Origin of the sequence: Sphingomonas sp. LR59, from assembly GCF_036855945.1 — a bacterium.
Taxonomy (GTDB): Bacteria; Pseudomonadota; Alphaproteobacteria; order Sphingomonadales; family Sphingomonadaceae; genus Sphingomonas.
Genome location: NZ_JASPFL010000001.1, coordinates 2,239,562 through 2,296,835, shown reverse-complemented (window position 1 = coordinate 2,296,835; position 57,274 = coordinate 2,239,562). Strand labels below are relative to the sequence as shown.

Annotated in this window: 47 protein-coding genes, 1 tRNA gene and 9 pseudogenes (1 of these 57 only partly in view); 32 read left to right on the top strand and 25 right to left on the bottom strand. The window is 65.0% G+C overall.

The window, feature by feature from the left end; all coding sequences use genetic code 11:
• The first annotated feature begins 383 nt into the window (after window positions 1–383).
• The 5 genes from QP164_RS10630 to QP164_RS10610 all read left to right on the top strand — a co-directional run bounded on the left by QP164_RS10630 (window position 384) and on the right by QP164_RS10610 (window position 3,516).
• Entirely contained in the window at window positions 384–1,064 is a 681-nt protein-coding gene (locus tag QP164_RS10630; protein ID WP_132735548.1) for an energy transducer TonB, read from the top strand.
• Between the two features lie 54 nt (window positions 1,065–1,118).
• Window positions 1,119–1,910 (top strand): MotA/TolQ/ExbB proton channel family protein, encoded by a 792-nt coding sequence (locus tag QP164_RS10625; RefSeq protein ID WP_333923098.1) that lies wholly within the window; start codon window positions 1,119–1,121, stop codon window positions 1,908–1,910.
• Between the two features lie 94 nt (window positions 1,911–2,004).
• The gene (locus tag QP164_RS10620; protein WP_132735542.1) at window positions 2,005–2,481 is read left to right on the top strand and encodes an ExbD/TolR family protein; all 477 of its coding nucleotides are present in this window, start codon (window positions 2,005–2,007) and stop codon (window positions 2,479–2,481) included.
• A 46-nt stretch (window positions 2,482–2,527) separates the two neighbouring features.
• Entirely contained in the window at window positions 2,528–2,956 is a 429-nt protein-coding gene (locus tag QP164_RS10615; RefSeq protein ID WP_165886455.1) for an ExbD/TolR family protein, read from the top strand.
• Window positions 2,957–3,156: 200 nt separating this feature from the next.
• A complete protein-coding gene (locus QP164_RS10610; RefSeq protein ID WP_333923097.1) occupies window positions 3,157–3,516 on the top strand; it encodes a tetratricopeptide repeat protein in 360 nt (119 codons plus the stop codon).
• A gap of 562 nt (window positions 3,517–4,078) precedes the next feature.
• Here QP164_RS10610 and dcd read toward each other — a convergent pair.
• Complete coding sequence (gene dcd, locus QP164_RS10605) at window positions 4,079–4,633, bottom strand: dCTP deaminase (protein ID WP_055878967.1); 555 nt, start codon at window positions 4,631–4,633, stop codon at window positions 4,079–4,081.
• A 140-nt stretch (window positions 4,634–4,773) separates the two neighbouring features.
• Between dcd and QP164_RS10600 the strand changes: the two genes are divergently transcribed.
• The gene (locus QP164_RS10600) at window positions 4,774–6,321 is read left to right on the top strand and encodes a porin (RefSeq protein ID WP_333923096.1); all 1,548 of its coding nucleotides are present in this window, start codon (window positions 4,774–4,776) and stop codon (window positions 6,319–6,321) included.
• A gap of 193 nt (window positions 6,322–6,514) precedes the next feature.
• Here the strand turns inward: QP164_RS10600 and cdd are convergent, their stop codons facing one another.
• Genes cdd through QP164_RS10585 form a run of 3 tightly spaced genes read right to left on the bottom strand, consistent with a single transcriptional unit; the run spans window position 6,515 to window position 8,128 of the window.
• On the bottom strand, window positions 6,515–6,964 hold the full coding sequence (gene cdd / locus QP164_RS10595) for a cytidine deaminase (protein WP_332754585.1): 450 nt from the start codon (window positions 6,962–6,964) through the stop codon (window positions 6,515–6,517).
• Window positions 6,961–7,638, bottom strand: coding sequence for a glycoside hydrolase family 25 protein (locus QP164_RS10590; protein WP_333923095.1), 678 nt, complete (start codon window positions 7,636–7,638; stop codon window positions 6,961–6,963). Before QP164_RS10590 ends, cdd begins: the two co-directional genes overlap by 4 nt.
• 7 nt (window positions 7,639–7,645) lie before the next feature.
• On the bottom strand, window positions 7,646–8,128 hold the full coding sequence (locus QP164_RS10585; RefSeq protein ID WP_132735525.1) for a UPF0262 family protein: 483 nt from the start codon (window positions 8,126–8,128) through the stop codon (window positions 7,646–7,648).
• A gap of 99 nt (window positions 8,129–8,227) precedes the next feature.
• Between QP164_RS10585 and QP164_RS10580 the strand changes: the two genes are divergently transcribed.
• The gene (locus QP164_RS10580; protein WP_056063049.1) at window positions 8,228–9,718 is read left to right on the top strand and encodes a replicative DNA helicase; all 1,491 of its coding nucleotides are present in this window, start codon (window positions 8,228–8,230) and stop codon (window positions 9,716–9,718) included.
• 163 nt (window positions 9,719–9,881) lie between these two features.
• Here the strand turns inward: QP164_RS10580 and QP164_RS10575 are convergent.
• From QP164_RS10575 to QP164_RS10545, 7 genes and pseudogenes are all read right to left on the bottom strand, one after another.
• A pseudogene (locus QP164_RS10575) lies at window positions 9,882–10,633 on the bottom strand (phosphoadenylyl-sulfate reductase).
• Window positions 10,626–11,054, bottom strand: coding sequence for a DUF934 domain-containing protein (locus QP164_RS10570; protein ID WP_056063055.1), 429 nt, complete (start codon window positions 11,052–11,054; stop codon window positions 10,626–10,628). The pseudogene QP164_RS10575 and the gene QP164_RS10570 overlap by 8 nt, the downstream one beginning before the upstream one ends.
• Window positions 11,055–11,215: 161 nt before the next feature.
• Window positions 11,216–12,847, bottom strand: a complete 1,632-nt coding sequence (locus QP164_RS10565) for a nitrite/sulfite reductase (protein WP_333923094.1) — start codon at window positions 12,845–12,847, stop codon at window positions 11,216–11,218.
• A gap of 282 nt (window positions 12,848–13,129) precedes the next feature.
• Window positions 13,130–13,426, bottom strand: a complete 297-nt coding sequence (locus QP164_RS10560; RefSeq protein ID WP_333923093.1) for a DUF2849 domain-containing protein — start codon at window positions 13,424–13,426, stop codon at window positions 13,130–13,132.
• Complete coding sequence (gene cobA, locus QP164_RS10555) at window positions 13,423–14,214, bottom strand: uroporphyrinogen-III C-methyltransferase (protein ID WP_333923092.1); 792 nt, start codon at window positions 14,212–14,214, stop codon at window positions 13,423–13,425. Before cobA ends, QP164_RS10560 begins: the two co-directional genes overlap by 4 nt.
• Before the next feature lie 80 nt (window positions 14,215–14,294).
• Window positions 14,295–15,706, bottom strand: a pseudogene (gene astD, locus QP164_RS10550) (succinylglutamate-semialdehyde dehydrogenase).
• A 36-nt stretch (window positions 15,707–15,742) separates the two neighbouring features.
• Window positions 15,743–17,103 (bottom strand): annotated as a pseudogene (locus QP164_RS10545) (protein adenylyltransferase SelO).
• 37 nt (window positions 17,104–17,140) lie between these two features.
• Between QP164_RS10545 and QP164_RS10540 the strand changes: the two are divergent.
• From QP164_RS10540 to QP164_RS10505, 8 genes are all read left to right on the top strand, one after another.
• Entirely contained in the window at window positions 17,141–18,022 is an 882-nt protein-coding gene (locus QP164_RS10540) for an alpha/beta fold hydrolase (protein ID WP_132735503.1), read from the top strand.
• Between the two features lie 55 nt (window positions 18,023–18,077).
• A complete protein-coding gene (locus QP164_RS10535) occupies window positions 18,078–18,836 on the top strand; it encodes an SDR family oxidoreductase (RefSeq protein ID WP_132735500.1) in 759 nt (252 codons plus the stop codon).
• Between the two features lie 175 nt (window positions 18,837–19,011).
• Window positions 19,012–20,121 carry a glycosidase gene (locus QP164_RS10530; protein ID WP_333923091.1) on the top strand — a complete coding sequence of 370 codons (1,110 nt, stop codon included), beginning with the start codon at window positions 19,012–19,014 and terminating at the stop codon, window positions 20,119–20,121.
• A 116-nt stretch (window positions 20,122–20,237) separates the two neighbouring features.
• Window positions 20,238–20,594 (top strand): endonuclease domain-containing protein, encoded by a 357-nt coding sequence (locus QP164_RS10525; protein ID WP_332754577.1) that lies wholly within the window; start codon window positions 20,238–20,240, stop codon window positions 20,592–20,594.
• Between the two features lie 167 nt (window positions 20,595–20,761).
• Window positions 20,762–21,910, top strand: a complete 1,149-nt coding sequence (locus QP164_RS10520; protein WP_333923090.1) for a glycosyltransferase — start codon at window positions 20,762–20,764, stop codon at window positions 21,908–21,910.
• 69 nt (window positions 21,911–21,979) lie between these two features.
• Window positions 21,980–23,383: an NAD(P)H-dependent flavin oxidoreductase gene (locus tag QP164_RS10515; RefSeq protein WP_132895286.1), complete on the top strand. Its 1,404-nt coding sequence runs from the start codon at window positions 21,980–21,982 to the stop codon at window positions 23,381–23,383.
• Window positions 23,384–23,605: 222 nt separating this feature from the next.
• On the top strand, window positions 23,606–24,232 hold the full coding sequence (locus tag QP164_RS10510; protein ID WP_333923089.1) for a LysE family translocator: 627 nt from the start codon (window positions 23,606–23,608) through the stop codon (window positions 24,230–24,232).
• A 129-nt stretch (window positions 24,233–24,361) separates the two neighbouring features.
• Complete coding sequence (locus QP164_RS10505) at window positions 24,362–24,655, top strand: hypothetical protein (RefSeq protein ID WP_132895284.1); 294 nt, start codon at window positions 24,362–24,364, stop codon at window positions 24,653–24,655.
• Window positions 24,656–24,812: 157 nt separating this feature from the next.
• Here QP164_RS10505 and QP164_RS10500 read toward each other — a convergent pair whose 3' ends face one another.
• Window positions 24,813–25,004 carry a hypothetical protein gene (locus tag QP164_RS10500; protein ID WP_332754574.1) on the bottom strand — a complete coding sequence of 64 codons (192 nt, stop codon included), beginning with the start codon at window positions 25,002–25,004 and terminating at the stop codon, window positions 24,813–24,815.
• Between the two features lie 87 nt (window positions 25,005–25,091).
• Window positions 25,092–26,090 (bottom strand): 2-hydroxyacid dehydrogenase, encoded by a 999-nt coding sequence (locus QP164_RS10495; RefSeq protein WP_333923088.1) that lies wholly within the window; start codon window positions 26,088–26,090, stop codon window positions 25,092–25,094.
• A 131-nt stretch (window positions 26,091–26,221) separates the two neighbouring features.
• On the opposite strand from QP164_RS10495, the gene QP164_RS10490 reads away from it, so the two are divergent.
• Window positions 26,222–26,713 (top strand): SH3 domain-containing protein, encoded by a 492-nt coding sequence (locus QP164_RS10490; RefSeq protein WP_333923087.1) that lies wholly within the window; start codon window positions 26,222–26,224, stop codon window positions 26,711–26,713.
• A 4-nt stretch (window positions 26,714–26,717) separates the two neighbouring features.
• Here the strand turns inward: QP164_RS10490 and QP164_RS10485 are convergent, their stop codons facing one another.
• The 6 genes from QP164_RS10485 to QP164_RS10460 form a co-directional block, all read right to left on the bottom strand.
• A complete protein-coding gene (locus QP164_RS10485; RefSeq protein WP_333923086.1) occupies window positions 26,718–28,190 on the bottom strand; it encodes a flavin-containing monooxygenase in 1,473 nt (490 codons plus the stop codon).
• A 70-nt stretch (window positions 28,191–28,260) separates the two neighbouring features.
• Window positions 28,261–32,502: a translocation/assembly module TamB domain-containing protein gene (locus QP164_RS10480; RefSeq protein WP_333923085.1), complete on the bottom strand. Its 4,242-nt coding sequence runs from the start codon at window positions 32,500–32,502 to the stop codon at window positions 28,261–28,263.
• Complete coding sequence (locus QP164_RS10475; protein WP_333923084.1) at window positions 32,502–34,712, bottom strand: autotransporter assembly complex protein TamA; 2,211 nt, start codon at window positions 34,710–34,712, stop codon at window positions 32,502–32,504. The genes QP164_RS10480 and QP164_RS10475 overlap by 1 nt, the downstream gene beginning before the upstream one ends.
• Before the next feature lie 94 nt (window positions 34,713–34,806).
• Complete coding sequence (locus tag QP164_RS10470; RefSeq protein WP_132895278.1) at window positions 34,807–35,241, bottom strand: hypothetical protein; 435 nt, start codon at window positions 35,239–35,241, stop codon at window positions 34,807–34,809.
• Window positions 35,238–35,993 carry a prepilin peptidase gene (locus tag QP164_RS10465; RefSeq protein ID WP_333923083.1) on the bottom strand — a complete coding sequence of 252 codons (756 nt, stop codon included), beginning with the start codon at window positions 35,991–35,993 and terminating at the stop codon, window positions 35,238–35,240. The genes QP164_RS10470 and QP164_RS10465 overlap by 4 nt, the downstream gene beginning before the upstream one ends.
• The gene (locus tag QP164_RS10460) at window positions 35,986–36,237 is read right to left on the bottom strand and encodes a hypothetical protein (protein ID WP_055879041.1); all 252 of its coding nucleotides are present in this window, start codon (window positions 36,235–36,237) and stop codon (window positions 35,986–35,988) included. Before QP164_RS10460 ends, QP164_RS10465 begins: the two co-directional genes overlap by 8 nt.
• A 76-nt stretch (window positions 36,238–36,313) precedes the next feature.
• Between QP164_RS10460 and QP164_RS10455 the strand changes: the two are divergent.
• The 6 genes and pseudogenes from QP164_RS10455 (at window position 36,314) to QP164_RS10430 (ending at window position 42,423) form a co-directional block, all read left to right on the top strand.
• A pseudogene (locus QP164_RS10455) lies at window positions 36,314–37,518 on the top strand (acetyl-CoA C-acyltransferase).
• A 607-nt stretch (window positions 37,519–38,125) separates the two neighbouring features.
• On the top strand, window positions 38,126–38,866 hold the full coding sequence (locus tag QP164_RS10450) for a diguanylate cyclase domain-containing protein (protein WP_333923082.1): 741 nt from the start codon (window positions 38,126–38,128) through the stop codon (window positions 38,864–38,866).
• A complete protein-coding gene (locus QP164_RS10445) occupies window positions 38,785–39,486 on the top strand; it encodes an EAL domain-containing protein (RefSeq protein ID WP_333924234.1) in 702 nt (233 codons plus the stop codon). Before QP164_RS10450 ends, QP164_RS10445 begins: the two co-directional genes overlap by 82 nt.
• A gap of 26 nt (window positions 39,487–39,512) precedes the next feature.
• Window positions 39,513–40,268, top strand: a pseudogene (locus QP164_RS10440) (tetratricopeptide repeat protein); the annotation flags it as partial.
• A gap of 21 nt (window positions 40,269–40,289) precedes the next feature.
• Window positions 40,290–41,966: an ATP-binding response regulator gene (locus QP164_RS10435; RefSeq protein ID WP_333924233.1), complete on the top strand. Its 1,677-nt coding sequence runs from the start codon at window positions 40,290–40,292 to the stop codon at window positions 41,964–41,966.
• Between the two features lie 64 nt (window positions 41,967–42,030).
• A complete protein-coding gene (locus QP164_RS10430) occupies window positions 42,031–42,423 on the top strand; it encodes a response regulator (RefSeq protein WP_333923081.1) in 393 nt (130 codons plus the stop codon).
• Here the strand turns inward: QP164_RS10430 and QP164_RS10425 are convergent.
• Window positions 42,424–43,267 (bottom strand): annotated as a pseudogene (locus QP164_RS10425) (class I SAM-dependent methyltransferase).
• A gap of 90 nt (window positions 43,268–43,357) precedes the next feature.
• Here QP164_RS10425 and QP164_RS10415 point away from each other — a divergent pair.
• The 4 genes and pseudogenes from QP164_RS10415 (at window position 43,358) to QP164_RS10400 (ending at window position 45,634) form a co-directional block, all read left to right on the top strand.
• A pseudogene (locus tag QP164_RS10415) lies at window positions 43,358–44,094 on the top strand (ComF family protein).
• 31 nt (window positions 44,095–44,125) lie between these two features.
• Complete coding sequence (grxC, locus tag QP164_RS10410) at window positions 44,126–44,380, top strand: glutaredoxin 3 (protein ID WP_056411423.1); 255 nt, start codon at window positions 44,126–44,128, stop codon at window positions 44,378–44,380.
• Window positions 44,380–45,267 carry a carbon-nitrogen hydrolase family protein gene (locus QP164_RS10405; protein ID WP_333923079.1) on the top strand — a complete coding sequence of 296 codons (888 nt, stop codon included), beginning with the start codon at window positions 44,380–44,382 and terminating at the stop codon, window positions 45,265–45,267. The genes grxC and QP164_RS10405 overlap by 1 nt, the downstream gene beginning before the upstream one ends.
• Window positions 45,203–45,634, top strand: a complete 432-nt coding sequence (locus QP164_RS10400; protein WP_132898454.1) for a DUF1178 family protein — start codon at window positions 45,203–45,205, stop codon at window positions 45,632–45,634. The genes QP164_RS10405 and QP164_RS10400 overlap by 65 nt, the downstream gene beginning before the upstream one ends.
• Window positions 45,635–45,704: 70 nt before the next feature.
• On the opposite strand, the gene QP164_RS10395 is transcribed toward QP164_RS10400, so the two are convergent.
• Entirely contained in the window at window positions 45,705–46,037 is a 333-nt protein-coding gene (locus tag QP164_RS10395; RefSeq protein ID WP_333923078.1) for a hypothetical protein, read from the bottom strand.
• Window positions 46,038–47,434: 1,397 nt separating this feature from the next.
• On the opposite strand from QP164_RS10395, the gene QP164_RS10390 reads away from it, so the two are divergent.
• From QP164_RS10390 to uxuA, 3 genes are all read left to right on the top strand, one after another.
• On the top strand, window positions 47,435–50,623 hold the full coding sequence (locus QP164_RS10390; protein WP_443027432.1) for a TonB-dependent receptor: 3,189 nt from the start codon (window positions 47,435–47,437) through the stop codon (window positions 50,621–50,623).
• A gap of 369 nt (window positions 50,624–50,992) precedes the next feature.
• Window positions 50,993–51,790, top strand: a complete 798-nt coding sequence (locus tag QP164_RS10385; protein ID WP_132898451.1) for a FadR/GntR family transcriptional regulator — start codon at window positions 50,993–50,995, stop codon at window positions 51,788–51,790.
• 112 nt (window positions 51,791–51,902) lie between these two features.
• Window positions 51,903–53,078 (top strand): mannonate dehydratase, encoded by a 1,176-nt coding sequence (uxuA, locus tag QP164_RS10380; protein WP_333923076.1) that lies wholly within the window; start codon window positions 51,903–51,905, stop codon window positions 53,076–53,078.
• A gap of 49 nt (window positions 53,079–53,127) precedes the next feature.
• Here the strand turns inward: uxuA and QP164_RS10375 are convergent.
• The 3 genes from QP164_RS10375 to QP164_RS10365 form a co-directional block, all read right to left on the bottom strand.
• Window positions 53,128–53,204 (bottom strand) — tRNA-Arg (locus tag QP164_RS10375).
• Between the two features lie 198 nt (window positions 53,205–53,402).
• Entirely contained in the window at window positions 53,403–53,663 is a 261-nt protein-coding gene (locus QP164_RS10370; RefSeq protein ID WP_031394799.1) for an SWIB/MDM2 domain-containing protein, read from the bottom strand.
• A 47-nt stretch (window positions 53,664–53,710) separates the two neighbouring features.
• A complete protein-coding gene (locus QP164_RS10365) occupies window positions 53,711–53,914 on the bottom strand; it encodes a DUF2945 domain-containing protein (protein WP_056048079.1) in 204 nt (67 codons plus the stop codon).
• A 119-nt stretch (window positions 53,915–54,033) separates the two neighbouring features.
• Between QP164_RS10365 and QP164_RS10360 the strand changes: the two are divergent.
• The 3 genes and pseudogenes from QP164_RS10360 to fghA all read left to right on the top strand — a co-directional run bounded on the left by QP164_RS10360 (window position 54,034) and on the right by fghA (window position 56,364).
• Window positions 54,034–55,139: pseudogene (locus tag QP164_RS10360) on the top strand (S-(hydroxymethyl)glutathione dehydrogenase/class III alcohol dehydrogenase).
• A gap of 9 nt (window positions 55,140–55,148) precedes the next feature.
• Window positions 55,149–55,531 (top strand): annotated as a pseudogene (locus QP164_RS10355) (VOC family protein).
• Window positions 55,531–56,364: an S-formylglutathione hydrolase gene (gene fghA, locus QP164_RS10350; protein WP_333923075.1), complete on the top strand. Its 834-nt coding sequence runs from the start codon at window positions 55,531–55,533 to the stop codon at window positions 56,362–56,364. The pseudogene QP164_RS10355 and the gene fghA overlap by 1 nt, the downstream one beginning before the upstream one ends.
• Window positions 56,365–56,557: 193 nt before the next feature.
• On the opposite strand, the gene QP164_RS10345 is transcribed toward fghA, so the two are convergent.
• A protein-coding gene (locus tag QP164_RS10345; protein WP_333923074.1) for a TonB-dependent receptor crosses the window boundary here: on the bottom strand, window positions 56,558–57,274 show its end. Its footprint extends 2,259 nt past the window's final position; the window shows 717 of its 2,976 coding nt (coding positions 2,260–2,976); the start codon falls outside the window, past its right edge; the stop codon is at window positions 56,558–56,560.

Below are 57,274 nucleotides of genomic sequence, written 5' to 3'. Positions count from 1 at the left end.
ACCCGATGCCGCCGGCAGGATCCTGTTGCATCGCAGCACCCGAAACGGCGTCGTTACTGGCGGAAACCTGCGGCGCTACGGGCGCTTGCGCGGCGCGGACGGGGAGCGCGACGAGCGCCAGCGAGAGGGCCGAAGCCGTAACGGGAAACAGTGGATTCATGCCCGCAAGCTACGCGACCGTGCCTGAACGATACAGAAATAATTCTGCCATCTTGCGATTGTACGTTTGTTGCGTCTGACAAAGCGTTTGCGTGTCGCATGACGTGGCGATAGGACTTGGCGACTGCCCCGTGGTTATTCCGGCCAACGGCAGACGTATGCGTCGCGTATTCAGTACGAACCATGCGTACGGAGCAGGCAGATTAAGGGAGTGTCGTTTCTGAATGGCCTATACTGACCAGAAGATGTCCGGAGGCAAAATCGTCGCGATCGTGATCGTCGCGCTGATTCATGCGGCCTTGGGCTACGCTTTCGTCACGGGCCTCGCGTACCAGTACGTGAAAAAGGCCCAAGAAAAGATGACGACGTTCGACGTGGAGCCGCCGCCGCCGCCGCCTCCGCCCGACGAGCCCCCGCCGCCGCCGCCTGACCAGCCAAACCTGCCGCCGCCGCCGACTACGGTCGTCACGCCGCCGCCGGTGGTTGTCACGCCTCAGCCCGCGCCTGCCATGCAGACGTCGAACATCATCCCGCTCAGCCAGCCGACGGCTCCGCCAGCGCCTCCAGCGCCGCCGGCACCGCCAGCAGCGCCGCCAGCGCCCAGGGTGTCGCAGGCTGCCGGTCTGAAGGGTAATCCGGCGCAGTATTTCGGTGCGGATAACTATCCGCCATCGGCACAGCGTGAGGGTGCGCAGGGTCGCGTGTCCGCGAAGCTGACGATCGGTACGGATGGTCGCGTGACCGGCTGTACGGTGTCGTCGGGCAGCGGCAACACGACGCTCGACGACGCGACGTGCCGCATCTCCAAGGCAAGGGTGCGCTTCACCCCGGCCAAGGACGAGAACGGCAATCCGATCGCCTCGTCGTACCAGTTGAACGTCCGGTGGGTCCTTCCAGAGGATTGATCCCACCTACCCTAACCGCACCAGATAAAATTCAGTCAGAGGACTAAACCGATCATGATCACCACCATTCTTGCAGCGGCAGCGCCCGCCGCAGCCGACGCCAACCCGTACGGCCTGCAAGCCGCACTCCGCGAAGGCGGTCTGATCTCGCAGACCGTGTTCGGCATTCTCGTGCTGATGTCGGTCGTCTCGTTCTACATCCTGTTCTCGAAGCTGTTCGAGCAGCAGAAGATCATCGGCCAGGGCAAGCGCGTCCGTCAGGCGTTCTGGTCGTCGAACAGCCTTCGCGAAGGTTCGGCCAAGCTCGAGAAGAACTCGGCCTACAAGCAGATCGTCGACGACGGTCTCGCCGCTCAGGAGCAGCATTCGAAGCTGACCGATCCGGTCGAGGCGCATGACTGGCTGCACGGTTCGCTGGCGCGTTCGGAAGCCGCGATCAACTCGAAGCTGGGTGGCGGTCTCGCCTTCCTCGCGACGGTCGGTTCGGTTTCGCCGTTCATCGGTCTGTTCGGTACGGTTATCGGCATCTACCGCGCACTGGTTAAGATCGGCGCATCGGGTCAGGCATCGATCGACAAGGTCGCGGGGCCGGTCGGTGAAGCTCTGATCATGACCGCTCTGGGTCTGGTCGTCGCGGTTCCTGCCGTGTTGTCGTACAACTGGCTGCAGCGCCGCAACAAGTCGATCGCAGAGGACCTGTCGGCCTTCTCGAACGACGTGCTCGGCTTCCTCGCTTCGAACGGTGCCGTCCGTCCGTCGATCGCCGGTACCGCAAAGCCGGTCACGAAGCCTGCCACGACGACCACGACCGCCGGCCAGACCGGTGGCGTACCGCGCGCCAACTAAGACGTGCAAAAGGCGGGGCCTGCTGTCCGCAGCGGCCCCGCTTCATTGCCGCCGGCGGTTCCGGTGGCGATTATATGGATAGGATAGTTCGCACATGGCGATGAGTGTTGGTGGCGATTCCACCGAGAGTTCGATATCGGACATCAATACGACGCCGCTGGTCGACGTCATGCTCGTGCTCCTGATCATCTTCCTGGTGACGACGACCGTCGCGGTCCAGGCAGTGCAGCTGAAGCTGCCGGATGTTCGGTTCGATCCGACGATGACCAAGCCCGAGAACGTCTCGCTGTCGGTGACGTCGGCCAATAACCAGTGCCAGGTGTACTGGGGTCTTTCGCCGGTCACGCACGAAGAGCTGTTGCAGCGCGCCGTCGACAAGCTGAAGGCGGAGATCGCACGTCAGGGCGGTGTCAACGCGGCTGGTCTCGAATTGCCCGAGGCGCACATCCGCGGCGACGTGAACGCACCGTATCGCTGCATCGGCGCGACGATCTACACGATGCAGCAGGCCGGGTTCGCCCGCGTCGGCTTCATCTCCGAACCGCCTCCAGGCGGCACCACCGAACGTTGATGCCGAACGCTGAAGGTTGCTCGGACGTATTTAGGAGTAGTATAAGATGGCAATGAGCGGCGGCAAAGAAGATGGCGCGCCGATGATGGAAATGAACATGACGCCGTTGATCGACGTCCTGCTCGTTCTCCTCATCATGTTCATCATCACGATCCCCATTCAGACGCACGCCGTGAAGGTCGACCTTCCGGTCAACAGCAAGAACCAGCCGCAGAACCCGGTCGATCCGCAGAAGAACAAGATCACAATCGATCCCGCCGGTGTCGTCGCGTGGAACGGTTCGCCGGTCGACGAAGTCACGCTGCGCCAGTATCTGGATCAGTCCGCTGGCATGACGCCCGAGCCCGAACTCCACTTCCAGCCCGATCCGCAGTCGAAGTATGAAGTGGTCGATCGCACGCTGGCCGTTATCAAGCGGTCGTCGATCACCAAGCTCGGCTTCATCGGCAACGAGCAGTATCGCAACGACTTCTAAGTCGACTCGCGTACCTATCGAACTTCAAAGGGCGGTCCTCCGGGGCCGCCCTTTTTCGTTGTGCGCGGGTGGATGTGCGGGGGCATCTGCGGGGATCTTGCAAGACTTGATCAATGTACTTGTATGACAGTCATCGAAGTGACACACCGTTGTCATATAAATGAAACCTTCGGATCGGCGAAGGTCCATGGAGATGAGCGATGCGCAAGACCGTTCTGTTCGTTCTCGCAACCCTCGGCGCAGCGACGCCGGCGCTGGCGGCGGCGTCCGCGACCGTCGATCGCACCGGCTACACGGCGATCGCGGCGGGCGATCTCTCGACGGCCGAACAGCGCATCCTCGCCGAGCGGAAGATCTTCCCGCAGCGTCCCGAACTGATGTTGAACCTGGCCTCGGTGTATCATCGGACCGGCCGCGAGTCGGAAGCACGCGCGCTGTACGCCGCGGTGCTGGCGCGGCCCGCGGTCGCGATGGACATGCCATCGGGTGCGGTGCTGTCGTCGCACGACATTGCGAGCCGCGCGCTTGGCCACCAGACGCAGCAGATCGCGACTCGCTGACGTTTTGGTTGCGGCAGTGATCGGGAAGGGCGCGCCCTTCCTTGTTCGCCCGCGATGGCCCAGTCTGGTCCCCCTTCTCTGGCACACGGGGTTGGCTGGTCAGGGGCGGGAAGTGGGCATCGGGTCGTGCATCGACGCGGCTAGCAACTATGCGCTGTTATGCCTGGGGCGACTCTAGGACGTTTTCGCGTCGTTGGTCAGGACAGGTCGTTGCGGCAAAGACGTCGGTGCGGTCTGCGGTCAGTTCCGGCTGGGCGACGGGGAGGCCCGATCTGGTCATGCCGGGTACTATCCCACCGGCACCACCCCGGCGAAGGCCGGGGCCCAGTTGGGGAACGTTGCCAAAGATCGGCGCGCTTCGTTATTGAGGCCCTTCCACCTGGGCCCCGGCCTTCGCCGGGGTGGTCGTGTGTGAGGCGGATCCGTCCACGACGGCCACTTCAGGTGTTTGACGGCGCGTCTTAGGTAACGCGGACGCGCGTGGGGGGACTCAAGGACTCCGCCCTCCCGAGCGACGGGAACGTTTCAACTCGTCGCGGCCTCACTGGTCTCCCGCCAAACCCTAAAGTCGTGGCAGCGTCACCCCGCGTTGTCCCATATATTTCCCCGCACGGTCGGCATAGCTCACCTCGCACGGCTCGTTCCCCTTGAGGAACAGGAACTGGCACGCGCCTTCGTTCGCATAGATCTTCGCGGGCAAGGGCGTGGTGTTGGAGAACTCCAGCGTCACATGGCCCTCCCATTCGGGCTCGAGCGGAGTCACGTTGACGATGATCCCGCAGCGCGCATAGGTCGACTTGCCAAGGCAGATCACCAGCACGTCGCGCGGCACGCGAAAATATTCGACGGTGCGGGCAAGCGCGAAGCTGTTCGGCGGGATGATGCAGACATCGGTCTTGCGGTCGACGAAGCTGTTCGCCGCAAAGTCCTTGGGGTCGACGATCGCGCTGTCGACATTGGTGAAGATCTTGAATTCGTCGGCAACGCGCGCGTCATAGCCATAGGACGACAGCCCGTACGAGATGCAGCCATCGCGACGCTGTGCCTCATGGAATGGCTCGATCATCGCGTCGCCCAGCGCGCGCTCGCGAATCCAGCGGTCGGACATCACGGACATGGTAGCTCCTCTTCGCCGTGCGCTTTCGCTTGGATAGCGGGCCGCGGCAAGGGCACGTGCGCCACCCCTGCGCGATTTTGCCGCGAAAATGACATTGCTCGCGATCTTCCGGATCGTCATGGGGGCGTCATGGAAATGTCATGAATCAGGCATCGCGAACCGCAGGGCGTCATGTGCCATCCTCCGGCGTATCGGCGAGCGTCGTGCACGCGCCCGATGGCGCGGCAATCGGTACTGGGCGGCGCTCCTTGTACCTTTCGTCCCGGTTGCTGATCGCGATCGCCGGAACGCTTACGCTACCCAACCCGGCGTCCGCGCAGACGGTGCAGGATCTGCAACGCCAGATCGACGAATTGAAGGCGACGATTGCCGAACTCAAGGCCGCACAGGCACCGGCGACAAGCTCGGCCAGCGCGACGCGGCCGACCACTGCGCCCGAGACCGACCTGGCTAACACCGCGCCGCCACCTGTAGCCGTACCACAAGCACAGCCTCGCCCGGCACCGCAGCTTGCCGCTGCACCGACGGCGGGCACGCAAGCCTGGTATGATCGCATCACGCTGCGCGGCTATACGCAGATGCGGTTCAACGAAATTCTGTCGGGCGATCGTACCGCGCCCGATGGCCAGTCGCGGCTGCGATCGGTCCATGACGGCGCGATCGGCGACAACAGCAATTTCTCGCTGCGTCGCGTCCGCCTCGTCCTGCAAGGCGATCTGACCGACCGGGTGTCGTTCTATTTTCAGCCCGATTTCGCTGTCAACGTCAGCAACCAGTCGGGGGGCGAGCGTCGTGAGGGCTTTGCGCAGCTCCGCGATGCGTATGTCGATACCTTCCTCGATGCGGATCGCACGGTGCGGCTTCGCTTCGGCCAGTCGAAGGTGCCGTTTGGCTGGGAAAACATGCAGTCCTCGTCGAACCGCCTGACGCTCGATCGGAGCGATGGGATCAACAGTGCGGTGCCCGGCGAGCGCGACCTCGGCATCGTCGCCTTCTATACGCCACCGCAGGTGCAGCGGATTTGGGACCGGCTCGAGGACGACGGCCAGAAGCTGTTCGGCAATTACGGTGCGTTCGGGGTGGCCGTCTATAACGGACAGGGCATCAGCCGCGCGGAAACCAACGACGGCGTGATGACCGTGGCGATGGCGACATGGCCGTTCGCGCTCGACGGCTTCGGCAGCGCGTTCGCGGGGCAGGTGCTGGAAACGGGCGTAGCGGCGATCCGCAACCGCGTGCAGCCCGAACTGCGGACCGGCGGGGTCAGCGATACGGCGTTCGCCGACGAGCGGTTCGGCGTCCACGCGATCCTGTATCCGCAGCCGATCGGGTTCCAGGCGGAATGGAACTGGGGACGGGGCCCCGAATATGATGCGACGTCGCAGTCGATCACGACCAAGCGGCTGAACGGCGGTTATATCCAGACGATGGGGCGAGTGAAGACATCGCCGCTCGGCCCGTTCATGCCGTATGCGCGCTGGCAATATTACCGCGGCGGGTGGAAGGCGCTGGCCAACGCGCCGCGACTCGAGACCGACGAGTTCGAGCTCGGGATCGAATTTCAGCCGACCCCGCCGATCGAGCTGACGATCGCCTATGCACGGATGGAGCGACGCGAGGCGGACGAGCGGCGCACAGGGAGGGCGGACGGCAATTTGATCCGTACGCAATTGCAGTGGAATTACTGAGGCGAGGTTCAAGCTGGCGCGGCTGAGCTCGGAACGAATCGGTGGCTATCCCTTTCGAACAAGGAAGCTTTGTTTCCTCGCGAAGGCGGGGATTCAGACTGGGCTCCCGCCTTCGCGGGAGAACAAGGGCGCCGTACGATCGCCGACGTGTATGTGTTTGAAGGGGTACCGAACCTGTCCGGGTGACGAGGCTTCAGCTGATACCTAGGTCCGCCGGCCCGAATGCATCCGGCAGCAATTCCGACACGGTGTAGGTGCGAATCGCTTCGCCTTCCGCGGCGCCGCAATGGACGGGCAGGTCGCGCCCACCCATCTGTGCGGCTTCGTTGATGACCTGGCGACAGCGACCGCACGGGCTGACCGGCGATGTGCCGGTGGCGCGACCCTCGGCGTCCATCGCGCCGCCGATCACGCCGATCGCGACGATATCGCGGAGCCGACCCGCGGCGCTAGCGGTGGCGATCGCGACCGTCTCGGCGCAGAGCGACAGGCCGTAGCTGGCGTTCTCGAAATTCGCGCCGGTGATGACGGTGCCATCGTTCAGCAATACCGCTGCACCGACCGCAAACCGCGAATAGGGCGCGTGGGCGTTGCGCGCGGCGTCACGTGCTGCGGCAACGAGTTGGATTGCGTGTTCAGTCATGAAGCCACTACGTCCCAGTTTACCGGTCCCTCGATCCCGTCGATCCGGCGGAAATCGCTCGCGCGCCACATCCGCCAAGGTCGCGCGGTGTAGTCGGGCTTGAAGATATTCTCCACCGCCCATAGCGGCCGCGGGACGGCGTCCGACAGCGTGTATTGCGAGTCCACCGCCTTGCTGATACGCAGCATCACCGGCTGGCGGGTGTGCGTTTCGACCATCGTCACGAACTGCGCAATGTCGGCGATCAGCGTCGCGCGGTCCGGCCTCGCGGTGCAGTCATCGTGGAACGCGATGTCGACCGCGGTCGGCAACGCGTCCGAGGTCCGCGGCACGAAGGTGTTGAACGCGTTCGCCTGTTCGTCCGCGCGTTGGCACAACGAATAGATATGGACCGCGCCGCGACGCAACCCGGCCTCGGGAAGCGCCGCCCAGTTCGCCTCGAAGGTCGGATCGCGCTGGTCGGTACCCGAGGTCGCGACGATGTACGCGAAGTCGGCGCCGCGGGCGCGGACCGTGCCCCATTCGACCGGACCGGGGTTCTCGGCGAGATCGATGCCCTGGAGCGGGTATTGCTTGACGTCGGGATGCCAGCCGGTCGCGGCGGTCCAGCCGCAGATGCCGACGAAGCCGGTTGCGGCGAGCGCGGCCGCGAATTTCAGAAGTGCGTGAGCCATGGGTCTTCTAGTTGCGGATGTGGAGGACGCAGATCAGCGTGAACAGCCGTCGCGCGGTGTCGAAATCGACCTCGATCTTGCCGTCGAGGCGCTCCTTGAGAAGCTCGGCGGCCTCGTTGTGAACGCCGCGGCGGGCCATGTCGACCGTCTCGATCTGCGCGGGGGAGGATTGCCGGATCGCCTGGTAATAGCTGTCGCAGATCGCGAAATAATCGCGGATCGGGCGGCGGAAGCGCCCGAGCGCGAGTACCAGCGTCTCGAGATGCGTGTCGTCCTCGCGGTGGATATGGATGCCGAGGCGCCCTTCCTCCGACTGGAGCTTGATCTTGTAGGGGCCCGCATAGCCGTCCGGGTAGGCGCGCTGGGGTGCGAAGTGATTGCCCTCGATCAGGTCGAAGATCGCGATCCGGCGTTCCTGCTCGACGTCGGGCGAGCGCCAGCCGAGACTGGTCTCGTCGAGTTGCACGTCGATGATCCGCGGGTCGGCCATACCGGTTCGATAGCGGGGGACATTCGCCCTGTCACTTATCCCCAGCATTCCGGCGCGAGCAGCTTGGACGAGGGCCCGTCCATCGCGTAGGTGAAGGGGATGGCAACTCTCGCATTCCCCGTTCCCGCCGTGGCCGAGCCGCAGCAGCTTCCCCGCAATGTCGAAGCCGAGGCCGCGATGCTCGGCGCGATGATGATCGACAACCGGCTGGCGGACGATCTCGTCGACAAGCTCGAGCCGGGGCATTTCTTTGAGCCGGTGCACGGCCGGATCTTCGCGGCGATCAAGACGCTGCGCGGCAACGACATGCTGGTGACGCCGGTGACGTTGCGGCCGATGTTCGATGCGGACGAGGGCATGCGCGAGCTTGGTGGGCCGGCGTATCTGGCGGGGCTCACGGGCAGCGGCGCGGGGCTGATCGGTGCGCGCCAGTTCGCGCAGCAGATCTATGACCTGGCGATGTTGCGCGCGCTCGTGTCGGTCGGCCGTACGCTCGTCGATCGCGCGATGGACACGTCCGAGGAGGTCAATCCGCGCGCACAGATCGAACTCGCCGAAGAAGAGCTGTTCAAGGTCGCGGCGGATGGTGGTTCCGAGAACACGGTGAAGTCGTTCGCGCAGGCGACGACCGCGGCGGTCAAGATGGCCGAGCGCGCGCTGAACTCCGGCGGCAACCTGTCGGGCGTCACCACCGGCATCGATTCGATCAACGCGAAGATCGGCGGCATGCATCACAGCGATCTCATGATCCTCGCCGGGCGTCCGGGCATGGGCAAGACCTCGCTCGCGACCAACATCGCGTTCAACGCCGCGCGGCGCTGGATGCGCGACATGGCCGACGGGATCGCGCCGAAGGATTCGGTCGGCGCGAAGGTCGCGTTCTTCTCGCTGGAAATGTCCGCCGACCAGCTGGCGACGCGTATCCTTGCCGAGCAATCGCAGATCTCGTCTGAATCGCTCCGCATGGGTAAGATCAGCCGCACCGAGTTCGCGCAGTTGGCCGCCGCCGCCGCCGAGCTGGAGAATTTGCCGCTGTTCATCGACGACACCGGCGGTCTCTCGATCGGCGCGCTGCATACGCGCGTCCGCCGGTTGCAGCGCCGGCACAACAACGAGATCGGGCTGGTGGTGGTCGACTACCTCCAGCTGCTGTCGGGCTCGGGCAAGAGCAAGGACGGCAACCGCGTCCAGGAGATCTCGGAGATTTCGCGCGGGCTGAAGACCTTGGCGAAGGACCTCAACGTGCCAGTGCTCGCGCTGTCGCAGCTGTCGCGTGCGGTGGAATCGCGCGAGGACAAGACGCCGATGCTGTCGGATCTTCGTGAGTCCGGATCGATCGAGCAGGACGCCGACATGGTCTGGTTCGTGTACCGCGAGGATTATTACGTCGCGTCGAAGGAGCCTAAGCGGCCGGCGGAAGGCGACAGCTCGAAGATCTTCGAGGACCATGCGTCGTGGGCGGCGGAGATGGAGCGGGTTTACGGCTTGGCGGAACTGATCATCGCGAAGCAGCGTCACGGCGCGACCGGCAAGGTCCGGATGAAGTTCGATCCGACGATCACCAAGTTCTCGGATCTCGCGGAGTATTGAAGCCATCGTGTCCCTCGCCCCTACGGGGAGAGGGAAGGGGCCCGCCGCACTTGCGGTGGGAAGGGAGAGGGGAGTGGGGCTCGGGACGGTTGATCCCAACGCCCCTCTCCCTTCCGTCGCTACGCTCCTCCCTCCCTCTCCCCGTAGGGGCGAGGGAAAGCGGTCAGATCATCGGATCGTAATCGGTGGGCGCGTGGATACCGCATTCGACCTTGTCGAAACTGCGCCAGCGGCCTGCGCGCGGGTCTTCGCCGGGGCTACCTTGGTCGTGCACGGCGCGCAGCCGATCGAGAGATAGCCTTGCGCCTCCAGCGGGTGCCGCGGCAATTGATGCTCGGCGAAATAGGCGTCAAGCTTGGCCTTGTCCCAATCCGCAAGCGGATTGATCTTCAACCGGCCCTCATCCTCCTCGAACCGCGGCAAGGCCGTACGCGTGCCCGACTGGAACCCCTTCCGCCCCGAAATCCAGGCATCGAACGGCGCCAGCGCCCGTCGTAAAGGCTCGACCTTGCGCAGATCGCAGCAGCCGTCGGGATCGTACGACCACCGCAACCCCGTCTTGTCCTTGATCGCCAGCAACCGCGGATCCGGGCGGAACACACGCAGGTCCGTGAACCCCAGTCTCTCCGCCAGTTCGTCACGGTACGCCAAGGTCTCGCCGAACATCTTCTGCGTATTCGTGAACACCACCGGCACGTCGACATCAACCTGCGCGACCATGTGCAGCAGTACCGCCGACTCGGCCCCGAACGACGACACCGCCGCGATCCGACCGCGCAACTCGCCGACGAGCAGTTCGAACAGCATCTCCTGCGCGGAGACGCCTTCGAACCGCTCCTGCATCGCCATCGCGTCGGCGCGCGTGAACGCCGGCGTGACGTCGATCATGTCGAGTTGGCGCGCGGGCTCACCCATGGCGCAGCTTCCACACCGGCACCGCGCCGTCGGCCGCCTTCTGGTACGGCGTGTCGTAGCGCTCAAGGCTGGCGCGCAGCACGTCGATATCGATCGGTGCCTGCGGTGCGAAGCTGTCGAACCCGCAGCGCCGCATCAGCGGAATCTGGTCGACCAGCACGTCGCCCTGCGCGCGCAATTCGCCCGTGTATCCTGCCTCGCGCAGAATCCGCGCGGAGGAATAGCCGCGCCCGTCGCGGTAGCCGGGGAAGCTCACCTCAATCAGCGCAAGCTGGTCGATCTGCGGCAACAGCGCGCGCGCGTCGTCGCCTGCCTCCAGGCGCACGGCGGCGGCGTTGCTCTGGCCGATGAACGAATCGAGCGTCACCGCGGGCTCGTCATGCGGCTCGTCGTCGCGGAAGCGGAGTAGGGTGTCGCTCATGCGAAAACTCCCGTCATGCTTGCCCAAACTCCCGTCATCCCAGCGAAAGCTGGGATCTCATGGTTCGGGCCGGACGTGTTCCCCCGGATACCCCAGCTTTCGCTGGGGTGACGGACAGAAGCGCTTGGGTGATGGACAGAGGCGTTGGGGTGACGATCGGGTTATCCATAGATCGCCTCCTTGAACGTCTCGAAGCCGACGCGGCGGTAGGTATCGAGGAAGCGCTCACCGGGGTCGCGGACCTGCAGGTACCGGTCGGTGACGCGTTCGATCGCGTCGACCACGCCGTCTTCGGAGAAACCGGGGCCGGTGATCTTCGCGAGGCTCACATCCTCTGCGCCCGACCCTCCGAGCGAGAGCTGGTAATTCTCGGTGCCCTTCTTGTCGACGCCGAGGATGCCGATGTGGCCGGCGTGATGGTGCCCGCACGCATTGATGCAGCCGCTGATCTTGAGCTTCAACTCGCCCAGATCGCGCTGGCGGTCGAGGCTGCCGAAGCGGGTCGCGATCTTCTGCGCGAGCGGAATCGAGCGCGCGTTGGCGAGGCTGCAGTAATCGAGACCGGGGCAGGCGATGATGTCGCTGATCAGGTCGAGATTGGCCTCCGCAAGCCCGGCGTCGTTCAGCGCTGACCACACCGCATGCAGGTCGGCGATCCGGACGTGCGGCAGGACGATGTTCTGCGCATGCGTGACGCGCAGTTCGTCGAAGCTGTAGCGCGTGCCGAGATCGGCCATCACGTCGATCTGATCCGCCGAAGCGTCGCCGGGGATGCCGCCGATTGGCTTCAGGCTGATGTTGACGATCGCATAGCCCGGCTGCTTGTGGGCTTTAACGTTCTGGTCGAGCCAGACCGCGAAGTCGGGATCGCTGCGGTCGATATCGGTCGAGGCGTTGGCGTCGAAATCGGGCGCGCCGAAGTGGCTGGTGATGCGCTCCAGCTCGGCCCGTGGGGGATCGAGGCCGAGGCCCTTCACCGCGGCGAATTCCTCCTCGACCTGGCGGCGATATTCGTCGGCGCCGATCTCGTGGAGCAGGATCTTGATCCGCGCCTTGTAGATGTTGTCGCGGCGGCCGTAGCGATTGTAGACGCGCAGGCACGCTTCGAGATAGCTCATCAGGTCGTCGGCGGGGACGAAGTCGCGGATCTCGTGGGAGATCATCGGCGTGCGGCCCATGCCACCCCCGACATAAATCTTGGCGCCGAGTTCGCCGTCGCGGACGTGCAGCCCGATGCCGATATCGTGGAGGCGCATCGCCGCGCGATCCTCGTCCGCCGCGATCACGCAGATCTTGAATTTCCGCGGGAGGTAGGTGAATTCCGGATGGAACGTCGACCATTGGCGGATCAGCTCGGCCCAGGGGCGCGGATCGGCGACCTCGTCCGCGGCGGCGCCGGCGAACTGGTCGGAGCTGATGTTGCGGATGCAGTTGCCGCTGGTCTGGATGGCGTGCATCTCGACCGTCGCCAGTTCCTGGAGGATGTCCGGGGTCTGGTCGAGCTGGATCCAGTTGAACTGGATGTTCTGCCGCGTGGTGAAGTGCCCGTAGCCGCGATCGTATTTCCGCGCGATATGCCCGAGCATCCGCATCTGGCGGCCGTCGAGCGTCCCGTACGGCACCGCGACGCGCAGCATGTACGCGTGCAGCTGGAGGTACAGACCGTTCATCAGTCGCAGCGGCTTGAACTGGTCCTCGGTCAGCTCGCCCGAGAGGCGGCGGCGGACCTGATCGCGGAACTCGTCGACGCGCTGGTCGACGATCGCCTGGTCGTATTCGTCGTATTTATACATGCGGGGTTCCGGAGAAGTTTTGGTTCACGCGAAGGCGCGATGGCTCGAAGAGATTTAAAAGAAGAGTTTGCGCGCAGAGGCGCAGAGGCGCGGAGGAGAGGTGTTCGGAGGGAGCTACCGCATAAGCGGCAAAAAGCTTTCTAAGGCTTGGTGAGTTTGAAAGCCGCTGCGCGGCAAGCGCAACATCTCCGCGCCTCTGCGCCTCTGCGTGAAACACCTTCTTGCTAACCTCTTCGCGCCTTAACGCCCCTTCGACTTCGCTCAGGACAGGCTTTGCGTGAATCATATCACCCAGCTCCCCGCGTTCGGATCGGCGGGTTTGAGGGTCAGGTCGGGCCGCATCGTTGGGCCCAAAGCGCGGATGCGGTCCTTGATGTGGGCGGGGCGGGGGCCTTCGTCGGTTTGGGTCGCCTCGATCAGATAAGGGACGTTGATGCGGCGGGCGCCTTCCTCGGCCTGGAGGATCGATTCACCTGACACGCCGACGTCGACCGCGTCCTCGATATGACGCGACCAGCCGTTGCCGGTCCACCAGACGACGTCGCCGGTGGGAAGGTCGTTTCCAGTCAGGATCTTCATGCGGCGGCTGCCTCTGCTACGCGGGCCCAGCGGGCGAGTTTGTCTTCGGCGTCCGACAGCTCCACGACTTCGCCGACGACGATGATCGCGGGGCTCTTGACCGCCTCGCGCGCGACCATCGCGCCGAGATCGGCCAGAAGCGTGCGGATCGCGCGTGAGCCCTTGAGCGTGCCGCGTTCGAGAACGGCGACGGGCATGTCGGGCGCGACGCCGTCGGCCATCAGCTTGTCGGCGATGTCGGTCGCGGTGGCGATGCCCATGTAGATGACCAGCGTCCGACCCTGGCCAGCAAGCCCGGCCCAGTTCTGCTCGCTCAGGCCCTTGCACTGGCCGGCGACGAAGCTGACCGCGCTCGAGTGATCGCGGTGGGTGAGCGGCAGCATGGCTTCGGCGGCGCAACCGAGTGCGGCCGAGACACCGGGGATCACCTCGACGGGGAGCCCAGCGGCGCGGACGGCTTCGACTTCCTCGCCACCGCGGCCGAACACGAACGGGTCGCCGCCCTTGAGGCGGATGACGATCGCACCGGTCTTCACGTGCGCGATGATCAGCGCGTTGATCGCCTCCTGCGGCAGCGTGTGGCGTGCGCGCTGCTTGGCGACCGAGATGCGCTGCGCCCCCGGCGGCGCGATGTCGAGCACGCGCGGATCGATCAGACCGTCATGCACGACGACGTCGGCGGTCTTGAGCGCCTCGACCGCGCGGACGGTGAGGAGACCGGGATCGCCCGGGCCCGCCCCGACGAGGATGACGCGCCCGCGCGCGGTTGGGTCTAGGAGACTTGCCATGTCACCGGAGATGGGCGGCAACACGCTGCCCCGCAACCGAATGATGCTTTGGCGGGGGTAGGATTGCTTTCCGTGGTCGGTCAGCCGTCGCTGAGGCCGATGCCGATCGACGCACGCGCGCTTTCGGATTCGCTGCTGACGACCGGGTAGGCGCAGTAATCCGCCGCGTAATAAGCACTTGGGCGGTGGTTGCCCGACCAGCCGATCCCGCCGAACGGGGCCCCGCTAGATGCGCCGTTGGTCGGCTTGTTCCAGTTGACGATGCCGGCGCGGATGTTGGCCCAGAAGCGGTCGTAGAGCGCGGGTGTCTGGCTGATCAGCGAGGCGGACAGGCCGTAGCGCGTGTTGTTCGCCTCGGCGATCGCGGCGTCGAAATCGTCGACGCGGACGATTTGCAGGATCGGACCGAACAGCTCGATGTCGGGGCGGTCGGCGATGTCGGTGACGTCGATCAGCGCAGGTTTCAGGAACGGCAGGTCCGCGATCGGGCGTTCGAGATGGCGGATCGCGCGGCCGCCCCGGGTAAGCAGTTCGAGGAAGCTCTCGCTGAGCTGGTCGGCGGCTTCGTTGTCGATCACCGGGCCCATGAACGGGGAGGGGGTCGCGTGCGGTTCGCCGACGATGATCCGGCCGACCATCTTGTCGAGCGTGGCGATCAGCGGGTCGTAGAGCCTGGTGTCGACGATCAGCCGGCGCGCGGCGGTACAGCGCTGGCCTGCGGTGGTGAAGGCGGACTGGATGATCAGCACCGCCGCGGTGTGAAGGTCGGGCGTGTCCCAGACGACGATCGGGTTGTTGCCGCCCATCTCGAGCGCGAGGATCTTCTCGGGCTTGTCGGCGAAGGCGCGGTTGAGCGCGAGACCGGTACGCGCCGAGCCGGTGAACAGCAGCCCGTCGATATCGGGATGCGCGGCGAGTGCCTTGCCTTCGTTCGGGCCACCGATGACGAGGCGGATGCATTCCGCGGGCACGCCAGCGGCGCGGAAGCATTCGACGAGGAACGCGCCGACGGCGGGGGTCTTTTCCGACGGTTTGAAGACGACCGCGTTTCCGGCGATCAGTGCGGGGACGATGTGGCCGTTAGGCAGGTGCGCCGGGAAGTTATACGGCCCGAGCACCGCGAGCACGCCGTGCGGCTTGTGACGGACTGCGATGCGTGTCCCCATCGTCGCCTCCAGCCGGCGCTGCGCGGTGCGATCTGCATAGGCGCTGACCGAGATGTCGACCTTGGCGATGACCGTCTCGACTTCGCCGCGCGCTTCCCAGATCGGCTTGCCCGTTTCGCGCGCGATCAGGTCGGTGAACGCGTCGTTGCGCTGGCGGACGATGTTGGCGAAACGCCGCATCGTCTCGATCCGGAAGGCGAGGGTTTCGAGGCCCAGCTCGACCAGCCGGCGCGGGCGCAAGCGACTTCGGCATCGACGTCGCCGACCGGATGGCGCCAGAGGACCGCGCCGGTGGCCGGTTCGTGGGAGATGATCTCGTCGGACATGGCGCTGCTCTTGCCTCAAATCAGGAATGATTCCAATTATTCGGCAAGCGCGTCTCCCATGTTGCGGATCGCAGCGACCTTTGCATGCAACGGCGTCCAGTCGTCATCGTCGGCGATCGGGGACCAGATCGCTTCCACTTCGTCGATGAGCATGCTGCACGGTTCGCCCGACCAATAGGCGTGCGAGCGGTCTTTGCGGGGTTCGTACGACGCGAGTGCGGTGCGGACTTCGGTCCAGGGGTCGGCGTAGGTGTCGGGCAATTCCCCACCGAACGCGTCGAAGAAGAACCGGTCGATGCCGACGCCCGAGGTGCGGAGTGCGCGCTCGGTGGCCTGGACGAGGTCGCGGTCGGTGTCGGGATCACGCGAGCGGACGCCGAGGCGCCAGAGGATCGCCTGCGTGACTTCGGGCTGATAGCGCGGGCCGAACTGGTCGAGCGCGGCGACAAGCGGCTCGCTCTCGACGATCTGGCGGAGCGCGACGGCCAGTTGCATCACGTCCCAGTGGATCGCCTCGGGCTGGCGGCCGAACGCGTAGAGCCCCTGGTGGTCGAAATAGGCGGCGGTGAACGCCGGGTCCCAGGTCGGGGCGAAGCGCCACGGGCCATAGTCGAAGCTCTCGCCGGTGACGTTGATGTTGTCCGAATTGAGCACGCCGTGGACGAAGCCCGCCGCCATGTAGCGGGCGGCGAGGCGCGCGGTGCGGCCGACGACGAGGTCGAGCAGGCGGACCGGGTCGTCGCCGTCCTCGTCGTACAGGTTGCGGAGCGTGTAGCCGACGAGTTTGCGAAGGCCGGCTTCGTCGCGTTCGTAGGCGAGGCGCTGGAAGCTGCCGATGCGGACATGGCTGTGGTTGAGGCGGACGAGGACGGCGGAGCGCGTCGGACTGGGCTCGTCGCCGCGGTGGAGGTGCTCGCCGGTCTCGATCAGCGACAGCGTGCGGGAGCTCGGGACGTTGAGCGCCTCGAGCATTTCGGTGGCGAGGATCTCGCGGACACCGCCCTTGAGCGTGAGGCGGCCATCGCCCGCGCGGCTCCATGGGGTCTGGCCCGAGCCCTTGGTGCCGAGATCCATCAGGCGACCGCTCTCGTCACGCATCTGCGCGAAGGTGAAGCCCCGGCCATCGCCGAGATCGGGGTTGTAGTTGCGGAACTGATGGCCGTGATAGCGGAGGGCTAGCGGTTGGGGGAGCGTGTCGGGGAGGGGGCGAACCGGCCGAAATGGCGCGTCCATTCGTCATCGGTCAGCGTGTCGACGCCGATCTGCGCGGCGGCGCGGTCGTTGCGGAACCGCAGCCGGGTCTCGGGGAAGTCGGCGGGTGCGACGGGATCGAAGAAGCCGTCTCCAAGGTCGAGGAGCGTTGCTTCGGGGCGATACACTTGCGGGCGGGTAGGCATGCGGCGATATGGTGGCCGCTACCCGAAGGACGCAACCATGGCCGCTCACGAAAACCTCTATTGGTGGTCCAACGACGGGCTGAGACTGCACGCGAGAGACTATCCAGGGGGCAAGGAAGGTCAGCCGCCGATCCTCTGCATGCCGGGCCTCACGCGGAATGCGCGTGATTTCGATGCGTTGGCGGCAAGGCTGGCAGGGCGCTGGCGCCTGATCGCGATCGATTTCCGCGGGCGCGGCGAGAGCGCGTATGCGAAGGATCCGATGTCGTACGTGCCGCTGACCTACGTGCAGGACGTCGAGGCGTTGCTGACCGAACTCGGCATCGATCGGTACATAGCGTTCGGCACGTCGCTCGGTGGGATCGTCACGATGCTCATGGCTGGACCTTCCAGAGGGCGGATGATGGCGGCGCTGCTCAACGATGTAGGGCCGGAGATCGATGCGCAGGGGCTGTCGCGAATTCGCGGGTATGTCGGCAAGGCGAGCGTCTTCCCGACCTGGATGCACGCCGCGCGCTGCGTCTCCGAGAACAACGCCGACGTCTATCCCGATTGGCAGATCGAGGATTGGCTGGCGATGGCGAAGCGGCTGTACCGGCTCAACAGTTCGGGGCGGATCGTGCTCGATTACGACCTCAAGATCGCCGAGCCGTTTCGTGTGCCGGGGAACGAGGCGGGGCCGGACATGTGGCAGGCGCTCGCCTCGCTCCGCGACGTGCCGACGCTGATCGTCCGCGGCGGGCGATCGGACCTGTTGTCGGCGGCGACGGCGGAGCGGATGGCGGCATCGCTCGACCGGGCGGAGCTGGTGACGGTGCCGGGCGTGGGGCATGCGCCGACGCTGAGCGAGACGATGCTGCAGGAGCCGATCGACCGGTTGCTGGCGCGTGCGCTTGAGGGGGCGGCGATCCGCGCTTAGGGGAGAGCGGCGCGAGGTGTTTCGCCGCCAATCTGCTGACAAGCCGGGATACTTGATGACCGAACTCTCCGACGCCCACACGACCGTCCGCCCGCTGAAGGGCCGCCGTGCGATCATTACCGGGGGGACCACCGGGATCGGCCGGGCGATCGCGGTGCTGCTCGCGGCGGAAGGGGCCAAGGTGTTCATCTGCGGTCGCGACGAGCGCTATCTTCAGGACGCGCTCGCGCGCATTCGCGAAGTCGGCGAGGGCGACGGGATGATCACAGAGCTCGCCGATCCCGACAAGGTTCGTGCGTTCTTCGATGCGGGCGAGGCCTATCTCGGCGGCTTCGACATCACTGTCGTCAACGCGGCGGTTGCGGCGGGCGGTCTGATGCAGATGAGCGAGGACGAACTCCGCTATGCGATCGCAGTCGACTTCACCGCGTATTTGCTCAGCGCGCATCATGCTGCGCACCGGATGACGCCGATCAGCGACATCGTCATCATCGGCTCGCTGAGCGCGCATATCCTCGGGCCCAGCTCAACCGTGTATGCCGGGATCAAATCGGGCATCGCCGGGTTCGCCGAGGCGCTGCGGCGTGAAGTAGGGCCCAAGGGGATCAAGGTCTCGCTGGTCGAGCCGGGCAAGGTCGGGTCGAACATGCAGTATCCGGACGTCCCCGACGACAAGCAGCGCCAGATGATCGAGGCGGAGCAGATGCTGCGCGCAGAGGACATCGCGGTCGGGGTGGAGTTCGTGCTGACCCAGCCGACGCGGACGGTGATCCAGCAGATCGTGATAGTCCCGCGGGCGCTGGAGGGGGAATAGGCGCGCCGACTGAAGGGCATTGAGGGAGCAAGCGCGGCGCCCTTTCCGTCATCCTGACGAAAGTCAGGACCCAGAGTAACGGCGAACTACCCTTGATGACCCTGGGTCCTGACTTTCGTCAGGATGACGGAGTAGGTGGGGCGACGTCGCCGGACGTAAATTAAAGGAGTACAGCATGTTCGATCAGCTCGTCTTCACCCCCGCCGACATCGACCTGTCGCGCTCGCCGCTGGCGGGGAAGGTCGGTGCCGAGACCTATGTGCTCGGCGCGTTCAATCCGGGGATGACGCGGCTGGCGAACGGCAATCTGCTGTTGATGGTGCGCGTGGCGGAGGCACTGAAAAAGCCGATCGGGGACGGCAACGTCCATGCGATCCGCTGGGACGACGGCGCATATGTGCTCGACGCTTGGCCGCTGGCGATGGTCGATACGAAGGACCCGCGGAAATTCCTGATCCCCGGTGGCGGGTGGAAGGTGATGGCGTTGACGTCGTTGTCGTGGCTGCTCCCGGTCGAGCTTGATGCCGAGGGGCGGTCGGTGGTCGCGGTGCATTACGATAAGGCGATCGCGCCGCGCACCTCGTACCAATGCTACGGCGTCGAGGATGCGCGGATCTCGAAGGTCGGCGACCGCTATCTGATGACCACCTGCTCGGTCAGCCCGGAGCGGCATTCGACGACGTTGTATTCGTCCGCCGATGCGCTCGACTGGCAGCTCGAGGGGATCGTGCTCGATCACCAGAACAAGGACATGCTGATCTTCGAGGGCCTGATCGCCGGGCAGTATTGGGCGCAGACCCGCCCGCTCGGCGACCTGTATTTCGCCTACCCGCCGGGCAGCGAATGGCGCAGCGGCCCCTCGATCAACCTGTCGCGCTCGCCCGATGCGCTGCATTGGAAGCCGCACGACAAGCCCGGTATCCGCCCGCATGCCGCCACCGTCGCGACCGCGCGGATGGGCGGCGGTGCCCCGCCGATCCTGACCGACCGCGGGTGGCTGACGCTGTGGCACGGGGTGGAACCGTCGGGCGTGGTCGGGATCTATCGGACGTACTGGTCGATCCTCGACAAGGACGATCCGTCGATCACGGTCGCGACACAGCACACGCCGTTGCTGGAACCCAACCCCGTGCTGACCGAGCCACTGAAGGACAGCATGTACCTCGACAACGTCGTCTTCACGACGGGGATCGCGGACGCGGGCGACTTCTATGTGGTGGCCAGTGGGGAGGCGGACCTGGCCTGCCGGATCACGCATATTCGCAAGGGGGTATTTGCGACGTAAAACGCTCTCGGCGTGAATGTCGGAGATGGGAGGAAAGCGGACATTCAATTTCTAGCCCTCTCCCGCCTTCGCGGGAGAGGGTTGGGTGAGGGTCTTTCTTCTTCTAGGCTCGTCGGATGTATCCGGTACGCCGCCAGATCAGTCGCCATGCCGCCCGCCTGCGGCGCGAACGTACCGATGTTGAGCAGATCATCTGGCTCGCCGTGCGCAATCGTCGGCTGGGCGGCTTCAAGTTCCGCGAGCAGCATACGATTGGTGACCATTATGTGGCCGATTTCACCTGTCTCGAAGCCATGCTGATCGTCGAACTCGACGGCAGTCAGCATGACCCGAAGATCGACGCACCCCGCACCGCCTTTCTGGAGGCGAGGGGGTATCAGGTGCTCCGCTTCTGGAACAGCGACATCATTGAAAATCGCGAAGGCGTTCTGGAAACGATCCTCGTTGCTCTCCTGGCGCGAGCCGCGAAGTAGAAGAAGACCCTCACCCAACCCTCTCCCGCGAAGGCGGGAGAGGGCTAGAATGTGTCCGCCATAGGGCGCATCGGTCGCGATAGCGCGGGTTCATCTGCTACTTTCCTAAGGCTCCATGGTTGCTGCCTACCTTGAAACCCCGTCCAGAAATCGGCATCCCCCGGCGCATGGCCGCTTCCGTGAACATCCTCCACCTTCACTCCTCGTTCGACCTTGGCGGCAAGGAGGCGCGGGCGGTTCGGTTGATGAATGCGTTTGGGGATCGTGCCAGGCACACCATCGTATCGGGGGTGCCCGACGCGTTGAGCGCGCGCGAGTCGATCGCGAAAGGGGTGCGCTACGAGATCGCGCAGCATCCACCGCCGCTGACCGGCAAGCCCTCGGTCAAGCGGTACGAGGCGATCGCGCAGTATATGCGGCGGTTCGATCTGGTGCTGACGTATAACTGGGGCGCGATCGACGGGGCGATGGCGCGGCGCGCATTCAGCAAGGGGGCGCCGCCGCTCGTCCATCACGAGGATGGGTTCAACGCCGACGAGGCGTCCGGGCTCAAGATCGAGCGCAACATCTATCGGCGGCTGGCGCTGAGTGCGGCGCATGCGCTGGCGGTGCCCTCCGAGGTGCTCGAGGGGATCGCGCTCAATACCTGGAAGCAGCCGCGCCCGCGCGTGCACCGGATCGTCAACGGGATCGGCACGGCGTATTACGCGCAGAAGCCCGAGCCGAAGGCGATCCCGGGGTTCGTGCCCAACGCCAAGGAAATCGTGATCGGTGCGCTCGCGGGCCTGCGCGAGGTGAAGGACCTGACCGCACTGGTGCGGGCGGTCGGCGGTGTGTCGGGGCGGGTGCGGTTGGTGATCGTCGGCGAGGGGCCGGAGCGCGCGAACATCGTGCAGGCAGCCGCGGCGATGGGGATGGCGGACAAGCTGGTGCTGCCCGGATTTCTTGATCGGCCGTATCGGTATATCGGCCATTTCGACATGCTCGCGGTGTCGTCGCGGAGCGAGCAGTTCCCGATCTCGGTGGTCGAGGCAATGGCCGCGGGCCTGCCGATCGCGAGCTATCCGGTCGGCGACCTGAAGCGGATGGTCGCGCCTGAGAACCTGCCGTTCGTGACCGACATCGCCAACGAGGTTCGGTTGCGCGACGCGTTGCAGGCGCTGGTGTCCGATCCTGCGCTGCGCGCCTCGGTGGGCGCTGCGAACCAGGCCAAGGCGCGGGCGGAATTCGACGAAGCAGTTATGATCGCTCGCTATCGCGCGCTGTACGAGGATGCGCTCGGGCGCCCCGGTGCGCTGGGCGATATACTAACCTAGGTCTTAATATTGCTCGCGCGCTGCGTCCTTGCGATATAGGGGGCCGTATTTTCCGGGAGAGGTGACGTCGTGTTCAAGGGCCTGAAGCCTATCGTCTATAACGGTCGGGAAGTCTGGCCTCTGGTTGAGGGCGGCAAGGGCGTCGCCGCGACCAACCACGCGTCGGCCGGCGCCTGGGCTGCGGCCGGGGGCATCGGCACGGTCTCTGCCGTGAATGCCGACAGCTACGATCCCGACGGCAAGATCATCCCGCAGGTCTACGAAGCCCTGACGCGGCGTGCGCGCCACGAGGAACTCGTCGAATACGCGATCGAAGGCGCGGTTCAGCAGGTCGAGCGCGCGTACGAGATCGCCGACGGCAAGGGCGCGATCAACATCAACGTGCTGTGGGAAATGGGCGGCGCGCAGCGGATCCTCCACGGCGTCCTGGAGCGGACGCGCGGCAAGGTCGCCGGCGTCACCTGCGGTGCGGGCATGCCGTACAAGCTGTCCGAGATCACCGCGTCCTACGGCGTCAGCTATCTGCCGATCGTCAGCTCCGGGCGTGCGTTCCGGGCGCTGTGGAAGCGGGCGTATTCGAAGGCGGCCGAGTGGCTGGCTGCGGTGGTGTATGAGGATCCGTGGCTCGCGGGCGGGCATAACGGCCTGTCGAACGCCGAGGACCCGTTGAAGCCGCAGGACCCGTATCCGCGCGTGAAGGAACTGCGCGACGTGATGCGCGAAGGCGGCATCAGCGACGACGTGCCGATCGTGATGGCGGGCGGCGTCTGGTATCTGCGCGACTGGAACGACTGGATCGACAATCCCGAGCTCGGCACGATCGCGTTCCAGTTCGGTACGCGGCCTCTGCTGACGCGCGAGAGCCCGATCCCCGAGGGCTGGAAGAACGCGCTGACGCAGATCGAAGAAGGCGACGTGCTGCTGCACAAATTCTCCCCGACCGGGTTCTATTCGTCGGCAGTGCGCAATCCGTTCCTGCGTTCGCTCGAAGCCCGCTCGGAGCGCCAGATCGCATTCTCGACGCAGGAGGCCGGCGATCACGTGTTCCAGCTCGACGTCGGCGTGAAGGGCAAGAACTTCTGGGTCACGCGCAACGACCTGCTCCGCGCGCGGCAGTGGTTCGGCGAGGGCTATACCGATGCGCTGAAGACGCCGGACAATACGCTGGTGTTCGTGAGCCCGACCGAGAAGGGCATGATCCGCAAGGACCAGGCGGACTGCATGGGCTGCCTGTCGCAATGCTCGTTCTCGAGCTGGGCGGATACCGAGACGAACTCGACCGGGCGTCTGGCCGATCCGCGTAGCTTCTGTATCCAGAAGACGCTGCAGGACATCGCGCATGGCGGCGACATCGACCAGAATCTGATGTTCGCGGGGCATGCGGCGTATAATTTCAAGAAGGATCCGTTCTATTCGAACGGGTTCGTGCCGAGTGTCGGGCAGCTGGTCGATCGGATTTTGACGGGGGATTGAGGCGCTGTGTCCGGCGTCCGAGCCGGACGCGTCCCAAGCGGACACTTCACTCAACCCGGTATCCCCAACCCGCCCCGTCACCCCAGCGAAAGCTGGGGTATCGTCCTGAGGCTCAAGTCGCCCGCCAAACGGGGAGACCCCAGCTTTCGCTGGGGTGACGGGGCTGTAGGGGGGATAGGGCTGGAATCGCCCGAACCGCCCCGCAAACATCAGGAGCCGTAAATGACGCTACACGCTTGGTGGCTGTTCGTGGTCGCGGTGTTCCTGTTGTGCGGGACGCCGGGGCCGAACATGCTGCACGTCATGACCCGCAGCATCGCGTTTGGGGCGCGGCGCAGCGTCGCGGCGATGGCGGGGTGCCTGACCGCGCTGGTGCTCGTGCTGGCCGCGTCGGCGGCGGGCGTATCGGCGTTGCTGGCGGCGTGGCCGCGGGTGTTCGATGCACTGCGTTATGCGGGTGTCGCGTATCTGATTTTTCTCGGGATCAAGGCATGGCGCGGGGCGGGGTCGCCGATCGATCTCGGTGGCGATGCGCTGCCCGAAAGCTGGTCGGCGCGGCGCCTGTTCCGGGGCGGGTTCGCGATCGGGATTAGCAACCCGAAGCTGTTGCTGTTCGCGGCGGCGTTTTTGCCGCAGTTCGTCGACCGCGCGTCGCCGCAAGCGCCGCAGTTCGCGATCCTGGTGGTGACCTTCGCGGTGGTCGAGAGCTTCTGGTACGGCGTGTATGCAGCAGGCGGACGGACGCTTGCGAGGTCGCTGACTCGGCCTGCGCTGCGGCGCGCGTTCGACCGCGTGACGGGTGCGATCTTCGTCGGCTTCGGGCTCGCGTTGCTGCGGGTGCGAACGTAGCAACGGGGTAACATTGACGGCGATGCCATTGCCGTTTGGCGTCATTGCGCACATACTGCACGCATCGCGGCGCTTCGTACGGGCAGGCTGCGACTGAGAGATGCTTTGCGCTCCCGCTCCGAGCCGGGAATGCCGCATGACGATCTTTTCTACCAGCGCACCATGGGCGATCCGGTCATGACGACCGGTGCGGATACCGTCGTGCCGATCTCGCGCGCGGTGAACGTCAGCGTCGAGCAGCCGCAGGTCTTGGCGATGTGCAAGAAGCACGACGCGATCATCAGCGCGATTGAGACGCTGCCGTCGGGCGGCACACGCGTAGTGCTGATGAACAGTGTCGACGCCGCCAAGATCATCAAGGCGTTCGGGTCGAAGGTGCTGACCGGGACGGTCGCGCGAACGCATTGGATGCGTGCAGTCTGAGATCAAGATTGCAATCCTCCCCCGCCAGGGGGAGGTGGCTGGCCCTTGCCAGACGGAGGGGGAGGAAAGCGAAACGTGGGTTTCGTGTCCTCCCCTCCGTCACCTTCGGCTACACCTCCCCTGGCGGGGGAGGATCGAGCGTCTAGGCGGCGATAGATCAGTCGGCGACGGTGCCGACCACTGCGCCACCAGCGCCGCCAACGGCCGCACCCTTCTCGACGCTACCACCGGTCGCTGCTGCGACGCCTGCGCCACCGGCTGCACCGATGCCCGCGCCCTTGAGTGTCGAGCATGCGCTCATCGACACGGCGGATGCGATCAGCAGGGCGGAAATGGCGAACTTCTTCATGAGGATACTCCTGTCTCTCCGGGGTATCCAACAAATGCTGCACCGCGGGATCAGTTCCGAACAACTGATCCAGATTGTATTTGGGCGTTACAGCCAGCCGTCGAGTACTTGGTCGGGCGGGCGGTGGCCGTCGGCCCACATCCGGATATTTTGGATGACGCGCTCGCCCGATGCCATCCGGCCTTCGAGCGTCGCCGAGCCCATGTGCGGCAGCATCACGACGTTGGGCAGCGCGAGCAGCCGCGGATCCATCGCCGGCTCGTGCGCCCAGACGTCGAGCCCCGCGCCCGCCAGCCGCCCCGCTTCGAGTGCGTCGACCAGCGCGACCTCATCGACGATCCCGCCGCGCGCCGCATTGATCAGATACACATGCGGCCGCATCAGCGCGATCCGCCGCGCGTCGATCAAGTCGCGGCTGTCGGGGTTGAGCGGGGTGTGGATCGTCACGATGTCGACGCTGCTGAGCATATCGTCGAGCGAGGCATGGAACGTCGCCGCCAGTTGCGCCTCGCGGACCGCGGGTAGGCGGGTGCGATTGTGATAATGGATCGTCAGCCCGAACGCGCGCGCACGGAGCGCGACCGCCTGGCCGATCCGCCCCATCCCGACGATGCCGAGCGCCTTGCCGCCGATCCGGTGACCGAGCATCCCGCCCGGGCTCCAGCCGTTCCACTGGCCCGAACGTACCAGCTTCTCGCCCTCAGCCAGCCGCCGCGGGACCGACAAGATCAGCGCCATCGTCATGTCCGCGGTGTCTTCGGTGAGCACGCCCGGCGTATTGGTGACGATGATCCCGCGCGCGCGCGCCGCCTTCAGGTCGATATGGTTCACGCCCGCGCCGTAGTTCGCGATCAGCTTCAGGCGGTCGCCTGCGCCGGCGATCAGCGCGGCGTCGATGTCGTCGGTCACGGTCGGGACGAGCACGTCGCAGTCGGCCATCGCTGCCGCGAGCTGCTCGCGGTCGAGCTTGGCGTCGGCGCGGTTGTTGCGCGTGTCGAACAGCGCCTCCATCCGGTCCATCAGCGTATCGGCCAGCTCGCGCGTGACGACGACCTTGGGGTTCGGACAGCGGCGTGTGTCGGTCATCGCGACGGCTTGGCGAAGGCGCGCGCGCGCGTCAACTTGCGCCGTTCATGCCGTCGTCGCTGGGCACGTCAATGCGGTTGAGGAACGGGCGGCGTCGGGATAGGACGGGGCTCGCCATTTAGGACTCGATCATGCGCATTCTCGCCGCCGCGCTCTCCGCTCTCGCTGCCGTCGCGCTGATCCCGGACCCCGCGGTCGCCGCCGATGCGAAGAAGAGCGTGCCCTATTATGCGTCGATATCGGCGTCGCGCGCGCGGATGCGGACCGGGCCTGCGCGGACGTATCCGGCGAGCTGGCTGTATCAACGCCAGGATCTGCCGATCAAGGTCGTCGCGATCTTCAAGGAATGGCGCAAGGTCGCCGATTTCGACGGTACCGAAGGCTGGATGCAGGCCAACCTGCTCAGCGGCACGCGCACCGCGATCGTCCACGGCGCCGGGCCGGTGGAGCTGCGCGAGAAGCCCGCCGCGTCCGGCAAATTGCTGTGGCGCGCCGCACCCGGCGTGGTCGGGCGGTTGAGCCAGTGCGGCAATGGCTGGTGCCGGTTCGACGTGAAGGGGCAGGCGGGGTTCGTCGCGATCGGCGGGCTGTGGGGCGTCGAGGCGGGCGAAACGCTGCCCTGATTTGCTACGCCGGCACGCGGGTCTTCGCCTTGGCCGGGTTCGAGAACACCATCGCGTCGTCGACCGAGCCGAACTTCAACGCCATCAGATCCAGCGCGTAATTCTGGTTGAGCTTCCACGGTTTGCGTTCGCCCTGCGTCGGCAGTGCCGCGGCGGCGCGCTGGACATAGCCCGAGGTGAAGTCGAGAAACGCCTCGTTCTTCATCGTCGGGTCGTCGTTGTGCGGGGTCGCTTGGCGCAGGCCGCGCTTGGTCATCGTGTTGAGCAGGCGGCAGACGTACACCGCGGTCAGGTCGGCCTTCAGCGTCCACGACGCGTTGGTATAGCCGAAGGTCGAGGACAGGTTCGGCACGCCGTCGAACATCATCCCCTTGTACTGGAGCCGCCCGGCAAGCTCGATCGGCTTGCCGTCGAGGCTGAACGCGACTCCGCTCATCAATTGCAGCTCGAGGCCGGTAGCGGTGACGATCACGTCGGCGGGCAGGTCCTTCCCCGAATCGAGGTGGATGCCGTCGGGCGTGATCCGCGCGATCGTGTCGGTGACGATCGAGGCGGTGCCGGCATTGATCGCGGTGAACAGGTCGCCGTCGGGCACCAGGCAGACGCGCTGGTCCCACGGGTTGTAGCGCGGCGTGAAGTGCGTCGCGACGTCGTAGTCGGGGCCGAGCTGATCGCGGACCATGCCGATCATCCGCTCCTTCACGACCGCGGGCTTTTTGCGGGCCATCCGGTAGAAGAACATCCCCATCAGCACGTTCTTCCACCGCGTGATGCCGTACGCAGCCTTGGCCGGCAATTTCCCGCGGAGCCAGTTCGCCACGCCGTCCTCGCCCGGGCGCGCGACGATGTAGGTCGGCGAGCGCTGGAGCATCGTCACGTGCGCCGCAGTCTTCGCCATCGACGGGACGAGCGTCACCGCGGTCGCGCCGCTGCCGATCACGACGACTCGCTTGCCGCTATAGTCGAGGTCCTCGGGCCAGAATTGCGGGTGGACGATCTGCCCTGCAAAGCTCTCCGCGCCCTCGAACTCGGGCGAATAGGCCTTGGCGTAATTGTAATAGCCTGCGCACATCGAGAGGAAGTTGCAGGTCAGCGTGACCGGCCCGTCGGGTCCCGTAGCCTCGACCGTCCAGCGCGCGTCCTCGGTCGACCATGCCGCCGACTTCACGTGATGACCGTAGCGGATCTTCCGGTCGATGCCGTAGGCGTGCGCCGTTTCCTCGACATAGGCGCGGATCGAGGGGCCGTCGGCGATCGACTTGGCCGCGGTCCACGGGTGGAAGACGAACCCGAGCGTGTGCATGTCCGAGTCGGAGCGGATGCCGGGATAGCGGAACAGGTCCCACGTCCCGCCCATCGACTGCCGACCCTCGAGGATCATGTAGCTTCGGTCGGGGCAGCGCGTCTGGAGGTGGTAGCCGGTGCCGATCCCGGAAATGCCGGCGCCCACCACGATCACGTCGACATGTTCGGTCATGCTGCATCCTCATGCCCCCGGCGTTACGCCGTAGGTTTCATAACCGAACCTATCCTGTTGTGATGTTTACTCAATAGTCCTTTGTATATTTGACGCTCGCGCTCTGCCCGCCGCTTGATCCCGCTGCCGACAACAGGCTCAAGGCCTTGGTCAGCGCGATCTCGAGTTGGGTCGAGGTGAAGCCCTTCGCGTCGGTCACGATCTCAACATAAATGTTCTTCGTGATGTACTTGCCCGCCGCGAGGCTGGTGCCACGCCCGGTCGCCTCGTCGGCGCCGAGCACGCGCAACCGGTCGAATCCGGTCGCCGAGCGCAGCTTGCCGAGCGGATTCAGGCCGCCGCCGCCCGACCCGCGCAGCGAGTTCAGTGCGGACGCCAGCTGGATCGCCTCGGTCGCCGACAGATTGGCCGGGCTCGATCCGAACAACAGGCGGCTGAGCACTTCGTCCTGCGGCAGGACCGGGGTCGACGTGAACGCGATCTGCGGCTTCTGGCCGGTCCCGGTGACGTTGATGACGACGGTGATGTCGCTGGTCGTGGTGGTCGCCTGGATGTTGATATCCGGATCGGTCAGCGCGCCGCCACGGAAGCGGATCTGGCCCTTGTTCACTTCGAACCGCTTGCCCGAGAACGAGTAGGTGCCACGGACCACGTCCATGCCGCCGGTGACGATCGGCGCGGCGGACGTGCCGCCGATGTGCATGTCCATCTCCCATTCGGACTCAAGGCCCATGCCCGAGACGAACAGCTGGTTCGGCGCGCGGACGCGGAGGTCGAGCTTGAACTTGCCGATCGCAGGCACGTCCGAACGATCGGTCGAGACCGGCGTCCGGATGTCGCTCTTGCGGCGGACACCGGTCAGTTCGGGAACCTCGGCCTGGCCCTGGCGGATGATCTGGTAGCGGGCCTCGGGGATCTGGAGATCGCCCTGGATCAGGCCGCCATCGCGTCCGTTGGTGAGGTGAACCGTACCCGTAGTCGTGGCGCTGATCGCGTCGCTCTTGGCGAGCTGCGCATTGTTCAGCGTCGCGCGGATATCGATCGGGAAACCGCTGTCCGCCGCGAACCCGATCGTGCCCTGTGCCTGCACGGTGCCGTCGCCGGCCTTCGCGGTCAGCTGCGTCAGTTGCAGATCGGTGTTCGAGAACCGCCCGGCGATCCGCATCTGCGACAGACGCGTGCCATAGGTTTCGTTGTCGTAGGTGAGGTTGTCGGCCCGGACGACGCCGTTGAGTTGCGGTGCGGACAGGCGCCCTGAGAAGTCGGCGGCGACCGCGATCGGCCCCGACAGCTGCTGGTTAGGGATCGCGGCGAAGCTGAACAGTACTGCCGAGGGGCCGTTATAGCGGATCCCGCCGGACAGCGGCGCGGCCATCAGGCGCGTGCTCCACGAGCCACTGCCAGCCGGAAGCGGTCGCAGGTTCGCGACCATGCGGCCGATGACCGACGTTCCGCGACGGACCAGCGCACGGCCGGTCGCGCCGTCGCCGCCGAGCGTCCCGGCGAACACGATGTCGACGGGGTCGGAGACGGCGGCCAGGCCGGATCGGGTGAAGTTGGTGACGGTCACGCGTGCGTCGGCGGTCGGAAGTGCGGCCGCGTTCGCCTGCGAGAAGTCGAGGCTGCCGGTCGCCTTGCCGCCGATGCCGAGGTTCGGGACCAGGGCGGAGAGCGTCGACAGGTCGAGGCGATCGAGTCGGACCTGCGCGTTCGTGCCGCGGCCGTAGCTGCCTGCCAAACGCGCCGAGCCTCCGCCTGCGCCACCGAAGTCGATCCGGGTCGGCGACAGACGATATTCGCCCTTCACCGCATGGATACGCGCCGGGTTGACCGTGCGGAAGTCGATGCCGTTCGCCTGGCCCTGCGCGGCGACGAGGTAGTTGTTCGGGCTGAGCTTGGCATTGACGGCGAGACGGAAGGGAACGCCGTTCGAGCCGGTCAGCAACGCCTGGGCGGTGCCGTTGCCGCCGACGTAATTCACCTTCGCGCGCGCCGCCGAGAGGACGATCGCGCCATAGCGCATGTCGGCGATTTGCGCGTCGGCGACGATCTGCGGGGTCGGCGTCAGGACTGCGGTCGCGCTAACGATCGCGCGGCCGATGGTGAAGTCGACCATGCCAGGAATCTTGGCGCCGTTGGCACGCGCGTTGACGTCGGCGCGCTGATAGCCGCCCTGGTTTGCGAGGCGGACATTGCCCGTCAGGCCCTGCCCGGCAAACTGGAGCGCACCAGCAAACGGGCCCGGGGCGGTCTGCACGATCCGGCCGCGACCGGTGATCCCGGCGAACACCACGCGGCGCACATCGACTGCGAGCTGCGTGCCTGGCGTCACCAACACGTCGGCGGTGAACGGGCCATAATTGGTGCCGCCGCTCGCGGTAACGGCATAGGCGCCGCCGCGACCGACGATCCGCGCGTTGAGGTTGACGAGCCCGACGCCGACGCCGGGACGTGGAGCGCGCAGGACGACGACGGGGGCGGTCGCGCTACCCGTTACGCGGGCGGACAATGGGCCGTAGACGGTGGAATACGCGTCTGCATTGACCAGCACAGCGCCGGTCGCCGGATCGAACCGGCCTTCGCCGCGCGTGACGCGGAACTGTGGCGCGTTCATCCGAAGATTGCGGAAGGTGACGGTGCCTTCGGGGCTGTAGCCGATGTCCGAGCGGACGATCACGTTGCCGCCGAGGAAGCTGCGCGCGCCTTCGTTAAAGATCTGCGAGGTCTGCGCGACAACGCGGCCGGTGATCCCGAATCCGCCCTTGGGTCCCGGCACCAGCTTGGCGTCGGTCGTCAGGTTGACGATGCCGATGCCGTCAACGCGGTAATTGTTGACCCGCCCCTTGAGCGCGCCGGTGTAGCGGCCGGTCGCCATGTTCGCGACGACCACCGCTGTCGCATCGATCTTGTCCGAACGGATCTTGAGGTTGTCGGAGAGGACGTTGACGCCCGAGATCGCGAAGTCGCCGTCGATCGCGACGTTGGTGGCGAGCCCGCCGACCGCGGCATTGAGCCCCGTCACGCGACGTGCGCGCGCCTTGACCGGCACCAGGATGCGGTCGGAGTTCACGCGTGCGAGCCCCTCGGCGTAGAGGTTCTCGACGCCCATGTCGCCGAACGCGATCGTCGCGGCGCGGACCTTGTAGTCGACCGTCGGCGTCGCGAACGCACCATCGAGCACGACGCGCGCGGTAACGTCGCGACCACGCAGGTTCGGCAGAATCGCGCCGGGGGTCAGCAGCTTCGCGTTGACCGCGAAATTGCCGAACCGGCTGTTGGCGAGATCGATCAGACCACCGGCATCGACCGCGAGCGCGTCCGACTTCAGCGTCATCCGCGTGTCGGCCTTGCGGTCGTTGAGCGTGGTATCGATTGCGACGTCGAGCTGTGGCGACGTCAGGCGCTCGACCGGACCTTCGAGATACAGGCCGGGCCGCGTCGAGCCGCGGACTTCGATATGGCCGTTCTTCGCGGTCAAGCCGAGATTGGCGAGTTGCCCGCCGCCGAGCGTTGCGACGGCGCGCCCCTGCCACGAGGCCCAGCTGCCGCGGCCATCGACGGTCGCGGTCAACGGTGCCTTGAACGCCCCCATCGTCGAGACGACACCGCCGACCGGCGCGGTCAGCTTCAAATTGACGTCGAGCTTGTTCTGCTCGGGCACCGCGTCGAGCTTGAGCACGAGGCGGTCGCCACCGGCGATGCCAGGGCCGGTCAGCGCGGTCGCATTGGTGGTCAGCTGCGCGCGCTTGTCGGCGATGTGGACCGCGCCGTCGATCTTGATGATGTGCGTCTGGCCGGTAACCGGCTTGGCGATCAGGAAGCGATCGATCACCAGGCGATTCACGTCGATATCGAGATCGGGGAGCAGCGGCGCGTTCGGGTCCGTCGGCGTCGCGTTGAGTATCGGGCGGCGCTGCAGCGTGACCAGCGGCGTGGTCAGCGAGCGTACATCGACATGGTTCTTGGCGAACGCGAACGGGCGCCAGTCTACTGCCAGCTTCGGGCTTGTGAGGAAGACGCCCTTGGGATCGGACACGCGCACGTCGCTGAGCGTCATCGCGCCGTAGATCGAGCCATCGATCCGGCCGACCTTGATGTTCAGCCCCGACGCGGTGGTGTAGCCGCCGATCTGGTCGGCGACGAGGCGCCGGCCCGGATCGGTGTTGATCCCGAACAGCACGATCAGGACGAGCGCGACCAAGCCGACGACCAGGATCGCCAGCCATTTCAGGATGCGCTGCCACAAGGGGCGACGTTCGACGATGATCGTTTCGTGCGTCGTCTCGACGTGCGGAGTGCCGTTTTCGGCCATCAGAATGCCTGCCCGATCGAGATGTAGAGGGCGACCTTACCGTCGCCCTTGCGGGGGTTCAGCGGAGTCGCGACGTCGAACCGCATCGGGCCGAAGCTGGTGTAGAAGCGCCCGCCGATGCCCGCGCCGTAGCGCAGGGACGACAGGTTCGGCGTGCTGCTTTCATAGCTGTTGCCCGCGTCGATGAACGGCACGATGCCGTAATCACCGAACCGGTAACGCGCTTCGAGTGCAAATTCGTTGAGCGAGCGGCCGCCGACCGGGTTGCCGTTAGGATCGAACGGCCCGAGCCGCTGATAGCCATAACCGCGCACCGAACCGCCGCCGCCGCCGTAATAGCGTCGTGACGGGGCGAGATCGTCGCGGTCGACGCCCTGGATCGAGCCGGCCTTGGCGCGGCCCGCGATGACGATGCTGCTGGAGACGGGATAGTAGAACGTCCCCTCGATCATCGTGCGGATGTACGGCTTGACGGAACCCTGCACCGACGTTTCGGGGCTGAGGTTGAGCGTCAGGCGATAGCCCTTGGTCGGGTTGAGCAGACTGTCCGAGCGATCGAACTTCACCTGCCCCGGCAGCGCGACGATGCCGTAGGTGCGTCGGACGTCCTTGCCTTGCGTGAAGTCGTAGACGCTTTCGTTCGTACCGACGAGTTCGCCGCCATAGTAATAGGTCAGCGGCTTTTGCCAGATCGGCGTGGAATCGTAGCTCCAGCGAACGCCGACGCTGGTCGTGAACGCGTCATAGGCGTCGTAATTCGAATGGTTCGCGCCCGCGGTCAGGCTGAACGTCTTGTCGCGCTTGCCCGCGTTGGCGCGGCGGAACGTGCCGGACACGCCCTGCTCTTGCGTCCCTGCGATCACCGAGGCGATCAGCGCGCCCTCATACGGGAACAGGTTGCGGTGCTGCCACGTGCCCTCCGCGCGGAAGCCCTGCCCGGTCGAATAGCCGACATTGCCGCCGAGTGAGCGCGGCTTGCCTTCGCTCTGCCGCACCAGCAGGTCGACCTGCTCGGTACCGTCGGGATTGATCGTGCCGGTGCGGACCGGCTCGACCGACACCGTCGCGAACAGCGACGTCGCGACCAGCGCATCGCGCAGATCGTCGGTCATCCGGTTGTCGTAGAGTTCGCCCGCCTTGAACCGCGGGAACAGGTTCAGATGCTCGAGGTTGAAGACCGGATCGCCCTCGGTGCGAAGCTGCCCGAACGACGAGCGCGGGCCGGTATCGACGGGCAGCGTGTACGCGCCGGTCGGGGTCTGGTCGTCGAGCAGGATGTCGCGCTCGCCGACCTTGACGAACGGATAGCCCTGCTGCGGCAGCGTCAGGCTGACATTTGCCTCAGCGCCCTGGATCCGTGCGGCTTCGATCGGATCGCCGACCTTCAGCGGCAACTGCGTACGTACGAGATCGGGCGGGGTCGTCGCGTCCGCCTTCACGGTGATCGACGACAGCGAATAGAGCCGGCCGGGTTGCGCGCTGACGGTCGCCTTCAGCCGCGCGGGCTTGGTCGTGTCGGCGTCGGGGATCGTCTCGATCGTCGAGATCGCGGTCGCGTCGTAATAGCCGAGCGACTTCAGCAGCCGCACCGCCAGCGCTTCGTCCTCACGCGCGCGCGCCGCGACCTGCGTGGCGTTCGCCGCCTTGCCCTTGCCCTCTGCTAGTGCGGACAGGGCCTTGTATTCGCCTTCGAGCCCGTCGCCCGCCTTGTCGAGACCCTTGGTCGCGGTCTCGTACCGAATGTCCGGGGCGTCCTTGTCCTTGATATCCGCGGCTGTCTGGAGCGGGGTCGTGTCGAAGCTCGACAGCGGGGTCAGCGGCTGCGCGAGTTGTGGATCGCTCGGGCCGGTCGGCGGCAGGACGTCGCCCGCCAGCGTGGTCGCGGAGGTCGTTGCGGTAGCGGGTGTCGCCTGTGCCTGGGTGGGTGCTTGCGTCGACGGAGCAGGCAGCGGCGTCATCGCTTCCAATGGCGCGTTCAGGTCGCCGCTCAACGGCGGCAGCGCGCTGTCGAACTCGGCATCGGGAACGATCGGCGCGTCCGAACGCGGATCGTTCGACTGCGGCTGGTCGCTAGGCTTGGGCGCATCGGGACCCTTGGCGGGGGCGGTGCCCGGCTTCACCAATTGCGCGGAACCGATGCCCGCAAACCCCGTTGTCGACGCTACCAACGCGAGAGCGAGCCAATGATGCCGGCTGTTCGAAGCTGTCACACGATCCCCTTTACGGACGGCAATCGTGTACGATTCACCCCCATCTTCGTCCACGTAACGCACGGAGGACGGCTTGGTTTCACCAGAATTCAGATCAGACACAGCCGATAAGGCCACCGACCGGCATGACGACGGTATCGCGGCCGGGGCGGTCGATCCGTAGCGTCGCGGAGGTCACGGTCGCGCCCGCCGAGATGTCGGCGCGGACCGCGACCGCCATGTCGAGCGTCGCGGTCACGTCACCGCCGCGATACTGGGTCACGCCGCCGAAGCCGAAGCCGATCGCGGGCGACTGGGTCGCCATCGCGTAATCTGTCGTCTTGCCGTCGATCGTCAGCCGGATCTGCGCGGGATCGGCGGTCGCCATCGCGACGAGCTGCCGGGCGGCGTCCATGCTCCACAGATACGCGGCGCATCCTTTGGCGGGGAGCTTCTGCTTGCCGATCGCGCCGAGCGGTCCCGGACCGGGATTTGCCGCTACTGACGGGGCCGCGGCTTGCAGCGCGAGCATAAGAGCGAGCGATATCATGGCGTCAGGCCTATCATGAACAGCCAGGCGGGATAACCCGCGATCGCCAGCAACGCGCCGAATGGAAGCGCGGTGTCCGCCGCCATGGTGCGTCCCTTGAGATGCGCGGCGAGGACGACGCCGAGGCCGATCATGCTGGCGATCAGCAGGACGGCGGGCAACATCTGCCACCCGAGCCACAGTCCGATCGCGCCGAAGAGCTTGGGATCGCCGCCGCCCATGCCGTCGCGGCCGCGGATGCGTCGATAGCCGAACGCGACCAGCCACAGCGTGGCGAACCCGGCTAGTCCGCCGATCAGGCGCTCCGAAAGTGGCGGATCAATGCCGAGCGCCGCGCTCACCAATCCGGTGGTGGCAAGCAGCAGGGTCAGTCGATCGGGTAGCCAAAAGGCGACGAGATCGAGGCTGGCGAGCGCGAGTAGCAGCCAGCCGAAGGTCGCGCCCGCAAGCCCGACTGGTCCGGGTACGACGAGCCCCGCCGCGACACCGATCGCGAGGCCAGCCAGCTCGATCCGCCAGTGGACGGGGCTGATCGGTGTGCGGCACGAACGACAGCGTCCTCGCAGGACGAGCGCACTGAGCAGCGGCATGAGGTCGATCGCGCGTAACGTTCTCCCGCACGCATCGCACGCCGAACGGCCCTGCATCACCGAACGCCCATCGGGCCAGCGCGTCACCAGCGCCGCGACGAAACTGCCGATGATCGCCCCGAGCACCCCCAGCAACACCGCCCAGAACGCGGCCTCAGACACCCGTTTTTCGCACCAGGTAGCGATACACGCCGAGGAGGTTGATCCCGAACAACACGATGTTCTGCGTGCCCAGCGCCCAGTCCCCGGTCAAGGCCGCACCGCTCAGCCAGGCGATCGACGAGCCGACGAACAGCACGAACCCCCATCCCGTCACGCGCCGCCCGAAATCCAGCGAAACCATAAATGCGGCGATCACCCCCGACGCGGCGGCACACCATTTGAGCGTCGTGATGAGTGTTTCCATGACGGGAGGTCTAGGCGCATCCCGCGGTGCTTTGTATTGCCGCACATCAACCCCAGATACGGGGGCAGAAGAATACATGGAGAGTGAAGTGGCCGCCGATCGAGATCCCATCGTCATCCTGTCCTACGCGCGCACGCCGATGGGATCGTTCCAGGGCGCGCTTGCCGGTGCGACAGCTACTCAGCTTGGCGCCGACGCCGTGCGCGGGGCGGTCGAGCGGTCGGGCGTTTCGGCGGCCGAGATCGAGCGGATCTACATGGGCTGCGTGCTTCCCGCCGGGCTCGGCCAGGCGCCAGCGCGGCAGGCGGCGATCAATGCCGGGCTGGGCGATCATGTCGAGGCGACGACCGTCAACAAGATGTGTGGATCGGGGATGCAGGCGGCGATCCTGGCGGCGGATGCGCTGGCGGCCGGGTCGGTCGACCTGCTCGTCGCGGGCGGCATGGAGAGCATGACCAACGCGCCGTACCTCTCGAAAGCCACCGCGGCGGCGCGCGGATCGGCCATGACCGGATGTACGATCACATGTATCTCGACGGGCTCGAGGATGCGTACGAACCCGGCAAGCTGATGGGCAATTTCGCCGAGGACACCGCGCACGAATATCAGTTCACGCGCAAGCAGATGGACGACTACGCGATCGAGTCGCTCCACCGCGCGCAGGCCGCGCAGAAGTCCGGCGCGTTCGACCGCGAGATCGTCTCCGTCGATATCGCCGGGCGCAAGGGCACGACCACGGTCTCACTCGACGAGCAGCCGGCCAAGGGCGACGTCGCCAAGATCCCGACGCTGAAGCCCGCCTTCTCGAAGGAGGGCACGATCACCGCCGCCAATGCCTCGTCGATCTCCGACGGTGCCGCCGCGCTGGTGATGACGCGGGCGAGCGTCGCGGAACGGCTCGGCATCACGCCGATCGCGCGCGTCGTGGCGCATGCCGCGCATGCCCACGCACCGGCGTTGTTCACGACCGCGCCGGTGTTCGCGATGCGGAAAGCGATGGAGAAGGCTGGCTGGTCTGCGTCGGACATCGACCTGTTCGAGGTGAACGAGGCGTTTGCCGTCGTCGCGATGATCGCGATGCGCGACCTCGGGCTGCCGCATGACAAGGTGAACATCCACGGCGGCGCCTGCGCGCTCGGCCACCCGATCGGCGCGAGCGGTGCGCGGATCCTCGCGACGTTGCTGTCGGCGCTTGAGACCACGGGTCAGAAGCGCGGGCTGGCGTCGCTCTGCATCGGCGGCGGCGAAGCGACTGCGATGGCGGTGGAGTTGATGCGCTAAGTCGCGAAGGGGAGGGCGTCCGTCCGGGCGCTCTTCTCCGCCGTGGCGAGGGGCCGGCGTAATTTCCGTCGCATCTGCGCGGATCATGCCCGCGTTTCATTTTTCTATGACCGATTAGCGACGGCGCTTTGCCTCTAGCAGGCACTCCGTCCGTCTTATGCAGGCCGGATCGACTCCGTCGATCTTGGTCGAGCGCTAGACCTGAGCGGCGCGCCCCGCGGTCGAGGCGCCATGCCATTGTTACAGCAGTGTTACTGCCGGATCAGCATCCCGCATGCCCTCTGCAAGCAACGTGTCATTCCACGCTCTGCACTAGTCGTCACCCGTGAAGTGTCGGCCCGATCAACGTGCTCGCCGCATATGGGCGGACAGCGTTGGTCGAGCCGACGTCGGCATTCACCAGGGGCGAATGCCGCTGTAGATCAGCGAGATGATGAGATTCAGCATGTTTTATGCTCCCTTATTGACACCCAACCGGGTGCAATTTCTGCATAATGGATAACAAAACGTTAAACAATCATTTTTGTAAATTGTTAACCATGATTTGCCGTGAGTGGGCGGCGTTCTACTTAAGACTATGTTTATGCGTGTCGGATATCCGTTAGGCATGAGGCAGTTTCCGCAGTCGCACTTCGTAAACGGCGCATCGCAGAGCGAATCGGCCGCCTTGTCCGGGTCGGTGACGATGACGGGGGTGGGCGGCGTCTCGACGATTCTGCCGCGCCCCGTCGCCTGGCAGTTCCTGATTTTGGCGGAGATCGAGAATTTCGGCGTTCTGCGTCGACATCTTGGGCGACCCCGTGCCGATACGATGATCGTCGATGTCGCGGCACGGATCGGTACGGTTCTGTCGGATGCACGGATCGTCATCGCCGGTCGCGACATGATTGAGATCGCTTTCGAGAGTGAGGCGCGTCTAGCGCTCGACGTGGCGATTGCCGCTCTCGAAGCGGCGCTGGATCAGCCCTTCGATATCGATGGCGAGTCGCACAGGATCCACGTCCAGTTCGGGGCGGCGGCCGGGGCGACGATCGGCGATCGCGACGAGGTTCACCTGATCGAGGAAGCCGAGCGCGCCTTGGCCGATGCGCGCAGCGAGCGGGTGGCGGTCGCACGCGACGTGAACGCCGGCGCGGCGTCGATCGACCGGGCGCAACTGGCAAGCGACCTGACGATCGCGATCGATACCGAAGAACTGTTTCTCCAGTATCAGCCTAAGGTTCATCTCAGGCGGCAGGAGATCACCAGCGTCGAGGCGCTGGTTCGCTGGAAGCATGCGACCAGGGGCTGGTCCTGCCGGGCGATTTCATCCCGATCGCGGAGGAATCGCGGGACATCATCGCGCTGACCTTGTGGACCATCCGCCGTTCCATTCGCGACCAGAAGACGCTGGTCGCACATGGTCATGACCTGCGGATATTCATCAATATCGCGGGTGTCCTGCTGGCCGACGCGCGGTTCGTCCGAACCGTTTGCGCGCTGGTCGAGGCCAGCGGCGCGAGACTTGGCTTCGAGATCACCGAGACGTCGGTCATTCGCGATCCCGAAAGCGCGATCGCAAACCTCAAGATCTTTGCCGACATCGGGATCGTTATCGCGATCGACGATTATGGCGCCGGCCTGTCGTCGCTGGCCTATCTGAAGCAGTTGCCGGCGCGCGAACTGAAGATCGACAAGCTGTTCGTTACGCAACTCACGAGTTCGAACCGCGACCCGCTGATCGTCCGGTCGACGATCGATCTAGCGCATGCACTCGAGATGGAAGTGGTTGCCGAAGGCGTCGAGACGCAGGCGGCGATGGCGCTGTTGTCCGTCATGGGGTGCGACATGATCCAGGGTTTCCTGATCAGCCGCCCGATCAATCTCGACGCGCTGATCCACTTCCTGGCAGACGAAAAGCACCTTGCCATTGCGGCGGACGTGCGTGCGCCGTTCAACCGTCTTGCAACCGTGTGGAAGCGCGGTTGAGCAGGCGTGCGGCCTTATGGATCGGAATGGCCGCCAATGTCCTGCTGTTCGGCCTTGGAGTTGGCCAGCCCTGTGAAGCACAGACCGCGAAAGTGTCGGCTGAGGCTCGGTTCGATCAGACGATAGCCGACGCCAAAGGCGCGATGTTGATTGATTCGGAGGCAGCCCGATCAAAGGCCGCTGCCGCAGAGACTATCGCCGCATCGATCCGCAATCCCGGAACTCGCGAGATTTCGATCGCCACGGCCCAGTGGTTGCAAGGCGAAGCGTATCTCCGAACCGGAAATCCGGAAAAAGCGCGAATATTGATCGGCGGCGCGTTGGCGAAGGCGGCTGCGAGTGCCCCGCAATCCAAGCTGTATGCAGACATATTGCTATCGCGTGGCGGCGCCGAAAGTAGCCAAGGACGCGCTGGAGCGGCGTTGACCGATTATCAGACGGCGTTTTCTCGCTACCGGAAAATGGGTGATAATCGCGGACAGGCAATGGCGCTGATTTTTATCGCGTGGTTGTACACCGAGGCGATGGATCAAAATACCGCGCTCAAATATTACCAGCAGGCCATCGAAATATATAAGACCGATCCAAGTCTGTCAGTATCCGTCTATAATAATCGGGCGACGGCGTTTGGTGAGTTAAAACAATACAAGCAGGCTCTAGTAGAATTCAAAATAGCATTATCACTGGCAAAGGAGTTGAAAAGTGCTCCTTTGGTCGCTCAGATATATGCGAACCTTGCCCTGCTTCAATTGTCGTCGGGAAATCTGACTGGCGCGGAACAGGCAATTCGGGAAGGCCTGCTGTTGACGGCCGACCGTGAGACGTCCGGACTGAGGGCGGGCATCATTGCAATTTCGGCACAGCTGGCACTGCAACGCGGACAAATTCCGCGTGCCGTAACACTTATCACTAAGGCGCTGGCGGATCTTGGGCCCGAGGGAACAAGCATATCGCCCAAGGACATTCATCAGACTGCGTATGACGTGTTTCTGGCGGCGAACGATCCGAAGTCGGCGCTTGTCCATCTGCAGGCGGTCAAGCGGATCGACGACGATGCGACGAAAGTCGCGACCAGTACCAAGTCGGCGCTGATGGCGGCGCGGTTCGATTTCGCGAACCAGGAATTGAAGATCAGCCAGTTGCGCGCCGACGAACTGCGGCGCGGCATCGCGTTCGAACGCGCACGGGTGCAGACCCAGCGCTATGTCTTCATGGGTATCTCGGCGGCGGTCGCGATCGTGATCGCGTTGCTGGCGATCGGCCTGTTCACGATCCGCCGCAGTCGCAATCTGGTCCGTGCGGCGAATGCGGATCTGGCGATCACCAACGGTGCGCTTGGCAAGGCGCTCGCGGCCAAGACGGAGTTCCTTGCAACCACCAGCCATGAGATCCGCACGCCGCTCAACGGTATTCTCGGTATGACCCAGGTCATGCTGGCCGACGCCAAATTATCGCCGTTGCTGCGCGATCGGCTGGGTGTCGTGCACGATGCCGGCCTGACCATGCGCGCATTGGTCGACGATATTCTCGACGTCGCGAAGATGGAGGCTGGCAACCTGACGATCGAGGCGGCGCCGTTCGATCTGTGTGCGACGGTGATGGACGCGACGCGGATGTGGGAGGAGCAGGCGCACAGCAAGGGCCTGACGTTCGAGATCGCGCTCAACGGCTGCCCCGCGATGATCATCGGCGACGCGGTGCGGATCCGGCAGATCGTCTTCAACTTGCTGTCCAATGCGCTGAAATTCACCAAGCGTGGCCGCGTCGTGCTCGCCGTCGAGGTTGCCGAGGACGGTCGGTTGAGGATCGCGGTCACCGACTCCGGGATCGGCATCCCTGCCGACAAGCTCGAACAGATTTTCGAGTCCTTTGCGCAGGCCGATGCCGGCACCACCCGTCAGTTTGGTGGGACCGGGCTGGGATTGGCGATCTGTCGCAACCTCGCACGGGCGATGGGCGGCGATGTCCTGGTCGCCAGCGTCGAGGGGCAGGGCACGACCTTCACGCTGGTCCTGCCGTTCGTCCGTGCCGCCACGGTCGCGCCGGTCGTCGTTCCGGTCGCGATCGGTACCGCGGTTACCTTGGTCGTCGATCGCAATCCGATCACGCGCAGCATGTTCAAGACCCTGCTGGCCCCGCGTGCCGGAACGATCGCGTTTGCGGGATCGGCCGACGCCGCCGTGGAGCGGTTGGCGGAAGGTCCGATCGCGCACGTCCTGATCGACGATGCGACGGTCCGCCTCGGCGAAGACCCGCTCGCCGATCTGCGTATCATCGCGCAGGCGGCACGGTCAGCCGGCGCGGAAACGAGTCTGCTATGGCCTGTATCATCCGCGCGGGAGCACGACGAATTGCTTGCGACCGGGGTGACCAGGGTCATCGCAAAGCCGGTCAGCGGCGCGGCTTTGGTGCGCGCGATCTATGGCGAGTCGCCCCCGCAGGACCTCGAACATCCCGTCCTTGTGTCGAACGCCGCATAAAGCGTAGATGCACGATTATGTCCGCCGTAATTCCCTCGCAAGTGCTGCTGTCGACGAGGCGATGGTGAACGTTCTCTTCATCGAGGACGACCGGATGAACCGACGTGTCGTGAAGGACATGCTCGATGTCGCCGGCGTGACGATGGTGGAAGCGGAAAGCGCCGAACGCGGCCTGGAAATCATCGACGAGCAGGACTTCGCGATGATCTTGGTCGATCTGCGGATGCCCGGCATGGACGGCGTGACCGCGATCAAACACATTCGCGCGCGGAACGATGCCAAGGGCCGCGTGCCGATCATCGTCGTGACGGCAGACATCGCCCCCGATCTTCGCCAGCGCTGCCTCGTCGCCGGCGCGGATGACGTGATCTTCAAACCGGTGGCGATGGATTCGCTGTTCGACGCGATGGGCCGGATTTTAGCGCGCGATGCCGAAGGCGAAGGGATGATCGGCTAGCTAGCCTCGAGGCTTCAGCGCGTCCGTCATCGAGGTGGTCGCGCTGCCCCGTCGTGCCGGCTTTGGCTGCGACGGGTCGGGGGACCAGCCGGTCAGGAAGACGATCTGGAACGTCTCGTGCGTCCGGCCGCGGTCGTCGGCGGCATCCCCGAATGCGGCCAGCGTCCGCCCGAAGATTTCACGCGACATCGGTTGGCGCTGCTTGAGCATGTTGCTTGCTGCCATCCCGCGCAGATCGCCCAGTATTCGTCCGAGATCGCGGTAGCCGACATCGAGCGTCTCGACATCCGCGACCGGCAACGCAAAGCCGGCGCGCATCAGCAGGTCGCCGGCGGAGCGGACGTCGATCTGAGGATGTAAGCGCGCCGCTGGCCGGTCGGCCTCGGCGACGCGGAGTGCGGCGCGCAAGGCAGGCAGGCTGCCGGCGCCGACGAACGCGCCAAGGAAGAGACCGTCGGGGCGCAGTACGCGCCGGATCAGCGACAACGCGCCGGGCAGGTCGTCGACCTGGTCGAGGACGCCCGCGCTCACGACAAGGTCGAAGCTGGCATCGGCGAACGGCAGCCGGTCTTCATCGGCCTGCACGCCGTTTGCATTGGCGGCAAAGGCATAGCCTGGATCGCACCGCGCGATCCGCGCACCGATCGGCGCCGGAAACGCGGCATCGAGAACAGCCGAGATCGAGGATATCGGCGAACGACCGCGTGACGGCCTCCAGCCGCTCCGCAATCCCGTCGAGCATCGTCGCGCGGAGAAAGTCGTGCTCGGCATAGTCGGGCGCAGCGCGATCGCGGCGGTGGCGCCGCGCGGCGCGGTCGAAGATTTCGGGGGCTTGATCGGACACGGGGCGCTTGTGCCGCGCACCGGCATCGCCGACAAGGGGTACGGCGCAAACAGCGGCCCCGGAAAAGGAGGCCTGCCTTTGCAACCGCGCTTGAACCAGCCTTTCAAACTGCCGAGCGTGCTACGCCATATCGTCGACGCCGCGTTGCCGCCGCGCTGCGCCGGGTGCGGCGACCCGGTCGCGCAGGATCACAGGTTCTGCGCGGTATGCTGGTCCAGCCTGCGCTTCATCGCGCCCCCTGGTGCGCCGGATGCAATCGTCCGTTCGCGTTTGATCGCGGCGCCGATGCGCGCTGTGGCGCGTGCCTGCGCGATCCGCCGCGCCATGCGGGCGTGCGCGCGGCTGTAGTCTATGGACCCGTCGCCCGCAGTCTTGCGCTTCGCCTGAAATATGGTGGGCGGACGGCCTTTGCCGAGACGATGGCGTTGCGGATGCGATGGCTGCTCCCGGCCGAGACCGACCTGCTCGTCCCAGTCCCGCTGCATCGTCGGCGGATCTGGTCGCGCGGCTTCAACCAGGCGGCGCTGATCGCGCAGGCGCTGGCCAAACTGAGTGCCGTCCCAGAGGACCGCGACGTGCTCGTCCGACCGCGTCGCACCGTCGTCTTGCGCGGCTTGGGAGGGCGACAACGCGCTCAGGTCGTCGCGGGTGCGTTCGCGATCGAGGCGGCCGAACGCGTGCGCGGCAAGACCGTCGTTCTGGTCGATGACGTCTACACCAGCGGCGCGACCGCAGACGCGTGCACCCGCGTTCTGTTGCGCGCAGGTGCCCGCTCCGTCACGATATTATGCTGGGCGCGTGTGCTGTCGGCGGACCGTGACGATTGACAAGAGCGGTATCGAACCACATTTCCGACGAATGGCTAAAGTTGAAATCTACATAAAACAGTTCTGCCCCTATTGCTCGCGGGCGCTGAAACTTCTCGCATCTAAGGGTGTCGAGCCCGAGACGTTCGACGTCACGATGGGCGGCCCGAAAAAGGCTGAAATGGTCGAGCGATCGGGCGGGCGCATGACGATGCCGCAGGTCTTCATCGATGGTAAGCACATCGGCGGCTCGGACGACCTCGCCGCGCTCGACGCAAAGGGTGGCCTCGACCCGCTGCTCGCCTGATGCCACGGATCGGCGTCCTCCAGATGACCAGCGGGATCGATCCCGCGGTCAACGCCGCTACGCTGGTCGATGCGATCCGCGCCGCGGGGGGACAGGGCGCCACGATGCTGTTCACGCCCGAAATGTCCGGGCTGATCGATCGCGACCGTGCGCGAGCCGGAGCCGCTATAGTTGCTGAAGATACCGACATCGTCCTGGCCGCAGTGCGCAGGGCGGCGGCAGAGACGGGCATCTGGGTCCATCTCGGGTCACTCGCGGTACGGCGCCCAGACGGCAAGTTCGCCAATCGCGGCTTTTTGATCGATGCGGCGGGGGTGATCCGGGCGCGATATGACAAGCTGCATCTGTTCGACGTCGACCTGCCGTCGGGCGAAAGCTGGCGTGAATCCGCAGCTTATGTCGGCGGCGACGCGGCAGTGGTGGTCGATACGCCTGCGGGAAGGGTCGGTGCGTCGATCTGCTACGACCTGCGCTTTGCCGACCTGTATCGCGCACTCAGCGATGCGGGCGCGACGATCCTCTCGGTCCCTGCTGCGTTCACGCAACCGACCGGGGCTGCGCATTGGCACGTCCTGTTACGCGCCCGCGCGATCGAGGCCGGAGCCTATGTCGTCGCCGCCGCGCAGACCGGGACCCATGCCGATGGGCGCACAACCTATGGACATTCGCTGGTGATCGACCCCTGGGGTGAGGTGATCCTGGACATGGCAGAGGCTGCGGGTCTCGCCGTCATCGACCTCGATCCCGCGCAAGTCGACGCGGTCCGATCGCGTATTCCGGTTCTGCGACACCGCCGGCCGATACCCCCGTCACGATCGTCCGATGATCGTGTTCGACCTCAAATGCGGCGGCGGCCATGTCTTCGAGGCGTGGTTCGGGTCGAGTAGCGCGTATGAAGATCAGCGCACCGCAGGCCAGGTCCGATGCCCTCTTTGCGACAGCGCCGACATTACCAAGGCACTGATGGCGCCCGCGATTGCAGCGAAGGGTAACAGGACGCCCGACTCGCCGACTCCGGATGCGGTCAAGGCGGTGATGAAACTGATTGCCACCCGACAGGCCGAAGCGCTCAAATCTTCGCAATGGGTCGGGCCGGCATTTGCCGAACGCGCCCGTGCGATGCATCTGGGCGAGGAGAAACAGGCGACCATTCACGGTCAGGCCAGCCTTGCAGATGCCAAGGCGCTGGTCGACGACGGGATAGCGATCACGCCGCTGCCGCTACCGATCGCGCCGCCCGAAAAGCTCAACTGAGCGTCGGCCGCGGATCTTTGCGGGTAAGGCGGATGACGGGGATGATTGCGATCGTTTCGGTGCGCGAATGTTAGACGCGTCGAGCGCGCCGGATAAAGGCCAAAAGCCGGATAGTCAGATCGCGTTGATCGGCTGCGATCTGTTTTTGCGCGCGTTCGATGGCCGTCTGACCGGTCTGCGGCGATGCGCCGGCCTCACGGATCAGCGATTTGGTGTACCGATCGCGATCGGATGAGCACGCCGCCAACGCGCCGACCGCTATCGTGACGTCGCTCTTCGAACCGAGGCTCTCGACTTGCGCAAATGTCTGAAGGCAGCTTTCCCAGGCAGCCTTGGCCGATGGGGTACCATTTGACGGTGGAGGCGTAAGAGCGAGCGCCAGCATGAGCGAGACCAGTATCATCGGAGCCGTTTGCCTGATTAAGGCGATTGCGCAAAGGTTTACGAACGAACGATTGCAAAGCTGGGCCGATCCAGCATGGCGATTTTGCCAATGTCCGTGACGACAGTCTCCGCGAACGCCATGCGGGGATGGAGCCGAACGCGCCTGACGCAGACAGGCCACGCGACATTGGCGGCGACATAGGGTAATTTATAATGCGTTAACCTTCGCGGCGGTATGCAAACCACGCCGCGGGGCGTGTAGCGTATCTGCCCCGCGGTGAGACTTCGCCATTGCATGCCCCCCAGAATGCGCTGCATTGACAATCCTTTACTCGATCCGCCATCGCCGCGTTCCGAACGCAGGCCTTGGCATCGCCGGTCGGGTTGGGGGACGTGGAGAGAGTTATGTCTGTCGAAGTGACGGGTGCGCTGGTTGGCTGGAAGAGGGTTCCCTCGAGCAACGGCATCATGCTGACGATTCAGGTTGCCGGGACGGCCGCAGATTATGCAGAGGGGCGCCTCACGCGAGTCTCGGTCGCGCTGAACGATCGTCAACTACGGTCGCTGACACGCGATCTTGGGCGTGCATCGACATCGCGCGGACTCGATCTACGCGCACCGCGTCGCTGGTGGCAGTTCGGTAGAGCGAAATCCAGCTAGGTCCAGGCTGCCAGGCTGCCAGGCTGCCAGGCTAAGGTTTCGGCGGCGTGGCTAGAAAGCCAAGCGCGAAGTCCGCACTAGGAACGCCTGTCAGACCTATCCCTCGATGCATGGTATCGAGGCTTCTACCGAGGCTTTGGGATCGACCGTACGACGCAACGCGGTAGCTGCCTTGAAGGCACCGACACCAGCCCGTTAAGGGTATCCCAGCATCGCGCCTGCGGTTGTTACGCCCGTGCTGCACGCGTTAGACATCCAAGTGAATCCAGATTGCTCGCTACTAAAGCGCTCCCTTGGCATGGACTAATAGGTGGGAGCGCTCACATAGCCCCAAGGATATGGTGCGTTGCTGCTTTAGAACCCAAGTGGCGCGTTTTGCCGTGCGTCGATACGCATATGGCCTTGGCCGAGACACCGAGCGGCCCCAATGCTTTCGACGAACGAAGTATCATCCGTATTGGTAATACCGCATCTTACCATCGGCCTGTCGAATTTGACTGAGATCGTACCGTAAATAGAAAAATTGGCCATGCCGGAAAGTCTTGACTCGGCAACCACTCGTCCTAAGGTACCGCTATCAATAGCCTGCTTCAGACGGGCGTGATCGGGAGTTGGACGGTTGGCGATTCAAATTTCAGCATATGGCACGCCGTGGCGCTTCGCGCTCCGCGACGCCTGACGCACGTCCCCACGCCCGACGACCAAATTAGGCTTTCTCGCCACAACGTTGGTGAGGTTTCGGAGAGGACCCCGACCATGACATCTTTTAAAACGGTACCTCGTCTGACGCGCGCGGCATTGTTGTGCGCGACGACGATGGCGGCGCTGTGTTCTACCATCGCAAGCGCTCAAACCATCCCGCCGACGCAGGATCCATCGCCGCCCGTGACGCAAGATGCTCCGGCCGCCGCGGGAGAATCCACGACGGCATCGCCAGCTGCGACCTTGCCAAGTTCCGATCAGACGCCGGGTACCATCGACGCGGCAGACAGCGCTGACATCGTAGTCACCGGGTATCGCTCCAGCCTCGCCAAATCGACCAATGCAAAGCGAGCGGCAACTGGCTTCACCGATTCGATCTTTGCAGAAGACATCGGCAAGTTTCCCGATACGAATATCGCCGAGTCCTTCAACCGCATTCCCGGTATCACGATTACACGCGACGTGACTGGCGAGGGGACGAACGTCGCGATCCGTGGACTTGGCTCCAACTTCACGAACGTGACGCTCAACGGCGCGACGATCGCCGTGGCGTCGTCGGGTGCGACCGACGCGCAAGGGACCGACCGGTCGGTCGATCTGAGCTTTTTCCCGACCGACCTGTTCACCAAGCTCACGGTCAACAAGAGCTATACCGCTGATCTTCTCGAAGGCGGTGCGGCGGGTAATATCGATCTGCGGTCGGCGCGGCCGTTCGATCGTGCAACCTCGTTCCTCGCGTATAACGTTCAGGGCACCAAGCAGTCGCCCGAGGACCGGATCGGCGCGCGTGGTTCGCTGATCGGTAGCTGGCGTAACGACAAGTTCGGTATCCTCGCTGGCGTGTCGGCACAGCGTCTGTTTACCGACACGCGCGGGTTCGAAACCATTGGCTATACCAATCCTGCATTGACGGCCTCGCAATGTGGTGCGGCGTCGGGGTGCAACACGACGGGCGGCGGCAATTGGACAATCCCGGCAGTCGTGCCCGTCGGCGCCGGTGCTGGTCTGGTAGCAGGCACGCCGATCACCAGTGCGTTCCTGCTCGCGAACAACCCGGGTGCGACGATCCAGCAGATCGACAACGCGTTGCTGCCGCGCCTCGGTCGTTCGACCAGCATCCGCGGTCCACGCGACCGTCTCAATGCGATCATCAGCGCCGAGTGGCAGCCGACCGATACGCTGCATTTCTATGTCGATGGCCTGTACGGCTATAAGAAGAACGACCTGATCCGCGAGAACGTCGCGTGGATCGTTCGGAATGGCGCGGTCATCCCCACGAACCTGACGTTCGATAAGGCGGATTGCACGATCGGCTGCGTCGTCACCGGCGGCACCTTCGCCAATGCGCAGTTCTTCAACGAATTCCGTCCCTATACCGAGACGACGAAGCTCTTCAGCATCAATCCTGGCGGCGAGTGGGAAATCTCCGACACGCTCAAGCTCAACCTTCAGGGCAATTACGCGCGCTCCACGTTCCACCGGGAAAGCCCTTCGGTAGGACTGACCACGCCGCTGGGTGTCGGCAACACGGTCACCTATACCAATACCGGAAGCATCCCGACGATCGAGAGCGGGCTGGACCTCAACGATCCCGCCAATTTCGGTTGGAATGCGGGAAGCCGTGTGAACATTCAGGACGAGCGGCGGCTCAACACGAGTAAGGGCGGGCGCGGCGATCTCACTTGGGGCGGCAAGGCGCTCAATCTGAAGGTCGGCGGCGCATTCGACGACGTGTTTCGTCGGATCCGCGGGTACGACAACAGCCAGGCGTGGCAGAATGCGGTCTGTGGCAACAACCCCAGCGTATTCGTCGGCTCGCCCAATTCACAGCCACCCTGCGAAGGTCTGAACGCGCCCGGCGCGGCGCCGGCCGGCTATCCGACTTATCCGGGCTATGGCACCGGATCGACCTCGGGTATGACGGGACCCGTTACCTATGGTGGCTCGCTGATTCCGAATTCGGCGGTGCCGACGTATCTGAAACCGGGACCGGCAGGGTTCGTGACGGTCGACTGGCCGAAGTTCGCGGCCGCCAGCAACTATGACCAGTATCACGACAACGCCCCGGAAACCGGCGCGGCCAACACGGGTGCGAGCGGCGGTGCGATCCGTGAAGTCGTCAAATCGGCGTTCGCGACGGTCAATGGCGAGCAGGAGCTGGGCGGCAACATGCTGCGGTTCAACGTCGGCGTGCGCTACGTCAACACGATCCAGACGATCACCGGGCGCGTGTCGCTGCCCGATCCGCGCAACACGACGTCGACCGGTGCCGCACTGCCCGACGGCAGCCGCTATCCGAACCTCGTCAGCAACGTCTCGACGCGCAACGTCTATGCGAAGTGGCTGCCGGCCGCGACCTTCGCCTATGACGTCAGCGATCATGCGGTGGTCCGCGTTGCGGGCTCGCGGACGATGACTCGCCCCGATCCGTCGGCACAGCTGCCGGGCGTCAATTTCGGTGCGCCGTCGGCGGATCAGGCAACGATCGGCAACCCCGCGTTGAAGCCCTATCTCTCGACCAACCTCGATCTGGGCTTCGAATATTACACCGGCCGCGAAGGCGTCGTCAGCTTCAACGCGTTCCGCAAGTCGATCGAGGGGTTCACCAACACCTTCATCAGCACGGTGCCGTTCTCGAACCTGGCACAGTATGGGATCACGTACGACACGCTGAACCCGACGCAGCAGATCGCGCTGAATTCGCGTGGCGGTCCGGCAGCTGCGCAGGTGCAGGTCACGTCGCAGGTGAACGTACCCAACAAGCTGACCATCAACGGCCTCGAATTCCAGTGGGTCCAGCCGCTCGACTTCATCACCAAGCACATCGGCGTCACCGGCTTCGGCTTCAACGCCAACGCAACCGTCGTCGATCAGCGCAGCGATGGTCCGGCCCAGGCGTTCGGCGTGGCCCCGTTCACCTACAACATCACCGGCTATTACGAGAAGAACGGCGTGATGCTGCGCGTGTCGACGACCTCGCGCGAAGGCTCGCAGAACAGCGGCGCGGCGCAGAATGGCATCCCGGCGGCGGCGTTGTTCGGCACCGACTATACGACGTACGACTTCTCGTCGTCGTTCGATCTGGACAAGATCTTCGGTCTGAAGGGTGCGCCGCAGCTGACGATCAACGTCGCGAACTTCACCGACGCGACGCTGCGGTCGTACTTCCAGTTCGAGAACGCGACCTTCACGCAGTACAAGCCGGGTCGTCAGTTCCTGGTCGGTCTGCGCGGCACGTTCTAGTCTTCGGATAGGCTAGTCTGTAGACGGGCTAGCCTGTGAACGGGCTAGTCGATACGCGGGGCGGTCGTGATCCGATCGTCCCGTCGTCTATTCGACGAGACGCCACGGCCGCGATCGCCCCGCCCGACGATCGCGCGCCGTACCATAATTGGCTCGGCCTTGTCCGCCGCGGTGCGGTCTGACTGGCACAAGCGCGGGTTCGGGGTGAGAGCGTTTCCGGGCACGGTCTGCGCGCACGCCGCGGAGCCATCTGATGGCCGAGGCGCGGCGCAGCAGCCTGGAACAAGGGCGACTCGCACGCGATGATGTCTTTCCACGCCGCTGCCTACGATGTAGCATTTGGCTGAATACGATCGATTGGTAAGTCCGATGGCGAAAGCTGCAGCACGCAAGACACTGTCCACGGTGGGAGCCTATGATCCTCCGGCCAATGACCGGCTTTATCAGCGTATTGCGCGGCAGCTGGTCGAGCAGTTGACGATCGGAACCTATGCCATTGGCGACAGGCTGCCCGCGGAGCGAGAGCTGGCGATCGATTACGGCGCAAGCCGCCCAGCGGTACGTGAAGCCCTGATCGCGTTGGAAGTGCAGGGCCTTATAGAAGTGCGGGTCGGTTCCGGGGCGTATGTCTGCCGGTTGCCGGGGCAGGGGGAAGAGCCCGGTTTCGCGATCACCGCCTTCGAGCTGACCGAGGCGCGGATCATGTTCGAGGGCGAAGCGGCGGCCCTGGCGGCGGTTCAGATCAGCGATGGGGAGGTGCGCGTGCTCGACGGTCTGGTCGATGCGATGACGACCGAAAACCTGCTCGCCGAAGTCACCGAGATTGCCGACCGAGACTTCCACATGGCGATCGCGAAGGCGACCCGGAACGCCGGTGTCGTCCGGACGATCGAGGATTTGTGGCATCTCCGATCGACGTCTCCCGAATGCGCGCTGCTCCATGCCAAGGCGCGCAACGCCAAGGTGCGGCCGGTGGTCGCGGAACATGCTGCGATCGTCGATGCCTTGCGCGCCCGCGACGCAGTCGGCGCACGGGCGGCGATGCGCGCGCACTTGACGTCGGTGATGGACCATCTGCTGTTCCAGACCGAGGAAATGGCGATGGAGCAGGCGCGGCTCGCGCTTGCCGAGACCAGGCAACGCTATGGCGGCATTGCGCCATCGTAATGCCCTCGCAAGGTGGCGGTAAGAAGTTGTCAGACCAATTGCGTAGCTGCTATCAACCGCTACGGGGGATGCGTCGCGCTCGCCATGATCTTAGCACGGGGATAGCTGCCAAATGACGATGACCCAGACCATGCGCTGGTTTGGCCCGAGTGATCCTGTGCCTCTTCATGCCATCCGCCAAGCCGGCGCGACCGGGATCGTCACGGCGCTGCATCAGGTCGCGAATGGCGAGATATGGACCATGGATGCCATCGCCACGCGCCGCCGCATCATCGAGAATGCCGGGCTGGCGTGGAAAGTGGTCGAGAGCCTGCCCGTTGCGGAAGCGTTGAAGACGCATTCCTGTGACTGGGACCGTTTGATCGAAGCCTATATCGCCAGTCTGCGAAACCTTGCCGGGCAGGGCATCGAGGTCGTGACCTATAATTTCATGCCGTTGCTCGATTGGACACGGACCGACCTGAGCTGGGAACTGCCGGACGGCGCGCGTGCCCTGCGGTTCGAACTCCATGCGCTGGCCACCTACGACATCCACATCCTGCGTCGTCCCGGCGCCGAGGCGGATTATGCCCCCGATATCGTCGCGATCGCCGGCGAGCGTTTCGCGGCGATGGACGATGCGGCACGCGCAACGCTCGAACGGACGATCATTGCTGGCCTGCCGGGGAGCGAAGAGAGTTTCAGCTCGGCGCAGTTGCTCGAACAGATCGAAACCTATGCCGAGGTCGATGCAGCGCGGCTGCGTGCCAATCACGTCGCGTTCCTGGAGGCCGTTTGCCCGGTCGCCGAGGCGGAGGGGATCCGACTCGTTGTGCATCCCGACGACCCGCCATTCCCGATCTTCGGCCTGCCCCGGGTGGTCAGCACCGAGGCGGACGTGAGCGCATTGTTGGCGGCGGTGCCCTCCGTTGCGAACGGCCTGTGTTTTTGCAGCGGCTCGTTCGGCGCGCGCGCGGACAATGATTTGCCGGGCATGGTGCGGCGGCTCGGTGACAGTATCGGCTTCGTCCATCTGCGATCGGTGCAACGCGAGCCCGACGGTGCCTTCCACGAGGCGGCGCATCTCGAGGGTGATGCGAACATGCCGGCCATCATGTCCGAACTGATCGCGTTGGAGGCGCGCACGGGGCGATCGCTGCCAATGCGACCGGATCACGGTCACCAGATGGCAGACGATCTCAACCGGCGCACCAATCCGGGCTATTCCCTGATCGGACGATTGCGCGGCCTGGCGGAGTTGCGCGGACTGGAAGCGGGTCTCGCCTACCAGGCCACCGCTCGGCTTTGAGCGCTGGGAAAGGCCAGTCGAATGCAGCGGGTCGTCGACGATCTACGGCTGGTGCCCCCGGCGAGATTTGAACACGCGGCCTACGGTTTAGGAAACCGTCGCTCTATCCGGCTGAGCTACGGGGGCATCCGGTTGCGCAGTACGACGGTCGGATGAGGTGATCAAGCGTCTGGTTCGCGATCTGCCAAGGGGCATTGTGGGGCCGCTAGGGGCCAGGGCGACCAAGTAGCCACCATCAGGTAACAGTAGTCGGGTATAGAGTATCAAGAGGCGACGGGTATCGCTGTCGATGCCCCGTCGCCGCTTGCCGTGCAGTGCTGGCGGTTAGGCCTTGACGTGCTGCGAGATGTACTTGTTCATCTCGAACATCGTGCACTTGTCACGCCCGAAGACCTTCTTCAGCTTCTCGTCAGCCAGAATCTCGCGCTTGTTCTCGGGGTTCTGGAGGTTGTGGGCCTTGATGTAGACCCACACCTTGCTGATCACTTCGCTGCGCGGCAGCTTGTCGTTGCCGACGATCTCGCCGAGCTCGGGAGAGGGCTGGACGGGGGCGTGGATGCCGCCGGTCTTGGGAGCTGTAGCCATAAGCATTCCTTCCTGTTGCGCGCGTGCGTTAGGCACTGCGCGCGTGGTCACGCCTTGGTGAGCGCGTCCGCCTTGTGCGCTGCCTTGCCGCCCTTGTCACTCCTTACGATGAACTGGGGCTCCTCCTTGGACGCCTTGACGGTGTGCCCCTTGATCTTCGTGTCGCTGGTCTGCTTCTTCTCGACCGTGCCGTGCGCCTCGCCGCCGTGCGATTTCCACGTGACCTCGTCGCCCTTCTTCGGATCCTTCACGCTGCCATCTCCTTGATTTGAAAGGATCAAGCGCGGGAACGCGACATTGGTTGCATCGCCTGCGGGTTGCGAAGCCGGGGCTCGGGGGGCATCAGGGCGGTAATCAAGGAGACCGACCGATGAAGACCCGCGCCGCCGTAGCCTTCGAGGCAAAAAACCGCTCGAGATCGTCGAACTCGACCTCGAAGGACCGAAATTTGGCGAAGTCCTCGTCGAAATCATGGCGACGGGCATCTGCCACACCGACGCGTACACGCTCGACGGGCTTGATTCGGAAGGGTTGTTTCCGAGCGTGCTCGGGCATGAAGGCGCCGGCATCGTCCGCGAAGTGGGCGCGGGCGTGACCAGCGTCGCGGTCGGCGATCACGTCATCCCGCTCTACACGCCTGAATGCCGCCAGTGTAAGTCGTGCCTCAGCCAGAAGACCAACCTGTGCACCGCGATCCGGGCGACGCAGGGCAAGGGGCTGATGCCGGACGGCACGACGCGGTTCAGCTACAAGGGGCAGCCGATCTTCCATTACATGGGCTGCTCGACCTTCTCGAACTTCACAGTTCTGCCGGAGATCGCGGTCGCGAAGATCCGTGAGGACGCGCCGTTCGACACCTCGTGCTATGTCGGCTGCGGCGTGACGACCGGGGTCGGCGCGGTGGTGCACACGGCGAAGGTTCAGCCGGGCGACACGGTCGTCGTGTTCGGGCTCGGCGGGATCGGGCTGAACGTGATCCAGGGCGCGCGGCTTGCCGGCGCGGGGATGATCGTCGGCGTCGACATCAATCCGGACCGCGAGGAATGGGGCCGGCGCTTCGGCATGACGCACTTCGCCAATCCCAAGGATGTCGGCGACATCGTCCAGCACATCGTCGCTTTGACGGACGGCGGCGCGGACTACACCTTCGACGCGACCGGCAACACGACCGTGATGCGGCAGGCGCTCGAGGCCTGCCATCGCGGCTGGGGCACCTCGATCGTGATCGGCGTGGCCGAGGCGGGCAAGGAGATCTCGACGCGGCCGTTCCAGCTCGTCACCGGGCGCAACTGGCGCGGCACCGCGTTCGGCGGCGCGCGCGGACGGACCGATACGCCGAAGATCGTCGACTGGTACATGAACGGCATGATCGAGATCGACCCGATGATCACGCACCGCCTGACGCTCGACGAGATCAACAAGGGCTTCGACCTGATGCACGCCGGCGAGAGCATCCGCTCCGTCGTGATCTACTGAGGGGGCGGAATGTTCACGCATATCATGATCGGCGCTGACGACGTCGCTGCCTCGAAGGCATTCTACGACGCGGCGCTGGGCGCGCTTGGCGTACCCGAAGGTGTCGTCGATGACTGGGGGCGGGTGGTCTACGCGCATGACGGTAGCCGCTTCCTGCTGACCAAGCCGATCGATGGACAGCCGGCGAGCCATGGCAACGGCAGCACGCTGGGGTTCGCTGCAGCCTCGACTGAGGCGGCTGATGCGTGGCACGCAGCCGGGCTAGCGCATGGCGGTACCGCTTGCGAGGATTCGCCGGGCGTACGCGAGGCTACCGGGGGCGGAAGCTGTACCTCGCGTATCTGCGCGATCCGTCGGGCAACAAGATCTGCGCACTGCACCGGGTCGCGTGATGGAGACCGTCTCGACCAGCAAGGCGTATGGCGGCATCCAGGGCGTCTACCGCCACGCCTCGACCGCGACCGGCACCGACATGACCTTCGCGGTCTACGTGCCGCCGCATGAGCAGGGCGCGCGGTTGCCGGTTTTGTGGTTCCTGTCGGGGCTGACGTGCACGCACGCGAACGTCATGGACAAGGGCGAGTATCGGCGGGCGTGTTCAGAACTGGGCGTGATCCTCGTTGCGCCGGATACGTCGCCGCGGGGCGACGACGTGCCGGATGACGACGCGTATGACTTCGGCAAGGGCGCCGGTTTCTACGTCGATGCCACCGAAGAGCCTTGGGCGAAGACCTTCCGGATGCGGTCCTATGTCGAGAACGAACTGCCGGAGCTGATCGGCGCGGCGTTTCCGATGGCGGATATGACCCGGCAGGGGATCTTCGGACACTCGATGGGCGGGCATGGCGCGCTGACGATCGCGCTGCGTAATCCGGAGCGGTTCCGCAGCGTGTCGGCGTTCGCGCCGATCGTGGCGCCGTCGCAGTGTCCCTGGGGCGAGAAGGCGCTTGGCGGGTATCTCGGGGCGGACCGGACGGCGTGGCGGGCGTATGATGCTTGCGCCCTGATCGAGGATGGCGTGCGGGTGGCGGAGATTCTGGTCGATCAGGGGGATGAGGATGGCTTCCTCGTGGAGCAGTTGAAGCCGGAGTTGCTGGCGGCCGCGTGCGAGGCGGCGGGGATCGACCTGACTCTGCGGATGCAGCCGGGGTATGATCACAGCTACAACTTCATTTCGACGTTCATGGCAGACCATGTCGCCTGGCACGCGGCGCGGCTACGGTAAATTACCGTTCGCTTTTGGCGGGCGGCTATTCCCAAGCGGGAGACCCCAGCTTTCGCTGGGGTGACGGGGAGGGGCGCGCACGTCCAAACCCCGCCCGTCATCCCAGCGAAAGCTGGGATCTCACCGTTTAGAGAACCACGCTTGCCCCGCGCGCGATCCCGCTCAGGCAGGATCACGCGATCGTCCGCCCCCTTCAGAACTTGAACCCAGCCGCCACGCCATAGCGCCGTGGTTCGATCGTGAAGATGTTGGTGAACAGCCCGGCCGACTGGTCGGTTACATATTGCCCGGTCGTTGCATCATTGTTGGTCAGATTCTGCACATACGCGCGGACGTAGAAGCGGTCCTCGCGTGCATTGAGCTGGACCTGCATGTTGACGACTTCATACCCCTGGATCCGGTCGATCTGGGTGTTGAAGATGCTGCCCGACAACCCGCCGGTGTAGTTGAGGTCGGCACGCGGCACGAGGCTCATGCCGTTCGCAAAGTCGATCGTGTACTGCGCGCCGACCGACCATTTGTACGTTGGTGCCTGCGGCAGGCGGTTGCCGCGGATGTTGGTGGTGACGCCGTCGAGCACCGACACGCCGCTCGCCGCCGCATTTGCACCGAGCACGGAGCAGATCCCGAACGCGCCGGTCGCCGCCACCGTCGGGATCGCGGTCGGCGCGCGCAGGCCGATCGCGCGATTGACCGCCGCGACATAGCCGTTCGACAGCGCCGCGTTGCCTGCGACGTTGGGTACGACGACGCAGTTCGACGCGTTGGTGATGTCCTTGATGATCACCGCGTCCGCGCGGCCGCCCGACACGTCGCGCGGGTTCACCAGGAACTTGTCGCTCGACACCTTCGAATGCAGGTAGCTCGCATTCATGTTGACCACGAACGCCGGGATCGGGCTCATGATCGC

Excerpts from the sequence above, each read along its gene's own strand:
- QP164_RS10630 (WP_132735548.1), top strand. The coding sequence starts at position 384 with ATGGCCTATACTGACCAGAAGATGTCCGGAGGCAAAATCGTCGCGATC.
- QP164_RS10625 (WP_333923098.1), top strand. The coding sequence starts at position 1,119 with ATGATCACCACCATTCTTGCAGCGGCAGCGCCCGCCGCAGCCGACGCC.
- QP164_RS10620 (WP_132735542.1), top strand. The coding sequence starts at position 2,005 with ATGGCGATGAGTGTTGGTGGCGATTCCACCGAGAGTTCGATATCGGAC.
- QP164_RS10615 (WP_165886455.1), top strand. The coding sequence starts at position 2,528 with ATGGCAATGAGCGGCGGCAAAGAAGATGGCGCGCCGATGATGGAAATG.
- QP164_RS10610 (WP_333923097.1), top strand. The coding sequence starts at position 3,157 with ATGCGCAAGACCGTTCTGTTCGTTCTCGCAACCCTCGGCGCAGCGACG.
- dcd (WP_055878967.1), bottom strand. The coding sequence starts at position 4,633 with ATGTCCGTGATGTCCGACCGCTGGATTCGCGAGCGCGCGCTGGGCGAC.
- QP164_RS10600 (WP_333923096.1), top strand. The coding sequence starts at position 4,774 with ATGAATCAGGCATCGCGAACCGCAGGGCGTCATGTGCCATCCTCCGGC.
- cdd (WP_332754585.1), bottom strand. The coding sequence starts at position 6,964 with ATGACTGAACACGCAATCCAACTCGTTGCCGCAGCACGTGACGCCGCG.
- QP164_RS10590 (WP_333923095.1), bottom strand. The coding sequence starts at position 7,638 with ATGGCTCACGCACTTCTGAAATTCGCGGCCGCGCTCGCCGCAACCGGC.
- QP164_RS10585 (WP_132735525.1), bottom strand. The coding sequence starts at position 8,128 with ATGGCCGACCCGCGGATCATCGACGTGCAACTCGACGAGACCAGTCTC.
- QP164_RS10580 (WP_056063049.1), top strand. The coding sequence starts at position 8,228 with ATGGCAACTCTCGCATTCCCCGTTCCCGCCGTGGCCGAGCCGCAGCAG.
- QP164_RS10570 (WP_056063055.1), bottom strand. The coding sequence starts at position 11,054 with ATGAGCGACACCCTACTCCGCTTCCGCGACGACGAGCCGCATGACGAG.
- QP164_RS10565 (WP_333923094.1), bottom strand. The coding sequence starts at position 12,847 with ATGTATAAATACGACGAATACGACCAGGCGATCGTCGACCAGCGCGTC.
- QP164_RS10560 (WP_333923093.1), bottom strand. The coding sequence starts at position 13,426 with ATGAAGATCCTGACTGGAAACGACCTTCCCACCGGCGACGTCGTCTGG.
- cobA (WP_333923092.1), bottom strand. The coding sequence starts at position 14,214 with ATGGCAAGTCTCCTAGACCCAACCGCGCGCGGGCGCGTCATCCTCGTC.
- QP164_RS10540 (WP_132735503.1), top strand. The coding sequence starts at position 17,141 with ATGGCCGCTCACGAAAACCTCTATTGGTGGTCCAACGACGGGCTGAGA.
- QP164_RS10535 (WP_132735500.1), top strand. The coding sequence starts at position 18,078 with ATGACCGAACTCTCCGACGCCCACACGACCGTCCGCCCGCTGAAGGGC.
- QP164_RS10530 (WP_333923091.1), top strand. The coding sequence starts at position 19,012 with ATGTTCGATCAGCTCGTCTTCACCCCCGCCGACATCGACCTGTCGCGC.
- QP164_RS10525 (WP_332754577.1), top strand. The coding sequence starts at position 20,238 with ATGTATCCGGTACGCCGCCAGATCAGTCGCCATGCCGCCCGCCTGCGG.
- QP164_RS10520 (WP_333923090.1), top strand. The coding sequence starts at position 20,762 with ATGGCCGCTTCCGTGAACATCCTCCACCTTCACTCCTCGTTCGACCTT.
- QP164_RS10510 (WP_333923089.1), top strand. The coding sequence starts at position 23,606 with ATGACGCTACACGCTTGGTGGCTGTTCGTGGTCGCGGTGTTCCTGTTG.
- QP164_RS10505 (WP_132895284.1), top strand. The coding sequence starts at position 24,362 with ATGCCGCATGACGATCTTTTCTACCAGCGCACCATGGGCGATCCGGTC.
- QP164_RS10500 (WP_332754574.1), bottom strand. The coding sequence starts at position 25,004 with ATGAAGAAGTTCGCCATTTCCGCCCTGCTGATCGCATCCGCCGTGTCG.
- QP164_RS10495 (WP_333923088.1), bottom strand. The coding sequence starts at position 26,090 with ATGACCGACACACGCCGCTGTCCGAACCCCAAGGTCGTCGTCACGCGC.
- QP164_RS10490 (WP_333923087.1), top strand. The coding sequence starts at position 26,222 with ATGCGCATTCTCGCCGCCGCGCTCTCCGCTCTCGCTGCCGTCGCGCTG.
- QP164_RS10485 (WP_333923086.1), bottom strand. The coding sequence starts at position 28,190 with ATGACCGAACATGTCGACGTGATCGTGGTGGGCGCCGGCATTTCCGGG.
- QP164_RS10480 (WP_333923085.1), bottom strand. The coding sequence starts at position 32,502 with ATGGCCGAAAACGGCACTCCGCACGTCGAGACGACGCACGAAACGATC.
- QP164_RS10470 (WP_132895278.1), bottom strand. The coding sequence starts at position 35,241 with ATGATATCGCTCGCTCTTATGCTCGCGCTGCAAGCCGCGGCCCCGTCA.
- QP164_RS10460 (WP_055879041.1), bottom strand. The coding sequence starts at position 36,237 with ATGGAAACACTCATCACGACGCTCAAATGGTGTGCCGCCGCGTCGGGG.
- QP164_RS10450 (WP_333923082.1), top strand. The coding sequence starts at position 38,126 with ATGAGGCAGTTTCCGCAGTCGCACTTCGTAAACGGCGCATCGCAGAGC.
- grxC (WP_056411423.1), top strand. The coding sequence starts at position 44,126 with ATGGCTAAAGTTGAAATCTACATAAAACAGTTCTGCCCCTATTGCTCG.
- QP164_RS10405 (WP_333923079.1), top strand. The coding sequence starts at position 44,380 with ATGCCACGGATCGGCGTCCTCCAGATGACCAGCGGGATCGATCCCGCG.
- QP164_RS10400 (WP_132898454.1), top strand. The coding sequence starts at position 45,203 with ATGATCGTGTTCGACCTCAAATGCGGCGGCGGCCATGTCTTCGAGGCG.
- QP164_RS10395 (WP_333923078.1), bottom strand. The coding sequence starts at position 46,037 with ATGATACTGGTCTCGCTCATGCTGGCGCTCGCTCTTACGCCTCCACCG.
- QP164_RS10390 (WP_443027432.1), top strand. The coding sequence starts at position 47,435 with ATGACATCTTTTAAAACGGTACCTCGTCTGACGCGCGCGGCATTGTTG.
- QP164_RS10385 (WP_132898451.1), top strand. The coding sequence starts at position 50,993 with ATGGCGAAAGCTGCAGCACGCAAGACACTGTCCACGGTGGGAGCCTAT.
- uxuA (WP_333923076.1), top strand. The coding sequence starts at position 51,903 with ATGACGATGACCCAGACCATGCGCTGGTTTGGCCCGAGTGATCCTGTG.
- QP164_RS10370 (WP_031394799.1), bottom strand. The coding sequence starts at position 53,663 with ATGGCTACAGCTCCCAAGACCGGCGGCATCCACGCCCCCGTCCAGCCC.
- fghA (WP_333923075.1), top strand. The coding sequence starts at position 55,531 with ATGGAGACCGTCTCGACCAGCAAGGCGTATGGCGGCATCCAGGGCGTC.